Origin of the sequence: Microbacterium istanbulense, assembly GCF_037204145.1 — a bacterium.
Lineage (GTDB): Bacteria > Actinomycetota > Actinomycetes > Actinomycetales > Microbacteriaceae > Microbacterium > Microbacterium istanbulense.
The window spans coordinates 54,585-108,118 of the sequence record NZ_JBBDGN010000010.1 but is presented as its reverse complement, the minus strand read 5'-3'; the positions used below and the strand labels follow the sequence as shown (position 1 = coordinate 108,118).

Genomic DNA, 53,534 nt, shown 5'->3' with positions numbered 1-53,534 from the left:
ACTTGCAAGCCTCGCAACGCGGGGCGTTGTGGCCCAAACCTCGTCATCTGGCGGGCAACACGCACCGAGACCATCGGGTCTCGCCCTACAGCCTTCACCGGCTGCTCTCACGATCAACGCCCCTCCCACCGCAGTGGGAGCGCGAGGGTCGAACCGCGTGAGAGTGAGCCCCCGATGACCACCGTCGCCGATGATCCAACGGCCAGCCTGATCGACCCACCCCGAACTGCTGCCGTCGCAGTGTCCTACCTTCGGGTCTCCACCCGAGAGCAAGCAGAGAAGGGCGGGACCGACGAGGGATTCTCCATCCCCGCACAGCGCGAAGCGACCAGACGCAAGGCCGAACAGCTCGGCGCCGGCATCGTCGAGGAGTTCGTCGACGCGGGAGCCTCGGCCAAGTCGTCCGACCGGCCCGAGCTGATGCGGATGATCCAGTACGTCAAGGCCAACAAGGTCGCATACTGCATCGTCCACAAGGTCGACCGGCTCGCCAGAAACCGCGCCGACGACGTGAGCATCCACCTCGCACTCCAACAGTGCGGGGTCATGCTCGTATCCGCGTCGGAGAACATCGACGAGACGCCCTCCGGGATGCTGTTGCACGGCATCATGTCCACGATCGCCGAGTTCTACTCCCGCAACCTCGCCACCGAGGTCGCCAAGGGCATGACCCAGAAGGCCATCGGCGGTGGCACGAACGGGCGCGCGCCCATCGGGTACTTGAACGTACGCAAGCGCGACGAGCTCGGCCGCGAAGTCCGCACCATCGAGCTCGATCCCGAGCGAGCACCGATGATCGAGTGGGCGTTCAAGGCCTACGCCTCGGGCAACTGGAGCGTCAGCCAACTGCACGATGAACTCACCTCGCGCGGGCTGCGCAGTCTGCCCACACCGAAGCGGCCGGCGAAATCGCTGGCGGTATCCACCATCCATCGGCTCCTGACAAACCCGTACTACAAGGGCGATGTCATCTACCGAGGCACCCGCTACAAGGGCAACCACCCAGCGCTCGTGCCTGCCGAGGTCTGGTATCAGGTCCAGTCCGTGCTCACCGCGCACCAGTGCGCCGTCGAGGCAACCCAAGTCCACGGCCACTACCTCAAAGGCACAATCCACTGCGGCCAGTGCGGCTCCCGGCTCATCGTGTCCAACGCGAAGAACCGCCACGGGAACGTGTACTGCTACTTCGTGTGCTCCGGTCGGCACTCCAAGCGCACCGACTGCACGCGCCAGGCGATGCTCATCGAGGACGTCGAGAAGCTCGTCGAGGACTACTACACCCGTGTCCAGATCACGCCCGCCCAACAGGACGCACTCGCAGGGATGCTGCACCACGAGTTCGACCGGCTGATGGCCGCCGAAACCGAGGAACTGGAACGTCTCACCACCAACCGCGATCGGCTCGAAGGCGAGCAGGACCGGCTCATGCAGGCGCATTACGCCGACGCGATCCCGCTCTCAGTGCTCAAGCGCGAGCAGGACCGCATCGTCGCCGAGCTCGACCAAGTGACCCGCCGCATCGACGCCCACTTCGGTGACTACGCCGACGCCCGCGCCCACCTCGACGACGCCTTGGGCCTGCTCGCGAACTGCGCCGACATCTACGCCCGCTGCGACGACACCAACCGGCGGCTGTGCAACCAGGCGTTCTTCACCAAGGTCTTCATCGACGAGGACAACGAGCTGCGAGTCGAACACAACCGGCCCTTCGAGATGCTCCTCGATCCGCAGGTCAACGCCAACGCTCTGACCTGGGCCGCAGACGCGAACAAGGCCCGAACCTCGACCAACGTTTCCGTTGGCAAGGGTTCGAGCCTTGTGCGTTGGGTGGACCTAAGGGGATTCGAACCCCTGACCTCCTCGATGCGAACGAGGCGCGCTACCAACTGCGCCATAGGCCCTAGAACTTTTTCAGACTATCACGCACTCAGACAGCTGCTCGCCGCGCGAGAAGGTCACGCACATGGGCCTCGATCTCGGCATCGTCGACCATGCCCATCTGGGCGTATGCCGACGTGGCGGCGGGCTGCACCGGAAGCGCGGTGGGTGCCGGCGGCGCCAGCTCTTCCGCGCGGCGGCGAAGCTCGGCCAGGCGGATCGCCCGCTGACGTTCGTGCTGGGCGTCGATCTGAGCCTGCGCGACCTGGGCACGGGATCCTGCAACGGCAACCATGGGCTGCGGCAGCGGCCGGGGCGTCCAACGCCCCTTCTCCTGCGCATCCAACTGCTCACCCAGGGTCTGCGAGATTCGCGGAGCCGCTTGCTCGCTCGCCGCGCGGGGCTGCACACGTCGGCCGGCGCGGGCCGCCACGGACGCCATCCGGGCGAGCACGATCAGCGCGGCGATGCCGAGCGTCAGGCCGGCAACCCCGAGCATCCATCCACCCGTCGCGACGAACTGCCAGATGCCAAGTCCCAGCATCACGGCTGCGGCGACCACACACATGGTGGCCGTCAGCCGCACCCGGCGGCGTGCACGTGCCTGGCGAATGATGGGGTCGCGGCGAGTGGCGGCGAGTTCCTGACGCAGGCGTTCGAGTTCGGCATCCGCCTTCTCCGCCTGCACGCGCTTGGCGAGCTTCTGCTGGGCCACCGCCGTGCGGGTGTTCAGTTCGAGGCGCACCTCATCCGGTGTCTCGCTGGTCTCTGCCAGCACGCGCAGCGCCTGGTTCAGGCGCACCGCATTGCGCTCGGCGGCGTTGTACTGGTGCCGGCCGCGCCACGTCGGCATGAGATAGAGAGCCCACAGCAGCATGGCGACGAGGACGATCACGCCCCCACTCAGCACCGGCCCATCCATGTCACCCACGGTAGGCGACCGGCCGCAGAGTCGCACGTCACGACTTGGCGTGTCGGTGGGGAATTCCGTCAGCGCGCCTGCGCGGGAGGGATCGTGGCGGCATCCGCCGGTACGCGTCCCCCAACCCAGCGGGCGAGCACGCCCTCCGGCACGTCCTCGCGAGTGAGCGCGAACGCATGGTGATCGCGCCAGTCACCGTCGATATGGATGAACCGGCGCCGCAGCCCCTCGTAGCGGAACCCGAGCTTCTGCACGACGCGGAGGCTGGAGTGGTTCTCGGGACGGATGCAGATCTCCATCCGGTGCAGCCCGTACTCGGTGAAGCTCGCATCGGTCGCGAGGGCCACGGCGGTCGGGGTGATGCCGCGACCGGCGAAGCGCTCGCTCACCCAGTATCCGATCGTCGCCGAGCCCAGCGACCCTCGGGCCACGCCCCAGATGTTCAGCTGCCCGGCGATCTCACCCTCGTACTCCATGACGAAGGGGTAGCCACCGCCGTCGCGATACTGCTGCAGCAGGCGACGGATGCTGACGCGCATGTCGAACCCCGGTACGCCGCCGGGCACGGTCGCCTCCCAGGGCTGGAGCCACGAACGGTTGCCCAGTAGTTCGCGCTGCAGCACCCGGGCGTCTCGGGGCCGGATCAGGCGCAGGCCGATCGACCCGTACTGCAAAGGAGCCGCCGCATCGAGCTGCATGATCGTGGCGTATCTCAGAGTCGCTCGGCGAAGTCCTTCAGCCACGGACGCAGTTCCGGGCCGAGGTCATCACGGTCGACGGCCAGCTGCACGATGGCCTTGATGTAGTCGGCACGGTCGCCCGTGTCGTAGCGCCGTCCACGGAAGATCACACCGACGACGCCGGGGCCCTCCGCGTCAGCGGCCAGCTCCTGCAGCGCGTCGGTCAGCTGAATCTCGCCACCCTTGCCGGGCTCGGTGCGTTCGAGGATCTCGAACACCGACGGCGGCAACACGTACCGACCGATCACGGCGAGATTGGACGGGGCATCTTCTGTCGCCGGCTTCTCCACGAGGCCAGTGACCTTCACCGTGCCCTCATCGTCACCGGCTTCGACAGCTGCAGCACCATACAGATGGATGGCCGACGGATCGACTTCCATCAGCGCGATGACTGCGGCCCCCGTGCGCTCGTGAGCGGCGATCATCTCCGTGAGAAGCGGGTCACGCTCATCGATGAGGTCGTCGCCGAGCAGCACGGCGAACGAACTGTCACCCACGTGAGTACGGGCGCGAAGCACCGCATGGCCGAGACCCTTGGGTTCGCCCTGGCGAAGAAAGTGGATGTCGGCGAGATCGCTCGACTTCGTCACCCGCTGCAGACGACCGTGATCGCCCTTCTGCTGGAGTTTGACCTCGAGCTCCGGTACCGAGTCGAAGTGGTCGGTGATGGCGTTCTTGTTGCGCCCGATGATGACGAGGATGTCGTCGATCCCCGCCGTGACCGCCTCTTCGACGACGTACTGAATCGCGGGTTTGTCGACCACCGGCAGCATCTCCTTCGGCATGGCCTTGGTCGCCGGAAGGAACCGGGTACCAAGACCGGCTGCCGGGATGACTGCCTTGATCGTCTTCATGCCCACAGCCTAGTCGCGCATATGATCGGAGCATGTCACGCGAGGAGGAGCAGCAGAAGCGCGCCCTGCGAGCCGAGCTGCGGGAACGCCGCCAGCTTCTCTCCCCCGCCCAGCGCGAGGCCGCCGCCGCGGGCCTCACCGCCCAGCTGGATGCGCTCGTCGCCGCACATGAGGCAATCTCGGTGTCGTGCTATCTGTCCAGCACGACCGAACCCGGCACCTGGGAGTTCGTGCAGCGTGCGGTCGAGCGCGGCATCCGCGTGCTGCTGCCCATCACCCGCGCCGACGGCCTACTCGACTGGGCGGTAGCCGACGATTCCGGTGACGTCGCCGAAGGATTGTTCGGACTGCCGGAGCCGACCGGCGAGGTGCTCGGTCCGATCGCAGTGAACGACGTCGATCTGATGATCATCCCTGCCGCGGCGGTCGACCTCACCGGCACCCGCCTCGGCTGGGGCCGCGGCTACTTCGACAAGACGATCGGTTCCATGGAAGGATGCCCGCCGGTGTACGCGGTCGTCTATGATTCCGAGGTACTCGATTCGCTGCCGCGCGAGGTGCACGACCAGCCGGTCAACGGCGTGGTCACCCCCACCCGCACCATCAGGATCTCCCCCGCGCAGGCTTGATCCAGGAGGCCTCGTTGCCCACCTATGCCTACGCCTGCACGGCGTGCGACCATCGCTTCGACGCCGTGCAGAGCTTCTCTGACGACGCCCTCACCGTCTGCCCCGAATGCGGCGGTGCCCTGCGCAAGCAGTACGGATCGGTGGGCGTGACCTTCAACGGTTCCGGCTTCTATCGCACCGACTCGCGTAGCAATAGTGGCGCGAAGGCGCAGAGTTCGACATCATCTAAGACGGATTCTTCGACAGGGGCCAACCCGGCGCCCGCGAAGAGTTCCGCCTCAAGCTGAGGACATACACCACCAGTAGGGAGTTCCCGTGATTCAGGGATTCAAGGAGTTCATCACCAAGGGGAACGTCATCGACCTCGCTGTCGCTGTCGTCATCGGTGGTGCATTCACTGCGATCGTGAACGCCGTCGTGTCCTCGATCATCACGCCGCTCGTCTCGCTGTTCTTCAACGCGGATGCGACCGGCAAGGTCGGGATCACTATCCAGGGCATCTACGGCCAGCCGGTCACGTTCCCGATCGGCGAGCTCATCTCGGCGCTGATCAGCTTCTTCGCCGTCGCCCTTGTGGTCTACTTCGTGTTCGTCGTGCCGATGAACAAGTACAAGGAGCGCCAGGCCGCGAAGAACCCGGCCGTCGAGGAGGAGACCCTGCCGAGCGAGCAGGAGCTGCTCATCGAGATCCGCGACCAGCTGCGCAAGAGCAACGCCAGCTGACATCAGCATCGCACCAACAAGAAGGCCCCGTCCGCGGACGGGGCCTTCTTGTTGGTGCGATCATCAGTAGTGCGGCGGAACCTCCCGGCGCATCCGCTCGTCGTTCGGCCCCCCGGATGCCGGCGGCTCGGCGGCGGTCGCCGTGATCTCGGCATCCGGCTCAGGGATGGTGCCCTCGACCGCGGTCAGACGCACACGACGCGAGCCCGGCACTCGCTCCAGCCGCTGGCGTGGCTGGTCACTCATCGCCGTCGCCGAACGACATCGGCTCGGTGTCATGCTCGACACGCACGGCGTCTTCGTCGATGCCGAGGACGGTGGCGATGCGCTTCGCGACCGTTGCCGGATCGCTGTACAGATCGAAGGCGTGCACCCGCACGTAGTGCCAGCCCAGGCGGCGCAGGACATGCGGGCGCAGCCGCAGGCTCTCGCGCAACGACTCCGGGCGGGACTCGGGGTCGGATTCGATGACCACCGCCGTGCCGCCGTGCTGGGCGACCAGCGGCAGCAGCCCCCGGTAGTCGACGTCGACGGAGGCGCCGAGGCGGCGCAGCTCACGGGCGAGGGCCAGGGTGAGCGGATCGGCAAGGTCTTCGAGGCGAGCGTCGCGCGACCGCGCAGCAAGACCGCCGAGAATCGACATGAGCGTGGATGCCCCGTGCTCGAGGCGTCCTTCGTCGAACGCTGACGGGCGGATGCACGAGACGATCACCATCGAGCGGCGGGCACGCGTCATCCCGACGGTGAGCAGTCGCTCTCCATCCGGCAGCGACAGGTCACCGAAGTCGCTGAGCACGCGTCCGTGCTTGGTCAGGCCGTAACCCAGCGAGAAGATGACGCGGTCGCGGCTCTCGGCGACCGATTCCTCGAGCGTGAGCACTGCGAAGGGCTCGACCGTCTCGCGGCCGACGAAATCGGCGACGTCCGAGCGTCCGGCGAACGCCGCGGTGACCGCGGCACGCACGCGCTCGGCATGCCTCCGGCTGGCGGTGACGACCATGAGCGACTCGGTGGGGCGGTGCACGGCGTGCTCGACCGCGAGGGTGACCACGCGGGCGACCTCGGCATCCGGACTTTCGACGGCACCGCTGACGGGATCGGGCGCACCCACACCGCCCTCGACATAGTCGACGGTCAAGCTGCCCCGGCCGAGATACGAACCCGCCCACGGGAGCGACACGATCTCGCCACCGTAGAACGCATCGTTGATGAGCTCGGCGAGGTCTTCGCCGCCGGCACGGTAGCTGCGGGTGAGCGTCATCACCGGGAACAGTTCTGCGAGTCGTTCGAACACCGAAACATCGTCGAACGCGACTTCGGGCTCCCACTCGGCATCCGGGTCGGTGGCCACGTCGAAGGCCGACGGGCGCTGCGTCACCGGGTCCCCGAAGGCGACCACCTGTCGCGCCCGGCGGATCGCCGGTGCGGCTTCCGTGAGGTTGATCGCCGCGGCGTCGACCAGCAGGACGGTGTCGAACTCGATGCCCTCGGGGATCGATGGCACCTCGTACGGCGACGCGATCCACACCGGCGCAAGAACGCGGGTCAGCGTCGGGGCGACCGCGACGATCTCTTCGGGCGTTGCCTCCGAACCGGTCAGCGCGGCACGCAGGTGCCGGGCCTCGTCGGGTTCGTCGACGATGGCGATACGCCACTGGCTGGCGAGGTTCCACGCGAGCAACTGTCCGGCGAGGGCGGTGTGCCTCTCATCGACCAGGCGGAAGTCGCGCTCCAACCGATCGACCACGGCGGTGTTCGCACCGAGCAGTGCCCGCTCGTCTTGGAGGGCGCGCTCGAGCAGCGACTGCCACCAGGCGAACTCGAGTTCGTCGGCGACCCGCTCCTCGCGCACGTGGCGCACCGAGAGCTCGGCGAGCAGCGGGCCGAGACCGAGTTCGGCGAGCGAATCGCGGATGCGGGTGCGTTCGACGAGGTTGTCGAACACGTCCGACTTCGCCGCGAGGCCGGAGAGCGTGCGCACCAGGCGCGCGACGGGGAGTGCGGCGAGCGGCTCGCGGCGACCCAGCGCCGCATCCAACTCGCCGAGCTCGGCCGAGACGCGCTGCCATGCGACGTACACGTCGGCAAGCCCGAGGGGCACCTGGGGGGCGACCCCCGCCTCGACGTAGCGCTGCCACTGTGTGCGTTGCTGCTGAATCCGCAGCAACGCCTCGTGCATCTCCGAGACGTGCGCGCCGGGGCGCACGTACTCGCGGGCAAGCTTCTTCAACCGGCGACGGTTCGCCGCAGACAGGCCGGGCGCATCGCGGCGGGAGCCGTGCGCCTGGATCAGCTCGCCCAGCGGGCGTTCGAACACGGTCGGGCTGAAGCGGTCGAGCGAGTCGCGCATGCCCTGGAGCAGTCGCAGGTACTCGCCGAGCTCGTCGACGGTGGCGAACGGGCGCATGTTCGTCTGCGCGATCAGTTCGTATCCCCGTTCGAGCAGCGAAGGCACTTCGGTGCCGCTGAGGCGCTCGGCGAGAGCGTGCGTGGCGCGCGCCGCCTCGGTGGTCTCGAAGCTGACGCCGTACCACGGGGAGTCGTCGGGCCCGAAGCGGAATTCGCCCAGACGTGCAGCGCGCGTGAGCGCCTCGGCGGCGGGCCCGCGGTCGGTGGCGAGTCGCTCGAGTGAGTCCATGCTCAGGCGTGCGCTGGTCGAGGGCGGCGCCGGCAGCGATGCGAGGCGTGTGAGCTGCCGGGTCGCATCGAGCACGGATGCCCCGGTACGGCCGATCGGTGAGGTGAGCGCGCCGCGGTAGTCGCGCAGCACCGTGCGCAGTCGCACGAGTGCGTCGTCGACCTCGGTGACTTTCGGCTGAGTCGCCTTCTCGCTGCGCGTGATCGCCCGGATGAGATCTCGACGCACGCTCGTCGGCGAGATGGCGAGACCGTCCAGGCCGACGCCACTGAGTCTGTGTCGGATGCCGTCGAGCGTCGACCGGCGGGCGGAGACGACGAGGACGCGCTTGCCCGCGCGCACCGAGGCGCCCAGGGCGTTGATGACGGTTTGCGTGCCGCCAGTGCCGGGCAGCGTGGAGACGACGAGAGACTCGCCCGCGGCGATGCGCGCGAGAACCTGCTCCTGCTCGGCGTCGGCATCGAGCAGGAGGTTATCGGATGCCGGAGCACGGTCATCGGGGCTGGTGACGGTGGCCGGCGGACGCGGGGCGGTCACGCGCTCGCGATCGTCCTGGTGGCCGCCCAGGGCGTTGAGCACCGGATGATCGAGGCGGGAGAGGTCGCGGGCCATCGCTCCACTGACATCCGCGAAGGTCGACACGACGAGCCTTGGATGCACCGCGAAGGTGTCGAACGAGTGGGTCAGAGCACGCAACTCGTCGATCACCGGCTGCGGCTTGAAGATGCCGCCGTCGTAGGCCAACGCGGCCAGCGCCGCCGCATCCAGGGTCAGCCCGAAATGATCGCGCACGACGCGCACGAGCTCCGGGTTGACCTCGAAGGAGCCGTGCAACTTGAGCTCGTAGTCCGAGTGGTGACGGCGAATCGCCAGCGGGCGCAGCAGAACCGGCGCGGAGAAGTCTGCTCCTCCCAGCCGCCAGCGGGCCACGCCGACGGCGAGCCGTACGGCCTCGATGCCACGGACGGTGCGCAGCTCGGTGTTGCGAGCAGTGATGCGCTCTGCCGCCATACGGGCGGTGCGGAGCCCCACCTCGTCGCGGAACAGGTTCGAGAGCAGCGTCGAACGACCGGTGATGAACTGCGGCAGGCTTCCGGGGTGAGCCTTGGAGATGTCGATCCCGGCCTCAGGGGTGTCCCGGAAGGTGACGAGCGGCGACGGCCCGCCGAGATCTGCCGCCTCTGCGCGACGCAGCGTGCGCGCAGCCTCAGCGGCGTGCGCGATGTCGATCCCGGTCGAGGTCTGGTCGAATTCGCCCAGGGTCACCGTGACATCCTCTCCCGCGTCTTCCGCGGCTTTCGCCTCTCGTCGCCACACACCGTAAAGCCTAGGCGCGGTGCGGCCAGGGAGCGGTATCCCGGGCCGTTGCAAGCACATTCTCCGGCTTCTTCATCCACAGCGGGGGCCTCACAGACGTTCTCCCCAGCTGGCGGATTCCGGATGCCGCGGTCTCGCCCGTCAGGAGCAGGATGGTGGCATGAGCTTCCGCTACGACTTCGCCCCCACGCCGTTCGGTGATGCGCTGGCTGTGTTCTCGGACGAGGGCCTCGTGGGTTTCGATCTGTCCGAGGCCGCTGACCCGACAGTGCCGTGGCTGCTGGATGCGTTCGCGCGACGCGTCGGCGCGCCCCTCGACCCCGATCCGGGGGCCGCGGATCAGCTGGCGTGGTTGCTCGATGCGTACTTCAACGGCGACGCCGTGCGCTTCCACGAACAGGTGCGGTTGGACTGGTCGCTCGTCGATGGTTTCCAGCGCACGGCCCTGCAGACGATCTGCGAGATACCGTTCGGCGAGACGATGAGCTACGGCGAAGTCGCGGTCGTCGCCGGTCACCCCGGCGCCGCGAGGGCAGTGGGCACCGCGTGCCGTGAGACGCCGTTCTCGGTCGTCGTTCCCGTTCATCGCGTGATCCGTTCGGATGGCACCCCCGGCCACTACGGGGCCCATCCCGAGCGCAAGCGCTTCCTGCTCGATCTCGAACGCGAAGCCGGTTCGAGATCGTGAGGCCGGCGGGCGTCGGCGAGTAGGCCGCTGCGCCCGCCGGCCAGGCCCCACACGCCCCCACTGCGAGGACGCCCGGTGCTACCCTCGACCCGACGGAAGGGGCCCGCACGATGTCGTCGCCCTCGAGCAGCGAGGCCGCATGAGCGCCGCGCAGGAAACGGGATCAGACAACGATCTCGTCGCCGATGCCGTGCGCGAGCTCGCCCGGAAAACCCGCTTCCCCGTCACTTTCGGAGGCCTGATCGAAGACGGCGTCGTCTCCGTGACGAGCATTGTCGGCAACCGCACGCACGCCCTCGACGGGTTGAAGGTGCATCCCGACCGCGGGCTCGGCGGGCGGGCCATGATGGAGCTGCGCCCGCGGATGACGAGCGACTACCGCACGTCTCCGCACATCACCCACGACTACGACGTCTTCGTGCTGGGTGAGGGGCTTCGCACCCTGCTGGCGATCCCGATCGTCGTCGACGGCCGGCCCCGCGGTGTGCTCTACGCCGGCGCGTGGGAAGCGGTCGGCAATGCGGGCATCACCACCGCACCGGCCATGGAGGTGGCGCAGTCCGTCGCGACCGAGCTCCGCATACGCGATGAGGTGGCCAGGCGCCTGCGCACGGCGCCGGAGCAGGCCATTCTGCAGGCGACGCAGCGCGAGCAGCTGCGCGAGACGTATGCCGAGCTGCGCACCATCGCCTCAACGGTCACCGATGACTCACTGCGGCAACGCCTCTCGGCGCTGGAAGAGCGGCTGTTGAGCATCACTGATGAGCGACCCGCTGCCCCGCCGACCACGCCGGTAGCGGTCACGCACCTCTCGCGGCGAGAGGTCGATGTGCTCGCCTGCGCCGCTCTGGGCTCCACCAATGCCGAGATCGGTGCCGAGCTGGGCCTGCGCGAGGGCACCGTCAAGGCCTACGTTCGCGCGGCGATGTCGAAGTTGGATGCGTCGACACGGCACGCAGCCGTCGCCCGTGCGCGCAGGCTCGGCCTGCTGCCCTGAGCCACAACCCTGATCAGCGCCTGCACAGACAGAACCGGCCGACACCGGGTACGGTGAACTCAGATCGCGGAAATGGCGATCCCGGACGAGGTCGACCAGTACCCGGAAAGCGAAAAGACTGGTTCGAAAGGACCTGTCATGGCGTGGATCATTCTCATCATCTCCGGTGTTCTCGAAGCCGTCTGGGCAACAGCACTGGGCAAGTCCGAAGGCCTCACAAAACTCTGGCCCTCGGTCGTCTTCTTCGGCGGGCTCGCGCTGTCGATGGTCGGACTCGCCTGGGCGATGCGTGACATTCCCACCGGTACCGCCTATGCCGTGTGGGTGGGAATCGGAGCGTCACTCACGGTCGTCTGGGCGATGATCACCGGAGACACAGACATTTCATGGGTACGCATTCTGCTTCTCATCGGGCTGGTCGGATGCATTGTCGGCCTGAAACTGGTCGACGACGGCTCGCACTGATTCCTTTTGTCATCTTCTTGCCGCTGATATCTCGCGTCCGGTAATTTTGCAGGCATGGCCCGAAGAATTGTGCACCAGCTTGTTGACGACATCGACGGTTCGCTTCTCGAAAGCGGTGAGGGCGAGACAGTGAATTTCTCGCTCAACGGCGCCGCTTACGAAATCGACCTGAATTCCGCGCACGCGGATGAATTGCGTGCGGCCCTCGCGCCGTACATCAAGGCCGGACGCCGCGCGTCTGCGGCGGGCGCCGCTCGGTCGGCCACCACGCGCCGCCGCGCGAGTCGTTCCTCCGACACGGCCGAGATCCGCGAGTGGGCGAAGGCGAACGGTCACACCGTCTCGGAGCGGGGCCGCATCTCCGCCGAGGTGATGGACGCGTACCGCGCCGCGAACTGACGCTGACGAAGACGGCCGGCCACTGCCCTGGTGGCCGGCCGTCTTCATGCCCGCCGGTAGACTGGGCTGGCGCCTTCGTAGCTCAGTCGGATAGAGCAGCCCTCTCCTAAAGGGCAGGTCGCAGGTTCGAATCCTGTCGAGGGCACCACCGCCTACGCGCCGCGACGGCACGAATTACGCCGCGAGTGCCAGATACGGCTCCCACCGCGGGTCCTGCCGCTCCGCTCCTCGCACGCTCCACCCGGTTCCGTGGGGAGCGCGGGGAGCAAAGCGCAGCTCCCAGCCCATCTCCTGCGGCGTGCGATCGCTCTTGATGTTGTTGCAGCGCAGGCAGCAGGCCACGAGATTCTCCCAGGAGTCCGCTCCCCCGCGCGAACGCGGCAGCACGTGGTCGATGGTCGAGGCCGCCTTGCCGCAGTACCCGCAGCGGTGATCATCTCGGCGCAGCACGCCGCGTCGGGTGACCGGCATCCGTCTGCTTCTCGGCACATGCACGTAGCGCGAGAGGATGATGACCACGGGGCGCTCGTACGAGCCTCTGGCGGCCCAGACGGGGTCGTCCTCGGTGTGTTCGATCACCGTCGCCTTGTCGTTCATCACGAGCACCAGCGCTCTTTTGAACGACACCACCGCCAGCGGCTCGTATCCGGCATTCAGGACCAGTGTGCGCATCGTCATCCTCTCGATCCGCCGGGATGGCTTCCCGGCACTCTCGACTCACACGGCGACGTACTGACGAGGGCGACCGTGGGGACGAAAAAGGCGCTGTCTAGTGACAGCGCCTTGTGCGCTCGGCGAGACCGAGCCGTCCCTGCGGGCGATGCAGAAGAACCAGACGACCGAGCGCATCCATGGTGCGGATGCCCGGTATCGGTTCCATCGGCTTCTCCCGTCCCTACGACGACGCCCCCAGGCTAACCCATCCCTTCGCAGCCAGGGCGAACAGAGGGCAAACGCGTGGGGGCGTGTCTGTGGCGGGAGGTCAGCCGGCGTTGGCGGAGAGCCAACCCAACGGCTCGACGAGGGATCCGTTGACCTTGACTTCGAAGTGCAGGTGCGCACCGTACGAGTTGCCGGTGTTGCCGACCTTGCCGATGAACTGCCCTGCCGAGACCGACTGTCCGGCGCTGACGGCGCGGGTGCCGTTGGTCATGTGGGCGTAGGTGGTCGAGACGCGCTGGCCGCCGATGACGTGGTCGATGATGATCGCGACGCCGTAGCCGTAGTAGCTCTCGGACGAGATGCGGACGACGCCGCCTGCGGCGGCGAAGATCGGGGTGCCCGCATTGGCGACCATGTCGGCGCCATCGTGGCCGCTCTGCAGGGAGCGGCTGACGTAGTACGAGCCGGAGGGCAGCGGGTAACGAACCTGGCCGGAACCGGCAGCGACAAGCTGGAGGTCTGCGCTGCTGACGCTGCTGCTGGTTCCGCTGCTCTTGGCGGCTGCGGCGACCTTGGCGGCGGCCGCAGCACGCTCGGCGGCGGCTTCTTCAGCCTTCTTCTTCGCGATCTCCTCGGGCGTCGTCGCCTCGTAGGTGCCACGGTCGAGCGGGGCTGCCGTGGCCTCGGAAGCCACGACCAGCGACTGGGCGTCGTCGACGGCGAGCTGCTGCAGCGTGGTCGCGTCGGCGTCGGCGGGCTTGGTGGAGGCGTAGGCCGGGAGCGCGACCGCAGCGACGAGCGCACCGACCGCTGCGAAGATCGCCACCGTCCGCATCGGCTTGATGCTGCTCCGCTTCGCCGGGGACGCCTTGCGGACCCGTGCGGGGGAGTCTTGTTCAGCTGTCGTCGAGGGGGTGTCGATTTCTGCGGCCAAAAGGGAATCCTCCTGCGCCTCCGCGCTCTCGGGTGAGCGCCGGCTCGTCAGCAATGTCGTTAGTCGGGCGCGCACATAGCGCACGCCCGTTGGGCGAACTTCTCACGAAGAAGACGAGCCGGGGAGGCGATCTTCGTGTGCATCATCGACGGGCTTCTCGCCGATGACCCGTCCGACGTTACCCGAAGATAACGATTCTGTCACCCCGGGAACCTGGCAATCCGCCGGACACTCGCCGAGGGCGCGTGATCATGCGGGTTCGCCCACCAGGAAGATGTGCGATGCGAGCTCGACCGGAAGCTCCAGGCCCTCGTCCGCGCCGTCCATGTGGATGAGCACGTAGCCCTCGTTGTAGCGGTACTCACCGTGCGCACCAGGCACGACGCCGGCGTCACGCAACTGCTCCAGCAGCTCGGGGTCGACCTGTGCGGGCTCGGCGAGCCGGCGTACGGTGCCCTCGATCGTGCCGCCTTCGGCATCCAGCTTGCGGACGAGTCCGATCACCCCCTCGTCGAACGTGCGCGCGGGCAGGTCGCCGAGCTGGTCGAGGCCGGGGATCGGGTTGCCGTACGGGGACTCGGTGGGGTGGCCGAGCAGCTCGACCAGGCGGCGCTCAACCTGCTCGCTCATGACGTGCTCCCAGCGGCAGGCCTCGTCGTGCACGAAGGCCCAGTCCAAACCGATCACGTCAGAGAGCAGGCGCTCCGCGAGGCGATGCTTGCGCATGACGTCGACGGCCTTGCGGCGGCCGGCGTCGGTGAGCTCGAGTCGGCGGTCTTCCGAAACGATCACGAGGCCGTCGCGTTCCATGCGGCCGACAGTCTGCGACACCGTGGGGCCGGAATGGCCGAGGCGCTCCGAGATGCGGGCACGCAGCGGGATGATGTTCTCCTCCTCGAGCTCGAGGATCGTGCGCAGGTACATCTCGGTGGTGTCGATCAGGTCGGTCATGCTGGCCCTCCGGTGGTTGTTAGGTAAGCCTACCTTCCCCGCTTCGTCGCTGCGCGTCACGCGGACGGGGTGAGAAGCGCCACTCACCTACAATCGAGCCATGGCGATCGAGATCCCCCGCGAACTCCTGCCCGTCGACGGACGCTTCGGCTGCGGCCCGTCCAAGGTGCGCCCCGCGCAGATCGAGGCGCTCGCCTCGGTCGGCACGACGCTCCTTGGCACCTCGCACCGCCAGGCGCCCGTGAAGAACCTCGTCGGCAGCGTGCGCGAGCGCCTGGCCGGGCTCTTCCGCGTGCCGGAGGGCTACGAGGTGCTGCTGGGCAACGGCGGCTCGACCGCGTTCTGGGATGCCGCTGCGTTCGGCCTCATCGAGCGGCGCAGCCAGAACCTCGTCTTCGGCGAGTTCGGCGGTAAGTTCGCCGCCGCGGCCGCCGCGCCGTGGTTGGAGTCGCCCGATGTGCGCAAGGCGGAGCCCGGCACGGGCGCCCGCCCCGAGATCGTCGAGGGCGTCGACGTCTACGCCTGGCCGCACAACGAGACCTCCACCGGCGTGGCCGCGCCCGTCACCCGGGTGCAGGCAGACGGCGCGCTGACCGTCATCGACGCGACCAGCGCCGCCGGAGGCATCGACTTCGACGCCGCGCAGGCCGACGTCTACTACTTCGCACCGCAGAAGAACCTCGGCTCGGACGGTGGCCTGTGGTTCGCCCTGGCCTCGCCCGCGGCGATCGAACGTATCGAGCGCATCGCCGCATCCGATCGCTACATCCCCGAGTTCCTCAGCCTGAAGAACGCCGTCGACAACTCGCGACTGAACCAGACGCTGAACACCCCGGCACTGGCCACGCTGCACCTGCTCGACAGCCAGCTGGGCTGGATCCAGGACAACGGCGGTCTCACCTGGGCTGCCGCGCGCACCGCCGAGTCGTCTGGCCTGCTCTACGACTGGGCGACGGCTTCCGAGGTGGCGACGCCGTTCGTGGCGGATGCCGCAGACCGCTCCCCCGTCGTGGTGACGATCGACTTCGCCGACACCATCGATGCGGCGGCGATCGCGAAGGAGCTGCGCGCCAACGGCATCGTCGACACCGAGCCGTACCGCAAGCTCGGGCGCAACCAGCTGCGTATCGCGACGTTCGTCTCGATCGAGCCCGACGACGTGCGCCGACTCATCGGCTCGATCGACTACGTGCTCGAGCGCCTCGGCTGACACCGGACACAAGAAGAGGGGCGCCTCGGCGCCCCTTTTCTCATGCCACGACTTCTGCGTCTGACGCGAGCAGCTCACTCCTCGTCATCAGAGTCCTCGTCGTCGTCGGAGTCCTCGTCGTCCGCGTCCTCATCCTCGTCCGCGTCATCCGCGTCGCCTGGCGTCGGGTCGAGTTCGTCGATGTCGACACCGTCGAGATCACCCGCGTGGAGCAGGTCGCTGAGTGCAGCATCCGCATCATCGTCGTCATCGGTGTCGTCGTCTGCAGCGTCATCCGCATCCGCGTCGTCGTCCTCGTCGGGATCGGCAACCTCGGTGTCGTCGGCTTCTTCGGCCTCGGCAGCCGCCTCCGCCAGCTCCGCCTGGTGCGCGCGGTACTCGGCGAGTCGCTCGGCCCACGGCACCCAGTCCGGGGCCAGCAGCGCACCGTCGCCGGGCATGAGCTCGGCCTCGAGCACGGTGGGCTCTTCCCCGTCGACCTGGGCGACCGTCACCGTCCAGAACCACCCCGGGTACCCGGGCAGGCGGTTCTGGAAGCGGAGCGAGACGACGCCGTCGGCCTCGACACGGTGATCGGCGTAGGGGCCGACCGTCGAGGCGGGCGTGATCTCGTGCAACGCGGCGAGAGCGAGCTCCCGCGTCGCGGCGACCAGGTCGTCAGGCGTCGAGTTCATCGGCAACCTTGCGCAGCACCGCCGCGACCTTGCGGCCGTGGCTGGGCGAGGGGTACCGGCCGCGGCGCAGGTCACCGCCGACCTCGTCAAGCAGACGCACGAGGTCTTCGACGATGACGGCCATGTCGTCGGCGGGCTTGCGGTTCACCTTGGCGAGGCTCGGCGGCGCGTCGAGCACGCGCACGGAGAGAGCCTGGGGGCCCCGGCGACCGTCGGCCAGCCCGAACTCCACACGGGCGTTCTTCTTCACCGACACACCGGCGGGGAGTGCGGACGCGTGCAGGAAGACATCCTGACCGTCGTCGCCTGAGATGAAGCCGAAGCCCTTCTCGTCGTCGTAGAACCTGACCTTGCCGGTGGGCATGGGAGAACCTCGCTGAAGTGGTACGAAAACGTCGCGCGGCGGCGCGACCCCTCCAGCCTACCCGTCCTGCCCGGTGGGCAGACGATACGCTGAGTGCGATGAGCAGTCCGAAGAACGCCCCTGAGACACCGACGAGCCGGATCGACAGCATCCTCGCGTATGCGGCGCTGGGGCTGGCCGCCCTCTCAGTGGCGTGCTTCTTCGCGATCATCATCGGCACGGCACTGGGCATGACCCAGCAGGACTTCCTCGCCGGGGCCTGGCCGGTGGTCGCGGCCCTGCCGATGTACGGCCTGCCGTTGGCATTCATCTTCATCATTGCGCTGCTTGTGCGCAGCTTCGTGCGCAAGGGGCGTGCCGCAGGGCACTGACGGCGATGAGCACGTCTGCGCGCCCGCTGGCTGTTCGCCTCGCTGCGTCGAGCGACGAGCGGCTCGAGGCGCTGCTGCGCGCCAGGGGCGTGCGCCCGGATGCCCCCTGGAATGACTTCTTCGACGCTGCGGAGTGGCTGCTCGAGCCCGCATCGATCGAGCGCACGACGAGCACGCTGACCAGGCAGGAGGCGCGCGATCTGCAGCAGGCAGCGCGCGGTGCGGATGCCGGTGCGAGCCGATCCGCGCTGATCGACCTCGCTCTGCTCGACGACGAGGGCGCGGTGCCGCCGCCCGTCGCCGCCGTCGTCGCCGAGCGCGCCGATGTACCGGACGCCGATCCGGCTGTCCCCCCGGCGGCATCCGATGCCGAGACGGCGAGCGCCGCGGAACGGGCCTCGGCGACGGTGGGCGCCCTGGCCGACCTGTTGCTGGCCGCCCGCAACACCCCGCTCGCGCTGGTCGCCTCGGGTGTGCTGACGGCCGGCGAACGCCGCCGCATGGCGGAGTCGGGCATCGAGACCGGCACAGTGGATGATCTGCGCGCACTCGCGGTGACGGCGGGGCTGGCCCGCGCCGACGAGCGCGTTCTGGTCACCACGGCCGCCGCCGAGCAGTGGCTGGCGTCGTCGTTCGCGGTGCGGTGGGCGGTTGTGACAGAGGCGTTCCGCTCCGGGATGCCACGGGGCATCCGTTCCGGCACCGGCTGGATCGCTCCGGCGGCGTGGTCCGGCGCACACCCGTGGGATGCGAGCTGGCCGCAGGTGGCAGAGAGACTGCGGCGTGAAGCCCAACTGCTGGGGCTCGAGACGCCCTCGGGCGCCGAACCCGTCTGGGCGGCGACTCTGCGCGCCGGCGACGAGGCGGATACCGCGCCGCTGAGCGCTCTGCTCCCCTCGGAGATCGACAAGGTGTTCCTGCAGAACGATCTCACCGCGATCGCCCCCGGCCCCCTGCATCCTGCACTCGACAACCGGCTGCGCGCGATGACCCAGCACGATTCGGCGCAGGCGTCGTCGTATCGGTTCACCGCCGAGTCCGTCGCCAGGGCGCTCGTCGACGGCGAGACGGAGGCGAGCCTGACCGAATTTCTCTCGGCGCTCTCCCTCACCGGCCTCCCCCAGCCGCTGACCTACCTGCTGGCGCAGACCGCGGCGCGCCACGGGCTGGTGCGCGTGGCCCCCTATGAGGGCGGCGGCACCAGGGTGACGAGCGCGGATGCGGGGCTGCTCGCGGCAATCGAGGTCGACCGCGGGCTGCGTCCGCTCGGTCTGCTCCGCGAGGGCGATGCCCTCATCACCCGGGTCGGAGCGGAGACCGTGGCGTGGGCGCTGAGCGACGGCCGCTACCCGGCGACGCTGGTGGATGCCGACGGCGCCCCGGTCGCCACCGCCAGACGTCACCTGGCTGAGAGCCCCACACGCCCACACACCTCTTTTGCGCCCCTGATCGCCCGACTGCGTGAGCACCACGAGGTCGATTCGGATGCCGCATGGCTCGACCGGGAGCTGGATGCCGCCGTGCGCGCCCGCGCGGTGCTCGAGGTCGAGGTCGCGATGCCCGACGGATCCAGCCGAGCACTCGTGCTCGAGGCATCCGGGCTGGGCGGGGGGCGCCTGCGCGGCCGTGATCGTGCGGCCGATGTCGAGCGGACGCTGCCGGTGCGCAGCATCCGTTCGGTGCGGGTCGTGACCGACTGAGCCCCCTCTCCGCCAGCACGGTTAGACTGGTCTGCTATGTCTGATGGCCCCTTGATCGTCCAGAGCGACCGCACCGTGCTGCTCGAAGTGGCGCACGCCGACGCCGAGTCGGCCCGTCACGAGTTGGCGATCTTCGCCGAGCTCGAGCGCGCCCCCGAGCACATCCACACCTACCGGATCACCCGTCTGGGCCTGTGGAACGCCCGCGCGGCCGGCCACACTGCCGACGACATGCTGGAGACCCTCGACCGCTGGTCGCGCTTCCCGGTGCCGCCGTCGGTGTCGGTCGATCTGCGCGAGACGGTGAACCGGTACGGACGCCTGGTGATCGAGCGCGACGACGAGGGCGTGCTGTTGCTGCGCTCGAGCGACCCGGCCGTGCTCGCCCAGGTGGCGAACAACAAACGCATCCAGCCGCTGCTGATCGGCCACCCCAACCCCGACACCTACGCCGTCGACGCCTGGGCTCGCGGGCAGATCAAGCAGGAGCTGCTGAAGATCGGCTGGCCGGCCGAGGATCTCGCCGGGTACACCCCTGGCACGCCGCACGAGATCGACCTCGCCGAGGACGGCTGGCAGATCCGCCCGTACCAGCAGGATGCCGTGGATGCCTTCGCGAAAGACGGATCGGGCGTCGTCGTGCTGCCCTGTGGCGCGGGGAAGACCATCGTCGGCGCCGGCGCGATGGCGGCGACCAAGACGACCACGCTCATCCTCGTGACGAACACCGTCTCGGCCCGACAGTGGCGCGATGAGCTGCTCAAGCGCACCTCACTCACGCCCGAAGAGATCGGCGAATACTCCGGCCAGGCCAAAGAGGTCAAGCCGGTCACCATCGCGACCTACCAGATTCTCACCGCTAAGCGGAAGGGCGAGTACGCCCACCTCTCCCTGCTCGACGAGATGGACTGGGGCCTCATCGTCTACGACGAGGTGCACCTGCTGCCTGCCCCGGTGTTCAAGCTGACCGCCGATCTGCAGGCTCGCCGCCGCATCGGCCTGACGGCCACACTCGTGCGCGAGGACGGCCGTGAGGGCGACGTGTTCAGCCTGATCGGGCCCAAGCGGTTCGACGCCCCGTGGAAGCAGATCGAGGCGCAGGGATTCATCTCCCCCGCCGCCTGCTACGAGGTGCGCGTTGACCTCCCCGCCGATGACCGGCTCGAGTACGCCGCTGCGACCGACGATGAGCGCTACCGGCTGGCCGCCTCAGCCCCGGCGAAGATCACCGCCGTGCGCGAGCTGATCGCGAAGCACCCCGGCGAGCGCATCCTCGTGATCGGTCAGTACCTCGACCAGCTCGACTCACTGAGCGAGGCATTGAACGCACCGCAGATCACGGGCGCGACGCCGATCGACGAGCGCGAGGAGCTGTACCGTCAGTTCCGCGAGGGCGAGATCTCACTGCTGGTCGTTTCGAAGGTGGCGAACTTCTCGATCGACCTGCCCGAGGCATCCGTGGCCATCCAGGTCTCGGGGTCGTTCGGCTCCCGCCAGGAGGAAGCGCAGCGTCTCGGACGCCTGCTGCGTCCGAAGCAGTCCGGTCACACGGCGAGCTTCTACACCCTCATCGCGCGCGACACCGTCGACCAGGACTACGCACAGAACCGGCAACGGTTCCTCGCCGAGCAGGGGTACAGCTACACGATCCTCGACGCAGACGCGCTGGCCGCATAACCCTCAGTAGTCGGAGACGCCGTATCGCTCTGGCTCGCCCGACCGGCGGAATGCCCGCCCGGAGACGGACGTGGCCGTGATGCGGACGAAGTTGTACTTCAAGGTGGGGATCCACGGCGACAGCCCGAGCTCCTCGGCGGCCTCACGCTCGGCGAGATCCTCGATACGGTGCGCACGACCGCGTACGACCACGCTCCACGCGTCGGCGGAGGTGTAGTCATCCACCTCGAACAGCACCTCGTCGTTGACGGTGAGCTCGACGAGCTTGCTGCCCTCCGCCGTGCGGAACACCAACGATTCGCCGTCGGTGACGTAGTTCACGGGGAAGATGTCGAGCACGTTGCCGACGTGGGTAACCAGCCGGCCCAGTTCGTGAGCGCCCAGACGCTCCCAGGATTCCGCGTCGCTGAGTGTGCGGACCACTTCGCTGCTGTCTGCCATGGCTCAATCCTGGCGCGGAAACGGGCTTACCGGAAGACAATCAGCCCAGGCATCAGTGAAGTCACCATAATGGGGGCATGACTGATGCGCGCATCCTTGTCGTCGACGACGAGCCGAACATCCGCGACCTGCTCTCGACGGGGCTCAGCTTCGCCGGGTTCCAGGTCAAGACGGTCGCCAACGGCGCGGCCACCATCTCGGCGGTCCTCGAAGAGGAGCCCGACCTGATCATTCTCGATGTGATGCTGCCCGACATGAACGGCTTCAGCGTCACCAAGCGGCTGCGCGGGGCCGGATTCACCGCACCCATCCTGTTCCTCACCGCCAAGGACGACACGCAGGACAAGATCGAGGGTCTCAACGCCGGTGGCGACGACTACGTCACCAAGCCCTTCGCCCTCGACGAGATCGTCGCGCGCGCGCAGGCGATCCTGCGGCGCACGATGCAGGCCGACGAGGAGTCGCTGATCCGCGCGGGCGAGCTGTCGATGGATCAGGACACGCACGACGTCTTCGTCGGCAAGGTGCCGATCGAGCTCAGCCCGACCGAGTTCAAGCTGCTGCGCTACCTGATGCTCAACCCGAACCGGGTGCTGTCGAAGGCGCAGATCCTCGACCACGTATGGGAGTACGACTTCAACGGCGACGCCGGCATCGTCGAGAGCTACATCTCGTACCTGCGCCGCAAGATCGACCCGCACACCGAGGAGTCGCTGATTCAGACGAAGCGCGGCTTCGGCTACATGCTGAAGGTCGGCAAGGGCGCGTGACGCCCGGGGCGTGACGCCCATCGACGCCGACGACGGGGAGGACCGCATGGCGCACAAGCCGGACGCGGTCACGACCTGGTGGCGGCGGATCAGCCTGCGCGCGAAGGTGACCGGGGTGACGGTCGCGGTGCTGGCACTGGGCCTGGTGATCGCCGGAATCGGCACCGTGCCGATCCTGCGCAACGCGATGGTCAACAACATCGACACGCAGTTGCCGGCGATCGTCTCGACGAGCCAGGCCCAGCGCTTCTTCGACATCACGATCGACAACGGTGAGCTCGAGCTGTCCGCCCGAGAGAACGCGCCGCGCTCGGTCGACTTCGTGGCGGCGTTCTACGACGCCGCCGGCGATCCGCTGGCCGAGGTGGGCGGAAGCGATCAGGCCAGCGCGCGCCCGGTGTTCCCGACGACGTTCTCGCTGCAGAAGGCGTCGCTGCTCGGCGATCAGGTGATCACGCTCGAGTCGCCCGACGGGTCCGACTTCCACGCCTCGGTGTCCGCGCAGGAGGTCTCGGCGGGCAATTACTACGTGCAGGTGGTCGCTCTGCCCCTGGAAGAGGCCGATCGCATCGTCGCGACGTACTTCGCGGTGTACACCACCGTGGCGCTCGTGACGATCCTGCTCGCGGCCCTGCTCATCCGCGGGCTGGTGACTCTGACCTTCCGGCGTCTGACCCAGGTGGAGTCGACGGCCATGTCGATCGCCGCAGGCGACTTCAGCCAGCGGCTGACCGACCTCGAGCCGACCACAGAGGTGGGGCGCCTCAACGCCGCCATCAACACGATGCTCGACCGCGTGGACGGATCCCTCGCGCAGCGCGATCGCACGGTGCAGAACATGCGGCGGTTCATCGGCGACGCCAGCCACGAGCTGCGTACCCCGCTGGTGAGCGTGCGTGGGTACGCCGAGCTGTATCGGATGGGAGCCATCCGCGGTGAGGAGGACACCGCCAGGGCGATGGAGCGGATCGAGAAGGAGGCGATCCGGATGGGTGTGCTCGTCGAGGATCTGCTGGCGCTCGCCCGGCTCGACGAGGAGCGCGAGCTGGAGATCGTGCCGCTGGATCTGCGCCCCATCGCGCGCGACGCCGCACTCGACGTGCGGGTGGCCGCGCCCGGGCGCACCGTGACGGTGATCGACCGGACCGCCGACGGTGAGCGCACACCCACCGCGCCGACACCGATCACGCAGGAACCGGCTGCGCCGCGGCGGCCCGGAGTGTCGCTGGCACGCCTTCGCCGCCGCACGAAACCGGCTGCGGAGATGCCGTCGATCGACTTCACCGAGGCAGAGGACGCCCCGGTACGCACACCCCCGATCGTGCTCGGCGAGGAGAACAAGGTGCGCCAGGTGGTGGCAAACCTGCTCGGCAATGCCCGTCGCTTCTCGCCCGAGGACAGCCCGATCGAGATCGTCGTCAGCGCCGACCGGCGCGCCGGCCGCGGGATGATCGCCGTGGTCGACCACGGCGAGGGCATCCCTCCGCAGATCCGCGACCAGATCTTCGAACGCTTCTGGCGTGCCGACACCTCACGCGCGCGCGAGACCGGCGGGGCAGGCCTGGGGCTCGCGATCGTCGCCTCAATCGTCAGCTCGCTGCACGGATCGGCGCGCGTGGACGAGACACCGGGTGGTGGCGCGACATTCACGGTCGCGCTGCCGCTGGCACCGCCGCAGTCGACTCCCGAGCACCTGCTCGAGGAGACGCAACCACTGCAGCGCCTCGACCTCGACCTCTAAACCGCCGCTTCGTTCTCCCCAGCCTCCGCGTTACCGGAGTTGTGCACGGATACCGGCAAACGCGCGCTGCTGCCACCGCGCCGGAACATAGTGTCTGAGGACCCCGTCGAAAGGAGTTCTCATGTCCGTCTTCACCGTCGACACCGACGCGGTCGGCGCCGCTCAGGGCGCCGCACGCGCGACCATGGAGCGTCTGCAGGCCGACTCTGCCGCGCTGATGGCCCAGCTCACCCAGCTGCAGTCCTCGTGGACCGGTCAGGCATCCGCCGCCTTCCAGTCCTGCAGCGAGCAATGGCGCGGCGCGCAACTGCACGTCGAGCAGGTGCTGGGCTCGATCGGCGTTGCCCTGGGCTCGGCGGCCGCGCAGTACGCCGACGCCGACCAGTACTCGGCCAGCCTGTTCCGCTGACCCGACAGCTCGCAGGCACAGCAGAACGCCCCCGGCCGAGGCCGAGGGCGTTCTGTCGTACGTCAAGCGGGACTCAGAAGTCCATGCCGCCCGACGGGTCGGCCGGCATGGCCGGAGCCTTCTCGGGCTTGTCAGCCACAACTGCCTCGGTGGTGAGGAACAGGCCGGCGATCGATGCCGCGTTCTGCAGCGCCGAACGGGTGACCTTGGCCGGGTCGATGATGCCCTGTGCGAACATGTCGCCGTACTCACCGGTCGCGGCGTTCAGGCCCTCGCCCTGCGGGAGCTCGGAGACCTTGTGCGCGACGACGCCCGGCTCCAGGCCGGCGTTGAGGGCGATCTGCTTCAGCGGAGCCTCGATGGCGACGCGGACGATGTTCGCGCCGGTCGCCTCGTCGCCCGACAGCTCGAGAGCGTCGAGAGCCTTGGTGCCCGACTGGATCAGCGCGACGCCACCACCGGGGACGATGCCCTCCTCGACGGCTGCCTTCGCGTTGCGGACGGCGTCCTCGATGCGGTGCTTGCGCTCCTTGAGCTCGACCTCGGTGGCCGCGCCCGCCTTGATGACGGCCACGCCGCCAGCGAGCTTGGCGAGGCGCTCCTGCAGCTTCTCGCGGTCGTAGTCGCTGTCGGTGTTCTCGATCTCGCGACGGATCTGGGTCACGCGACCCTCGATCTGCTCGGCGTCACCGGCACCCTCGACGATGGTCGTCTCGTCCTTGGTGACGATGACCTTGCGGGCACGGCCCAGCAGGTCGAGCGTGGCGTTCTCGAGCTTGAGGCCCACCTCTTCGGTGATGACCTGACCGCCGGTGAGGATCGCGATGTCCTGCAGCATGGCCTTGCGGCGGTCGCCGAAGCCGGGAGCCTTGACGGCGACCGACTTGAAGATGCCGCGGATCTTGTTCAGCACCAGCGTCGCGAGAGCTTCGCCCTCGACGTCCTCGGCGATGATGACGAGCTCCTTGCCGTCCTGGATCACCTTGTCGACGATGGGCAGAAGGTCCTTGATGTTCGAGATCTTCTGGTTAGCGATCAGGATGTACGGGTCCTCGAAGACCGCTTCCTGACGCTCCGGGTCGGTGACGAAGTAGGGGTTCAGGTAGCCCTTGTCGAAGCGCATACCCTCGGTGAGCTCGAGCTCGGTGCCGAAGGTCTGCGACTCCTCGACGGTGACGACGCCTTCCTTGCCCACCTTGTCGATGGCCTCGGCGATCAGCGCGCCGATCTCGGGGTCGGCGGCGGAGATCGACGCGGTCGCGGCGATCTGCTCCTTCGACTCGATCTCCTTGGCGCTCGAGAGCAGCTCAGCAGTGATCGCGGCGACGGCCTTCTCGATGCCCTTCTTGAGCGAGATGGGGTCGGCGCCGGCGGCGACGTTGCGCAGGCCCTCGCGGACGAGCGCCTGAGCGAGGACGGTCGCGGTGGTGGTTCCGTCACCGGCGACGTCATCGGTCTTCTTGGCGACCTCCTTGACCAGCTCGGCGCCGATCTTCTCGTACGGGTCGTCGAGCTCGATCTCCTTGGCGATCGACACACCGTCGTTCGTGATGGTGGGGGCGCCCCACTTCTTCTCGAGAACGACGTTGCGACCGCGCGGGCCGAGGGTGACCTTGACGGCGTCGGCCAGGATGTTCAGGCCGCGCTCGAGGCCGCGGCGGGCCTCCTCATCGAAAGCGATGATCTTTGCCATGAGTTCTTTCGTCCCTCCCGGACGTAGGCGTGTGGGTTTAGCACTCGAACACAGTGAGTGCTAACGCCATTCTGGCACTCGGCATCCGAGAGTGCAAGCCGCGAGGGAAGCCGCCCCGACTACTCCGCGGGGGTCTCGGGAGCAGCGGTGGTGCGATCCAGGCCCAGCACGACAGTCAGCTGAGGATCGTCCGTGTCGTTCTGGCCGGCATAGAAGTCGCTCTGCACCACGCTCGCGCCGCCGATGAGGTCGGCGACCCCCGCGGCAGCCGCCTGGTCACCGGTCTCGACGTAATAGACGGTGGTGGTCTCGAAGTCGGTGGTGGATCCGGCGCTCGCGAGCACCATGTCGTCGGTCCAGCCGTTGGCGAGCAGGATGTCGCGCGCTTCGGTCTCCAGACCGTCGGTCGACGTGCCATTGAGGATCATCACCCGGTACGTGGGGTCGATGGCGGCCTCGCCGGCCTGGGTGGCCGCCACCTCGGGCTGAGCCTGCGGGAACAGCTCGATGCGCCCCATCATCACCAGCGAGATGAAGATGCCGGCCACGATCAGCACGAGAGCCGCGGCCGTCGACCACAGCAGAACCACCCAACCGTTCATGCCCGGCGCTTCTGCGCGGTGCGCACCGACCCTCCCGGAGTCGCGGGGGACGTCGTCGAATCGATCGTGAGGGCGCGTGGACACCAGAAGATGCTATCTGGCCGATGCCGTGAATCCGCTCCGCGGGGCGCTCAGCCGACGAAGCCGCGCATGCGCGAGGTGCGCTGGGCGGCCCGCGCATCGCGCAGCCGGCGAAGTCGACGCACCAGCAGCGGATCGAATTCGAGCGCGGCCTCGGTCTCGATGAGACGCCCGAGCAACTGGTAGTAGCGTGCGGGACTCAGACCGAGCTTCTCTCGAATTGTCTCCTCCTTCATGCCGCTGTGACGCGGCCAGGCCGCCTCCAGCGTCAGGATCGCCTTGTCGCGATCGGTGAGGTCTCCGAGCATGAGGCCAGGCTACGCGGCATCCGCCCCGTCGCCGCCGCGCCACTCCCAGTGACGACCGAGGGGGTCGGCCGCGGCACGGACCTGCCCGTCGATCGCGACGACCGAGCCGGGCCAGTCGTCGACGCTCACGGGCGGCTGCCACAGGTCGCGCAGCAGTGCGGGTGCGTCGATCGTGACCCATCGTGCGTCAAGGGACCGGATGGCCTCGACGAGCTCCAGCCGGCGCGGCCACGGCAGGTAGACGAGCACTCCGGGCGTGCTCACGACGAGGGTGGCGTCGGCGGGTGCCTGGGCGGCCAGCGCGCGCAGCTGCTCGACCGCGTCCCCCTCCCACAGCAGCGGCGGGTCGGATGCCGCGATGTCGAGCGCCGCCGCGATGCGCTGCTCTCGTCCCTGCTCGCCGGGCCAGACCAGGCCGCGCAGCCAGGCGCGGTCGCGTGGGTCGCGGGCATCCAACGGGGCAAGGTCAATGCCGGCACGCCAGACGACCTCGGGCACGCGCAGCGGCGGGAGCACACCGTCGACCACGCTCGTGAGCACGACAGCGGATGGGCCATCGGCAGGGTCAAGCCGCACCCGCTCTGCTCCTGCCGTGTCCACCACGCGGTACGAGTACCGGTCGGGATACAGGCAGAGCCCCGCGGCCGCGCCGATCTCGAGCAGCGCGATCGGGCCGTCGATCTCGGTGAGCACCGGCAGCAGCGGCCCGAGCCGCAGGGGTTCGTTGGTCTGCAGGCGTCTGGCCGCACACTCGGCGACGATCTGGTCGGCATGACCCAGCACGAATACCCGCCAGGCCGCATAGTCGGCCACCGGCGCGCCGAGCATGCGCGTGACGGCGAACACGAGGGGCGGCTGCCGGTGCGCCTCGGCGATCCGCGCCAGGAGCGCCTGCATCTCTGGATCCGCGACAACGCCGCGCGCCCACGCGGCGTACACCTCGCTGCGACCGGAAGCTTCTTCGTTGGCGAAGCGCGCGTAGCGTTCGCGCACGGCGAGCATCGTCATGCCTCCATTCTCGCCCTCGGTAGCGCAGACGCGAGAGAATGGAGGGGATCCAGGGAGGACACCATGTCGTACAGCGTGAACAAGACAGATGCCCAGTGGCGCGAGGAGCTCGGCGACGACCAGTACGCCGTGCTGCGCGAGGCCGCGACCGAGCGGGCCTGGACAGGCGAGCTGCTCGACGAGAAGCGCGACGGTGTCTACAACTGTGGGGCCTGCGGGGCGGAGCTGTTCAAGAGCGGCACGAAGTTCGACTCCGGATGCGGTTGGCCGAGCTTCTACGAGTCGGTGCGCCCCGAGGCGGTCGAATTGATCGAGGATCGCTCGCTCGGCATGGTGCGTACCGAGGTGCGCTGCGCGAACTGCGGTTCGCACCTCGGGCACGTCTTCCCCGATGGTTTCGGCACCCCAACCGGCGATCGCTACTGCATGAACTCGCTGGCGCTGAACTTCACTCCCGCCGACGAGTCGTGAGTGTCATCGACGCGGTCCGCGACCGCACGTCGTGGTCGAAGGTCACCGATCAGGCGCCCACGCGCGAGCAACTGGTCGAAATGGTCGAGGCCGCGGGCCGCGTCGCCGACCACTCCTCCTTGCGCCCGTGGCGTCTGATCGAGCTGCGCGGCGCCGACCGGGAGCGCCTCGGCGCGGCGATCGCCGAGGCACAGGGCGATGACGTGCCCTCCAGCAAGCCGCTGCGCGCGCCGCTGCTGATCGCGGTCGTCGCCCGGCATCGCCCCAGCGGCAAGGTGCCGTATTGGGAGCAGGAGGCGGTGGCATCCGGCGTCGCGCACATGCTCAGCCTGCTGCTCGACGACGCGGGTTGGGGTGTGATCTGGCGCACGGGCCACTACACCCGTTCGGCTGCGGTCGCGAAGGCCCATGGCCTGGGCGATGACGAGCAGTTGCTGGGTTGGCTGTACGTCGGCGGCAAACCGGCGGGCAAGAGCGCCGGACGGCGTAAGAGTGTCGAAGGTGAGTCGGTTCTCGACCGGATGCCGACAGGCGATGGCGACATCGCACGGCCGGCGCCGAAGAAGCTGTCGAAGAAGCAAGCGAAGAAGGCCAGAAAGAAGGCGGCCAAGCGGGCCAAGAAGGCCGCGAAAAAGGCTGCGAAGCGCGCCGACGGCGCCTGATCAGGCCCGGCGCCGCCGGGGCATGGCCACCACGACGGATGCAGCGGCGAGAGCGATCATCGCCACCAGCTGCCACAGCGCAGGCCCGGCGGCGGCTGGCCAGATGAGGTCGATCACGATCGAGCCGGCAAGCTGGCCGAGCACGGAGCCGAGCCCCAACAGCAACACCCCCGTGTGCGCGACGAGGAACGACGCCAACAGGATGTACACGAATCCGAGCGCCCCGCCCACGTAGAGCCAGGGCTCGGCCGGCAGCGCCTGCGGCATCCCGCGCACGGCGATGCTGACAGCGGCTGACACGGCCAGCACGAGGGTGCCCGCGGCGAAGCTGACCAGAGTCGCGGCCATGGGCGAGACGATGCGCTGGGCCAGACGCCCGTTGGTCGCCGACTGCCATGCGATGCCGACGCCGGCGATGAACGGCAGCAGCAACAGCAGTGGCGGTGCGGTCGTCACCGCGCCTCCGGCGAGCGAGACGGCCACGGCGGCGAGCGCGAACAGCCCGCCGAAGACGCGGCCGGGCGTGACGGCGACGACCCCGGCGGGACCGAAACCGATGCGATCGAGCACGAGCCCGTTGAGCGTCTGTCCGGCAACCACGCCGACGGTGAACAGCGAGACGCCGAGCAGCCCGGCGACCAGGCCCTGAGTCGTGACCGTGAGCGCACCGCAGGCGCCCCCGAGCAGCATCCAGAACGGGATGCTGCGCGCACGGAATCCGCTCGCCAGTCGACGCAGGCCCGCGCGGCCGCGCGCGGTGGCCAGCGTGGTCACCGTGACGCAGAGAAGTCCGACGCTGAAAGAGATCAGCGCGGTCACCACGGCATCATCGATGCGGATGCTGAGCACGCCGTTGATCCGCGCCTGTACGGCAGTCATCGCGCCGATCGCGGCCGCCCCGCCGAGCGCCAGCGGGGTGGAGAGCGGGCGGTCGGCGGTCACCCTACGAACCTAGCGCCGCGCGACCGGTGCTCCCGCGGGGCATGTCGGTGACCATGGGTAACCTGTGGGCATGTGCGCAAGCTATGGGCTCGATCCTCGACCGGGCATTAATCGGGATGAGCTATTCCGATTCGACGAGAGGAGCCTCTGATTTGCGCTAGCTACGGGCTGGACCCGCGATTCACGGATGGCGACTTTAGGGATGCCATCGACGCCGCCGTGCTCGAGGGGCTTCGCTCGTGGGCGGTGGGCAATGATGGCGATATTCTCCGCCCTACCGGGAAGAACCTCCGCACTCTGAACCCTACCGTTACCACACCATCTACCCTGGAGTTCGCGTGGTGGGGGTATCTGGTCAACGGTGCGCCTGCGAGTTTCGCATCGATCAACACCAGGTCGGAGCGGCTGGCCGCGAGCAAGGGCCCTCTCCCGGAGCGGGCGATCGTGCCGGTGTCGTTCTGGCGTGAGATGCAGAAGCCGTCGCGCGTCTGGCATCACTTCACCGCCCCTGAGGACGGTCTTCTGACTTTGGCCGCGGTGACGCGTCCCGGCCGGGCCGCGGACGGGACGGAGTACACGTGCTACAGCATCGTGATGCAGCCGGCGGCCCGCCATCTGGAACATGTGCATGATCGGATGCCGCTGCTGATCAGTCCCGGGTTCACGGAGGAGTGGCTGACGACGGAGAGTCCGGGCGGCGGGCTGATCGACGCTGCGATCGCCGCAGCTACACCGGTCAACGAACTGATCCGGGTGACCGCAACACGCGATGAGAAATCAGCAAAGGGGTCCGACCAGCTCTTTTGAGGTTGGGGAAGTTGCATCAATGTTGCGTTTGATGCAACACTTTCGACGTGTCTGATTCCTCGTTCGTGCCCATTCCGTTCCAGCTGCGTCAGAACATCGTGCCGTTACACGAAGAGAAGTTCATGCTCGACTCCATGCTGGACGGGTGGGCGGAGCAGCAGGCGAGCCGCGGACTTGAGCGCAAGACAGCTGCGACGCGGGCGAAGCTGATCCGACGGTTCCAAGAGTTCACGGAGACCTACCCCTGGGAGTGGACATCGTCTGACCTGGAGGCGTTCAGTGTTCACCTGCTGTCGGGTCGTAGGCCGTTGGCGAAGTCCACGTTGCGGGCATATCAGACCATGATTCGGATGTTCTGCGACTACCTCGTGGATGACCGGTACGGGTGGCGGCGGGCCTGCAGCGATCGCTTCGGGACCTCGCCGCGGCAGATCTGCCACGACTGGAACACCGTGGTCCATCTCGTTGAGTACGAGGGCCGACCGCAAAGACGGGCGTTGAGCTATGACGAGCTCGAGCGCTTCTTCGAAGCAGCGGATGAGCGGGTCCTGCGGATCCAGCGGGCAGGAAAGAAGGGCGCATTGGCAGCGCTGCGAGACTCGCTGATCTTCAAGACCACGTATGCGTTCGGACTCCGTCGCGCAGAGGTCGCGGGGCTCGATGTCCCGGATCTGAGATCGAACCCCTCGGCTCCGGCCTTCGGCACCTGCGGAGCTGTCTACGTCCGCTGGGGCAAAGGGTCCCGAGGCTCCGGCCCGAAGCGGAGGACGGTGCTGGCGCTGGCGGAGTACTCGTGGGCGGTCGAGGGGCTGGCGCAATGGGTGACGTCGGATCGAGAACACTACGGCGCTGCAGCGTCTGGTCCGCTCTGGCCGACCGAGCGCAACACGCGGGTGTCGTTACGGTATCTTGATCAGAGGTTCGCGGAGATCCGTGACGGGATCGGTCTTCCGCCGGAACTGAGCCTGCACGCGCTGCGTCACACCTACGTGACGAATCTGATCGAATGGGGGTACGCGGAGCGGTTCGTCCAGGATCAGGTCGGGCACGCGTACGCTTCGACCACCGCCATCTACACCTCGGTCGGCGACGACTTCAAGACCCGTGTCGTCGCCCAATCCTTGGCCAGCATCTACGGGAACACCGATGACCACGAATTCCGATGAGCAGGTCCAGTGGAATCTGCGGGCGATGATGTCTGCTGCCGGGATGTTCCAGACCACCGATCTGCGGGGGCCCCTGCAGGAGCAGGGTGTGGTGCTGTCAAGGGAACAGGTGTTCCGTCTGGTCACGAAGACTCCGGACAGGCTGAACATGACCGTGCTCGCGGCGCTCTGCCGGATCTTCTCCTGCACTCCGAATGACCTCATCGAGATCCGCGCTGTCGCTAAAGCCGCGAAACGTCGCGCGTACAGCACCGGGATGACCAACCCGGGCATTGCCGAGCTGCGGCCGATTCCCGCACGGTTGCACCGCCCCGCTGAGCCGAACGGATGACTGGCCCGGCTTGGCGTTGTGATCGCTGTCATCGCGACGTGATCGCGCGCTACCGGCTGCTCGGCGGTCAGATTTGCAACCCCTGCTATTCCTGGCTGCGGCGGCACCCTGCGCCTTGTCCGCACTGCACGCACACGCGGGTGCTCGCTCACCTCGACGCGCGCGGCATCGCCGTCTGCTCACCTTGCGCGGGCCAACCTGGAAGATTCGGTTGCCGCACCTGCGGACGCGAGGAGAGTCTGCAGGGATCGCATTGCGCGCCCTGCAGACTGGATTCGCGGTTGAGTGCCCTCCTCGACGACGGCACCGGCAACGTCGCCGAATCCCTGCGGCCACTTCACTCTTACCTTCTCGCCGTTGGCGGCAGCGATACCGTCCTGAAGTGGATCCGGCGCGAGCCGGTCCCGTCAATACTGAGGGCGATGGCCACCGGAACCGCCGCGCTCTCGCATCAGACTCTTGACGCCCTCGCTCCGTCGACGAAGCTCCGCTATTTTCGCCGCACACTGATGAGCGCCGGAGTGCTTCCGGAGATCGACGTGTTCCTTCACGATTTGGAGACCTACGGCACTCGGCTCTTCGCCACTCTCCCCGCGGCTCATTCGGCGTTGCTGGGGAGATTCTTCCGTTGGCGGATGCTGCCACTGATCCGCCGATCTCTCCAGGGACGCACGCTGACGAGCCCGATGTTCAGTGCCCGCCGCGCTCAGTTGCGCTATATTTCGGAATTCCTTCAATGGCTCGACACCCACGGAATGACGATAGAGACGGTCGATCAGCCTGCGATCGACCGCTTCGTGTCCGCAGATCGAGTGCGCCAGCAGATCGGACCGTTCGTGACCTGGGCGGTCCAGGAGAGGATCGCTCCCAAGGTCGCAGTGACGACGATCCGTTCTCGAGGAGCAGGGTCTCACCTATCCGATCCGGATCTTGCCGAGATCACCGCGCGTGTTCTCGCCGACGAGACGATCCCGCTGCCGACGCGTCTGATCACACTGTTCGCGGTTGTCTTCGCCCAACCTGTGGAGGCGAGCATCGCGCTCACGCGCAACCAGGTCGTCGACGGGTCCGCCGCTATGACGATGACGTTCGCCCGGACGCCGATTCCCGTCCCCGACCGGCTCGCCGCTCTCGTCCGCGCACAACTGCGCGAGCTCGACGCGCGCCCGAGCCGGCATCCAGACACGCACGGATGGCTGTTCCCCGGGACGATGCCGAACCAGCATGTCACCGCAGCCTCGATCGAGCTCGTAGCCTCCCGACACGGACTGGCCCTGCGTCACTTCCGCTCATCCCGTCTGCAGCACTTCGCGCACACCGTTCCCGCCTCGGTGCTCGCGGATGTCGTCGGTGTCACAGCCGACACCGCCTACCGTCGCAGCGTAGACGCCGGCGGCGCTTGGAGAGACTACCCGCCGCTCCGAGACATCGAGGAAAGTCAGCGTTCGCTCCAGAAATTTCACAGTCCGGAACCAGGGTTCAGGCGCTGATGCCACCTCAAGATCCGCGCCCGCGTCGAGACCCTCATCAGCAAGTTCTTTCCCGGCCGGGTCGTCACCGCCCCGCCTAAGGCCTGATTTGAGCAGCTAGAGAGCCAACAGAGCGCCTGCCAGCGGCTCGAGCAGCGCACAGACGGCTGACCTGAGTTGTCCCCCATACGGCCTACAGACAGTAAAGGCGGGCGTGAATATCCTGCCTTGTTAACGCCTCCAATGGGAGGGGCGATCGATCGGAGGAAGCAGTGTTCAAGAGATCTGCCGCAGCTGCAGTTGCGGTGATGGGAATGGTTGGGGCGATGGTCGCTTCCCCCGCGATGGCGGACGACGCCAGTGCGGTGAACCCAGAGTTTTCCGGGGTGGTCGAGAGTTCGAACGGTGTGTCCTTAGACGGGGCGACCGTGCAGATCTCGGCCTGGCCGAGCAACGAGGTTCTTGCTGCCCTGAACGAAGGCGATCCCGTGCCTATGACCCCAGTCGGCGTCGGAACGACGGGGAGGGACGGCCGCTTCTCCGTCCCAGTCGATACGGCATTGGCCGCACGGAAGGTCCAGGCGGACGGAGCGGTCAACTATCAAGCGCTGGTGTATGGCCCAGACGGGTCCCTGATCTCGGACCATTCGTTCGCCCAAGCGGAGAATCAACTGCAAGCGGGAGTCCGGTCCATCGACATCGAAGCGTCTGTTTCTTCGCAGGAGTTCAAGGCGCAGGCGGCAGCGGCGAAGCGATCATCGTCGCCCTCGATCGCAGCTGCGGTGCTGGCCTGCGGACCGATCGACGGAGGCGTCGCAGGCAACTACTGGGTGCAGGTGGGTAGGGTCGGATCCTCGGCGACTAGTGGATTCTCCGCCTCGTTCTCATACTCGTCGTCGCAGAGTTCGACACTTGGCGTTGCAGTGAAGACGCCGAGTGGATCCTGGGGCGCGAGCGGGAGCGTCAGCGTGAACAGAGCAAGCTCCACGTCGACGACTTGGCCGGCGCTCACAGGATCGGGCGGTCGCGCTTTCAAGACTCAGTTTCAGTACAAGATCATCAAGACAGTTTGCACGGGCGTCGGGGAGCAGTCACGTTCTCTGCGTGCCGTCGCTCACGTGGGCGGAACCTCCACGAGCACCGCGTCTGTCAGCGCATCATATTGCACGAGCTATGTTTCCGGCTCCACATTCACTCGTTCGAGTTCCACAGCACAGACCATCTCGGGCGGCGCCGACGTTTCGGCTTACGTCGGATTCGATCTGAGTGCTAAGACGGGGTACTCCACCACGAGCAAGGTGACGATCAAGTTCACAGCGGCCAAGTCACTGTGCGGATCCCAGGGATACCCAGGAGCGACGCCCGGAACTCTGGTAGTGAAGTAGACATGACTTCACGGAACCCACACCGTGTGGCTGCCGCTGCGATCGCGGCGGCAGCCACACTGGTGTTCACCGCATGCACCCCCTCGGGGCCCACGTACCTTGCGATGGGAGGCGACGAGGGAACGCTCTGCATACCCGCTGCCAACAACGAGGAAATTGCTCTAGGAGAGACCGTGAAGGCCGAGTCAGACGTCACCGTCTCGTCCGTGGAGTTGCTCGACTTAGCGGGCTTGAAGACCGTGGAGTCCGCATCGGTAATCACGCTCAGTGACGGAGCAACAGCGATTGGGGCTCAGCCGCTCAGAGTCCTCAGAGATGAGGTAGGGGGCCCGTGGGACGAGCGGATCCCCGCCGAATCTGCTCGACTAGAAGCAGGACAGCACTACTCGGTTGTCGTGGTGGTGAAGCTCGAGGGACAGACCGGCACAGCCCAACGGATGCGAGTGACTTACCAGACCCCCGAAGGCCTCGAAAGCACAGCAGAAGGAACCACGGCATACGAACTCGCGCCGAGTTGCAATTAGCCCGGCCGGCGCCAGGCTCTGCGTGGCTGCGCTTCCGCGACGTCGGTGTGTGCGTCGCATCGTGCTGGTGCGTCACTGGATCGCTCGTGGCCGCGCCGGCATGACCGTGCGCGCCTGCAGGCCGGGCGAGCGGCAGAATAATACCCAAGCAAACAATGCGCTGCACCGGTAGCTTCACCGACGCTGAGCTGCTGGCCGAGGCCGATGAGGCCATCCTCGAGGGGCTGCGCTCGTGGGCCGATCACAATGCGGGCGAGACGCTGCGCCCGACGGGCAAGAATCTGCGCAACCTCAATCCGCTGATCATGGAGGTCGACGGTGAGCCGGCCCTCGATGCCGCCTGGTGGGGCTATCTCGTCGACGGACAGCCGGCGAGGTTCCCCTCGATCAACACGCGTTCCGAGCGGCTGCAAGATCGTCCCGGCAACGCACGGTCGCGCGCCCTGGTGCCCGCCACCGACTGGTTCGAGATGCAGAAGCCCGACCGCACCTGGCACGAGTTCGGGCTCGAGCCGGGTGTGCTGTTCGGCATGGCCGCGGTCACCCAGCGAGGCCGCACGCCCGAGGGCGAGAGCGTCACCTGCTATTCGATCGTGATGCGCCCCACTCCCCCGCACCTCGCCGAAATCCACGACCGGATGCCGGTACTCATCCCCACCTCGTTTGCACACGACTGGCTGACCGCTGCCGCATCCCGCGACCTCATCGACGAGGCGCTGCTGGCTGCAGCATCCCTCGACGACCGCGTGCGGGCGACGCCCCGGGCTGATGACAAGGGCACCGCGCCGACGCTGTTCTGAGCCTCCGGCCGCAACGGCAGTGCCAGACTGAGCACATGTCGACGATGCTGTCCCACCCGCTCGATGTCGCCCTGCTCGGGCCCGACACTCAGGTCACCAGCCGGTCGATCGACCGTTTCGCGAAGGCACATGACGCCTCGCACTATCTGCTGGTGCCCGAGGCCATACTCTCGCCGCTGGATGCCGCCGGAGTCGCGCGCGTGTTCAAGGCGGTGCGCGCGGCCGGCCACACGCTGACGTTCCGCTCCGGAGGCACCAGCCTCTCGGGACAGGGCGTGTCCGCAGACATCCTCGTCGACACGCGCAGTGCGTTCCGCGACATCTCCGTCGAACAGGACGGCGCGCTCGTCCGTGTCGGCCCCGGCGCCACCGTGCGCCAGGTGAACACCCGGCTGGCCCGTCACGGTCGAAAGCTCGGCCCTGACCCGGCGAGCGAGATCGCTTGCACGATCGGCGGCGTGATCGCCAACAACTCCAGCGGCATGGCGTGCGGCATCACCGAGAACTCCTACCGCACGATCGACTCGCTGCTGCTCGTGCTGCCCAGCGGCACGGTGCTCGACACGGGCGCGGCGGATGCGCTCGCCCAGCTCGAGTCGGCAGAGCCCGCCATCGCTCAGGGGCTCCGCGATCTGCGCGCACGGCTGCTCGCGGAGCCCGATGACGTGGCGTTCTTGCGGCATCAGTTCTCGATGAAGAACACGATGGGGTACGGCCTGAACGCGCTGCTCGACTTCGACGACCCGCTGCGCATCCTCGAGCATCTGGTGATCGGCTCGGAGGGCACGCTGGCGTTCGTCGCCGAGGCGCGCTTTCGCACGATCGAGGTACTGCCGCAGATCGCGACCGGACTGCTCGTGTTCGACACGCTGGCCGATGCCATGGCTGCCCTTCCCGGTCTCGTCGCCGAGGGGTTCGCAACCATCGAGCTGCTCGATGCGGCATCCCTTCGCGTTGCCCAGGGCCTCGGCGATGTGCCGCAGGCCATCGCCGCGATCGATGTCGACCAGCACGCCGCCCTGCTCGTGGAAGTGCACGCCCGTGACGAGGCGTCTCTGGCAGCGGCGACGCGCGACGCGCTCGCCCACCTCGCCGCGTTGCCGTTAACGACACCGGCGGCCCTCACGACGGATGCGGGCGAGCGCGCTGCCCTGTGGCATGTGCGTAAGGGCCTGTACACGGCCGTGGCTGGTGCGCGCCCCTCGGGAACGACAGCCCTGCTGGAAGACATCGTCGTGCCGGTGGATCGGCTCTTGATCACGTGCGAGCGACTGATCGAGCTGTTCGCCACCCACGGCTACGGCGAATCGGTGATCTTCGGGCACGCGAAGGACGGCAATGTGCACTTCCTGCTCAGCGAGCGCTTCGACGATCCGGAGAGCCTGGCGCGCTACCGCCGCTTCACCGACGATCTCGTCGATCTCGTGCTCGGGCAGGGCGGGTCGCTGAAGGCCGAGCACGGCACGGGGCGCATCATGGCACCGTTCGTGCGTCGGCAGTATGGCGACCGGCTCACCGACATGATGTGGGAGATCAAGAGGCTGATCGATCCCTCCGGCATCCTCAACCCCGGCGTCGTGCTCTCGGACGACCCGGAGTCGTATCTGCACCACCTCAAGCGCGTGCCGACCGTGGAGGCCGAGGTCGATCGCTGCGTGGAGTGCGGGTACTGCGAGCCGACGTGCCCCAGCAAAGACCTCACGCTCACGCCGCGGCAGCGCATCGTGCTGCGCCGCGACATGGCCTGGGCCGAGGAGACCGGAGACCAGGCACTGTTGAAGGACCTGCGCGCCGAGTACGACTATGACGGCGTGCAGACCTGCGCAGTCGACGGCATGTGTGCCGTGGCGTGCCCTGTCGACATCAATACCGGCGACCTCGTGCGCCGACTGCGAGCCGAGGAGGCCTCGAAGGTCGAAGACGACCTGTGGGACGTCGCGGCGAAGAACTGGGGCGCGGTCACGCGTCTCGGCGGTGTCGCGCTCACCGTGGCGGAAGCGCTGCCTGCGCCGCTCGTGCGCGGAGTGACGACGGTGGGACGCGCCGTGCTCGGCACCGACACGGTGCCCGAGTATGACGCCGGCCTCCCCCGCGGCGGATCGAAGGCGCCGAAGCCGTCGGCGCCTGCCGACGCGCAGGCGGTGTTCTTTGGCGCCTGCATCGGCACGATGTTCGGGGCCGAAGGCGAGGGGGTGGGGTCGCGGGATGCCCTGCGCCGGTTGCTCGATCGCGCGGGTATCCCTGTTGTCGTCCCCGATGATGCGGGCGGGTTGTGCTGCGGTACCCCGTGGAAGTCGAAGGGTCACCTGTCGGGGTACGAGCGGATGACCGATCGGGTGCTGTCCTCGCTGTGGCAGGCGAGCAGGGCCGGCGAGCTGCCGGTAGTGTGTGATGCCGCCTCATGCACCGAGGGGCTGCACGTGATGCTCGCGAAGGCCGCCGCAGCGCATCCGGAGTACGCCGGACTGCGCATCGACGACGCCACCACCTTCGTCGCCCGTGAGGTGCTGCCGCGGCTGACGGTGCGCGAGAAGATCGCCAGCGTCGCCGTGCATCCGACATGCTCGACCACGGCCCTGGGGGCGACCGGTGCGCTGACGGCGATCGCCTCGGCCGTCGCCGAGGAGGTGTTCGTCCCTGAAGGGTGGGGATGCTGCGCCTTCGCCGGCGACCGCGGCATGCTGCATCCGGAGCTCACCGCCAGCGCCACCGCGGTGGAGTCGGCGGAGGTCATCAGCGCGGATGCCGCACGCGCCGGCTTCGGCGCGTTCGTCTCAGCGAATCGCACGTGCGAGATCGGCATGAGCCGTGCCACGGGCAAGCGCTACCGGCACGTCGTGGAGGTGCTGGAGGAGCTCACCCGCGGGTGAGGTCATCATCTGCCCGCCGGGGGCAGCACACGGCCGCGGTCCCGGGAGACTCGGCGACGAAAGCCGCGAAACACGGGTTCCGTCTCGTCGCGTTCCTCGTGCGTGGCGATGCGGAACGCGCCGGCCGAGGACACATCCACCTCGCGCCTCCCCTGTCCCCGCGTGGCCCGCAGGCTGGCGACGATCGATGCCGTGATGATCGTCGCGACGACGGCGAGGCTGACGGTGGTCGGGATGTAGAACACGTCCAGGAGGAGCATCTTGATTCCCACCCAGATGAGCACGAATGACAGTCCGACCTTCAGATACACGAAGCGGTGGATGAGGTCGGCGAGCAGGAAGTACATCGCCCGCAGGCCGAGGATCGCGAACGCGTTGGCGGTGAAGACAAGGAATGGCTCGCTCGTCACTGCGAAGATCGCGGGGATCGAATCGACAGCGAAGACGATGTCAGTGACTTCGACAAGCACCAGCACCGCCAGCAGCGGAGTCGCGACGACGACGCCGGCCCGACGGATGAGAAACGTCTGCCCGTAGTACGCGTCGGTCATGGGGACAAACCGGCGGAACACCGTGAGGACCCTGGACTTCTCAGGCTCGATGTGCGCGTCTCGCGAGCGGAACATCCGCCATCCGGTGTAGATCAGGAAAGCGGCGAAGACATAGAGGACCCAGGAGAAGTTCTCGATCAGTGCCGCTCCGGCAGCGATGAAGAGCCCACGGAACAGCAAGGCCCCGACCACGCCCAGGAAGAGCACCCGATGCTGGTAGGCGCGCGGCACTCCGAAGGCGGCGAAGATGATCGCCCACACGAACACGTTGTCGACCGCGAGTGACTTCTCGATGAGATATCCGGCGAAGTACTGCTGCCCGAACTCGGCTCCCCACAACCACCAGACGACCACGCCGAACGAGACACCGAGGGCGACCCAGACAGCCGACCAGGCGACCGCTTCACGCACCTTGATCACGTGCGCAGTGCGGTGCGCCACCAGGTCGACGGCGAGCATCACCAGAATGACGCCCAGAACGGCGAACCACGCCCACAGCGGGACAGACATGACAAAGACCTCCACGAAACATCGTGAAGGTCTCATCGGCCTTGCGGCCCTGCGCACCGGATCCCGCGGCGGGAACGTACTGACGATGCGGAGCGAGGATTACTCCCCTTCTTCATCTATGAAACATGAGAAGTACACTTCACGTCAAATCGATCGCTCTCCGACGGTGCGTACGAGGTCACCGCACGTCTCGCAGCGCGCGGATGAGTTCGCCGACGGTGTGCCCAGCGTTGGAGGGATGCCGGAGTGGCCGATCGGGGTGCAGCACATAGTGATTGCGGCGACCCCGCTTCTCCCGCTCCAGATACCCCGCTTCCTCCAGGTCGCCCAGGATCGTCATCGCCGAGCGCGGGGTGATTCCCACGGTCGCGGCGATGTCCTTCACAGCAGAGTCCTGGTTCTGCGCAATGGCCAACAGGACATGAGCGTGATGAGTGAGGAACGTCCATCCGGCCATGCCACCATCCTCACGCCGAAAACGGCCAACCGCACACGACGTGCGATGATCCGAAGGACGTGCAGACCACGTGCCGTTTTCCAGAGCCGACTACGGGACTCGAACCCGTAACCCCCGTATTACAAGTACGGTGCGCTACCAATTGCGCCAAGTCGGCGTGCTGCGCGTTCGATCCGGCTGAATGCGCATCCTCGAGTCTAGAGCGTCCGCCGGTCCACTCCCGCCCATCGTCTCCCACCGCGACGACGACGTCGGCGCTCGACGCTAGCCTGAGACCTCCTCGGCCGGAGGAAGGGTCCCTGTCGTGGGTACGAACAAGCGCTATGCGGAGCGCGTCGATCAGGCGATGGATGAGCGGATCATCGAGCGGTTCGTGCAGACCGCCGGCCCGCTGCAGAGCCTCACCCCGGAGGAGCTGCAGCTCGATCGGGTGCCGATGACGGTCTACCCGGCCGGTGTGCAGGCACAGGTGGTCGCGTGGGTGCGCTTCGGGCCGCAGCACACACAGGTGCGCGCCCGAGTGGTGCGGTCGACGGAGAAGGCCGCCGGCATCGAGTTCGCCGTACGTGGCACGACCTACCGATGCTGGGTGTGGGGCAATGCCGTCACACTGGCGTGAGCGTGAATGGGCACGGCCGCGCCGGCCGCGGCGCCTACTTCTTCGGCGTCTCGGTCGCCTTCGGGGTCGCGGTGCCCTCAGGGGTGGGCGTCGGCGTCGGGGTGCCGAAGTAGGCCTCGCTCGCGGTGGTGAGGACGAACTGCGAGAACTCGCTCGCGTCCTTCATCGAGCCCACGTACACCTCACCGTCGACGAGGATCATCGGCGAGCCGTTCAGCTTCAGGTCATCGGTACCCGGCAGCGGGCCCTCAAGAGCACGCGCCGTGGCATCCTTCGCCCACGAGACGAAGTCCTGGTCCTCGATGCACGAGCGCACCTTGGCGCCATCCTCGACACCCACGGCGATCGCGAGGTCGGCGAGGTCGGCATCGCTGTGGCCGTCGCTGTCGGCAGCCGGCTGGGCGCTGAGCAGTTCGTGGTTGTAGTCGAAGAACTGGGCGGGCGAGTACGTGGCGACACACGCGGCGGCAGCGGCCGCGCGCAGCGAGTACTTCGTGCCGTTCGAGTTGGCCGTCAGCAGCGCCACCGGGTGGTAGGTGACGGTGACCGCGCCTTCGTTGATCCATCCCGCGAGCTGGCGTGCGTTGGCCGCCTCGAACTCGGCGGCACCGGTGGAGAGGTAGTCGACATAGATGTGGATGTCGATCGTGCCCTCTTCGGCCGTGGGCTCGGGCGTCGGCGAGGCGGTGGTGCCAGCTTCGGTCGGCGCGGGAGTTTCGATGGGCTCGTCGGCCGTTTCGGCGATGGCGACATCGGTGACGGTCACGCCGTCGGCGTCCATCCCTCGCGGCGTCATCGTCGGCTGCGACAGCGACGACGAGACGGCCAGGGCGACAGCCGTGCCGACCGAGCCGATCGCCACGACGGCGATGATGATCCTGCGCATCAGGCGCGCCCTGGACTGCTTGGCGTGCACCTGCTGCGCCTTCTCCCGCACGGCCTCACGCGAGTTGCGGCCAGCAGGGACGTTCGGCGTTTCGTCGCTCGACATCGTTCCTCTTGAAGATCAGGCGGGGATGGGTGGCCCCGCGGCCGCGATGAGCGCGGCACCTCGACGATGCTAACGAGACTGCCTGAGAAATCCCCAGATAGACCCTGCCCTGAAGCCGGGTTCTCATGCCATACTGGCCGTGGCCCGATGGCGGGCCCCGGTGGGGAGACCCACCGCTTCCATCACAACGGATCGTCCGGCACGTACCTGCCGGTGAAGGAGAAACAACAATGGCATCTGTCACCTTTGACCAGGCCAGCCGCATCTACCCCGGCGCCACGCGTGCCTCGGTCGACAAGATCAACCTCGAGATCGCAGATGGCGAATTCCTGGTTCTCGTCGGCCCCTCGGGTTGCGGAAAGTCCACGACGCTCCGGATGCTCGCCGGCCTCGAAGAGGTCAACGAGGGCCGCATCCTCATTGGCGACCGCGACGTCACCGATGTGCCGCCGAAGGACCGCGACATCGCGATGGTCTTCCAGAACTACGCCCTCTACCCGCACATGACGGTCGCCGAGAACATGGGCTTCGCGCTCAAGATCGCCGGCGTCAGCAAGGAAGAGCGTGCCGCTCGCGTGCTCGAGGCAGCCAAGCTCCTCGACCTCGAGCCCTACCTGAACCGCAAGCCGAAGGCCCTCTCGGGTGGTCAGCGTCAGCGCGTCGCGATGGGTCGCGCCATCGTCCGCCAGCCGCAGGTGTTCCTCATGGACGAGCCGCTGTCGAACCTCGACGCCAAGCTCCGCGTGCAGACCCGCACCCAGATCGCCTCGCTGCAGCGCCGCCTGGGCGTCACCACGGTCTACGTCACCCACGACCAGACCGAGGCGCTGACCATGGGCGACCGCATCGCGGTGCTCAAGGACGGCCTCCTGCAGCAGGTCGGCAGCCCGCGTGACCTGTACGAGAAGCCCAGCAACGTCTTCGTCGCCGGCTTCATCGGTTCGCCCGCGATGAACCTGTTCACCGCCGACCTCGCCGACACGGGTGTGCGCTTCGGCTCGGAGATCGTGCCGCTCGACCGCGACACGCTCGCTCGTGCCGAGGGCAACCAGATCACCGTGGGTGTGCGCCCCGAGGACATCACGGTCGGCCCCGCCGACGGTCGTGGCCTCTCGGTCGTCGTCGACCTCGTCGAAGAGCTCGGTGCCGACGGCTACCTCTACGGTCACGCGGAGATCGGTGGCAAGCGCACCGACATCGTCGCGCGCGTCGATGGCCGCAACCACCCCAACGCGGGTGAGACCGTCACCCTGGCCGCGAACCCGGGCCACGTGCACGCGTTCCACGCTGAGACCGGTGAGCGCCTGAACGAGACCGTCGTTTCGGCCTGACAGACACACACCGACGCGGCGCGGTCGACCTTCTCTGGTCGCCCGCGCCGCGTCCGTCTTTCGGAGGTATCCATGCAGGATGCGCTGCGCATCACAGCCAGCACGGTCGACCCGGCTCTGCTCTCGTTGCCGTGGTCCACTCCCCTGGGGTCGTGGCCGTCCGAGCACATCGTGTCGCTGCCCAAGGGTCTCTCGCGGCACCTCGTCCGGTTCGCGGATCTCTCCGGTCGGGTGATCGCCGTCAAGGAGACCACGGAGGAGATGGCCCGGCGCGAGTACCACATGCTCGGCAACCTCGCCCGTCTTGATGTGCCCTGCGTCAGCCGCGTGGCGGTGATCGCCGGGCGTGTGGATGCCGATGGCGAACCGCTGCCTGCAGCCCTGGTGACCTCACACCTGCGCTTCTCGATGCCCTACCGGGCACTGTTCACCCGGGTGCTGCGCCCTGACACCGCGACGCGCCTGGTGGATGCCCTGGCCCTGCTGCTCGTGCGTCTGCACAATGTCGGCTTCTACTGGGGCGATGTATCGCTCTCGAACGCGCTGTTCCGCCGTGACGCGGGCGCCTTCGCGGCGTACCTCGTCGACGCCGAAACGGGCGAGCTGCACGAGGAAGGCCTCACCGACGGGCAGCGCGCCTATGACCTCGACATCGCCCGCACGAACATCGCCGGCGAGATCATGGACCTCGCCGCTGGCGGCCGCCTCGAGCACGGGGTGGATGCGGTCGGCATCGCCGACGGCATCGTCTCGGCGTACCGGTCGCTGTGGGCGGCGCTGACCGCCGAAGAGACCTTCGCGGCCGATGAGGCGTGGCGCATCACTGAGCGGGTGGAGCAGCTGAACGCGCTGGGCTTCGACATCGACGAGATGGCGATGCGTACGACCGCTGACGGCACCGAGGTGCACATCCAGCCGAAGGTGGTGGATGCCGGTCACCACCAGCGCCGACTCATCCGCCTCACCGGGCTCGATGTCGAGGAGAACCAGGCGCGCCGCCTGCTGAACGACCTCGACGAGTTCCGTGCCCGCTCGACCAAAGACATGCCCGACGAAGAGATGTACGCGCACGAATGGCTGACCCGCCAGTTCGAACCCGTCGTGAGGGCGATCCCCTACGACTTGCGCGCAAAGCTCGAGCCGGCCGAGGTGTACCACCAGGTGCTCGAGCACCGCTGGTACCTGTCGCAGGCGCAGGGGCGGGCCGTGCCGCTGGCCGAGGTACTCACGAGCTACATCAACGATGTGCTGCGGCACCGCCGCGATGAGGCGACCATCATGGGTCCCCCCACCGAGACGATGAGCCTGCCGGTGATCACCAGCGAGCTCGACCTGACGGACGACACAGGCGAGGTCGACTGGCGCGACCTCGTCTGAGCGTCCGCGTGCCGGTCAGTAGCCGACGGTGAAGCGTCCGCGGCGGTGCTTCGGGTGCTCGATCTCGTCGATCACGGCGATCGCGAAGTCGGCGCCGGAGATCGTGGAGTTGCCGTCGGCATCCCGCACGACCACGTCGCCACCGTCGCGGTAGCTGCCGGTGCGCTCACCCTCGGCCCACGGCCCGAAGACCTCGGCCGGGTGCACGAAGAACCAGTCCAGTCCCTCGCTGGACTTCTCGAGCATCTCGAGAGAGTCGATGCCGACCTGCGCCTCGTGCTTGTACTCCTCCGGGAAGTCCTGATCGAACAGACGCGGGCCGCCAGGGGCGACGAGGCTGCCACCGGCGCCACCGACGACGCCGAGACGGGTGTACGTGCCGGTGAGGTCACCGATGAGGTTGTCCAGCACGCCGAGCACGCTATCGCTCATATCGCCCCGAGGCGACAGCGACGACACCACAGCGTCAGCGCCCGCCATGGGACCTGCGAGAGCGGCCGCGTCACGGACATCCGCCTGCTCATAGTTCACACCACTGATCGGATCGGTGGGCTCAGAACGCGAGATCACGACGACATCGTGTCCCCGGTTCACCGCCTCACGAGCGATATGTGCGCCGGCGTAGCCGGTTCCTCCGATAACAACGATGCGAGCCATGTGCGTCCTTCCGTACGATTTCGTGCAGGTTCACAGTCCCCAAGAACGACGGCCGAGCGACTATTCCCGATCTGACCGGATTCGCTCGGTATTACTTCTTCGCGATTACTTCTTCGCGCCGCGCGCGGTGGAGACCTGGTAGAGCGCGACGGATGCAGCGATTCCGGCGTTCAGCGACTCGGTCACCGACGAGATCGGGATCGAGACGATCTGGTCACAGGTCTCCGTGACCAGGCGTGAGAGTCCCTTGCCCTCAGAACCGACGACGATGACGACGGGGCGGTCGGCCAGTTGCAGGTCGGGCAGCGAGACGTCGCCATCGCCGTCGAGGCCGAGCACGAAGACGCCCTGCTTCTTGAACTCCTTGAGCTGGGTGGTGAGGTTCGACGCGAGCGCGACGGGCACCCGGGCCGCGGCCCCCGCACTCGTCTTCCACGCCGCCGAGTTCACGCTCGCGGAGCGGCGCTGCGGCAGGATGATGCCGTGCCCGCCGAACGCCCCGGTGGAGCGGATGATCGCGCCGAGGTTGCGCGGATCGGTGATGCCGTCCAGCGCGACGAACAGGGGAACCTCGCCGCGGTCGATGACCTGCTCGAGCAAGTCCTGCGGGTGGGCGTACTCGTACGGCGGCACCTTGATCGCCACGCCCTGGTGCACGCCGTCGAAGCCCGCCATGCGGTCGAGCTCCTGGCGCGTGACTTCAAGCACCGGGATGTCGCGGTGCCGCGCGATCGCGAGCATCTCCTTGACGCGGTCGTCCATCTCCACGCGCTGAGCGATGTAGAACGCCGTCGCCGGGATCTTCGCGCGCAGCGCTTCGAGCACCGAGTTGCGGCCGGTCACGAACTCCGTGTCGTTCGCGGCATCCTTCGACCCGCGCGTGGACCGGTTGGGGTTCGACCCCGACGAGGTGCGCTGGCCGGGCTTACCCTTGCCGCCGGCCGCCGCGTACCGCTCTTGGGCAGCCTTGCGCTTGCCGGCGGGGTGCCAGGCGCGGTCTTCGGCCTTCGGGGTCGGCCCGCGACCCTCGAGCGAGCGCCGGTTCTTGCCGCCGCTGCCCTTGGTGGGGCCCTTCTTGCCCTTGCCCGCTGAGGGGTTACCTGGCTTAGCCATCGATACTCCAATGTGTTCCGTCCGGAGTGTCCTCCAGAGTGATTCCGGCCGCGGCGACAGCATCCCGGATGCGGTCTGCGGCGGCCCAGTCCTTGTCAGCGCGCGCCTGCGCGCGCTGCGCGATGAGCGTCTGCACGAGCGTGTCAAGCGCGGATGCCAGCTGATCGGCACCCTGCCCCTCGGCAGCCTCTGCTTCGTCGAGGCCGAGCACGGCGGTCATCGCGAACACCGCACGCCCCGCTTCCAGCCCCGCCGCGAGGTCGCCGGCGTCGAGCGCGGTGTTGGCGGCGCGCACCGTCTCATGCACCACGCCGAGCGCCTGCGGCACGCCGAGGTCGTCGTCCATGGCGGTGACGAACGCCGCGGGCAGCTCCGCCGGCATGAGCGCCGCCGGATCGGAACCCGAGGCGCGCAGGACGCGCTGGCGCAACGAACGGATGCGACCGAGCGCGGCCTCCGCCTCCGCCCAGGACGAGTCCGACAGGTCCAGGCTCGATCGGTAGTGTGCGGCGGCGAGCGCGTAGCGCACGACGAGCGGCTCGTGCTCGGCGAGCACGTCGCGCGCGAGCGTGAAGTTGCCCAGCGATTTCGACATCTTCTGCCCGTCGACGTTCACCAGACCGTTGTGCACCCAGTACTGCGCGAACCCGTCACCGGCCGCCGTGGACTGCGCGAGCTCGTTCTCGTGGTGCGGAAAACGCAGGTCGAGTCCGCCACCGTGGATGTCGAACTCGGCGCCGAGGTAGCGCTTGGCCATGGCCGAGCACTCGATGTGCCAGCCGGGCCGGCCGTCACCCCAGGGAGATGCCCAGGTGGCATCCGCAGGTTCATCCGCCTTGGCGCCCTTCCACAGGGCGAAGTCCTGCGGGTTGCGCTTGCCGCGGGGGTCGGCGTCGGCGGCGGGCTCCATGGCATCCAACGACTGATTCGTCAGCTCGCCGTATGCCGGCCACGACCGCACGTCGAAGTAGACATCGCCCGAGCCGTCTGGTGCCGGGTAGGCGTGACCGCGCTCGATGAGAGTCGCGATGATCTCCTGCATCTGCGGGATCGACGCGGTCGCGCGCGGCTCATAGGTGGGGGGACGGATGCCGACGGCGGCATACGCCGCCGCGAACTCCTGCTCCATGCGGTACGCGAGCGCCCACCAGGGCTCAGTGTCGGTAGCGTTCGCGAGCACCTTGTCGTCGATGTCGGTGACATTGCGCACGAAGGTGACGCGACCGTAGCGGTGTGCGAGCCAGCGGCGCAGCAGGTCGAAGCTCAGCGCGGCGCGGACATGTCCGATGTGGGGGCCGGACTGCACGGTGGGTCCGCAGACGTACATCGTCACGTTCGAGGAATCGAGCGGTTCGAAGTCGCGCAGCGCCTTGGCGCGCGTGTCATAGAGGCGGATCGTCACCGCACAAGACTACCGGGGACGGCTGGATGCCGATCGGTCAGTCGGCAGGCACGATCAGGGCGACCGCCGTCACGGCGATCCCCTCCCCGCGCCCGGGGAAGCCGAGCCCGTCTGTGGTGGTGGCCGCGACCGAGACGGTCGCGCCGCCGAGGGCCGCCGACAGGGCGCGCTCGGCTTCAGCCCGCCGGGGGCTGAAGCGCGGCGAGTTGCCCTGGAACTGGACCGACACGTTGCCGATCACGAAGCCGGCCTCGGCCAGCATCTGGGCCGTACTGGCGAGGAAGACCTCGGCGTGGGCGCCGGCATACTCGGGGTGCGCGGTGCCGAAGTGCTGGCCGATGTCTCCGAGGCCCGCTGCCCCGAGCAGAGCGTCGACGATCGCGTGCGCGACGGCATCGCCATCGGAGTGCCCCGACAGCGGTCGCTCCCCTGGCCACTCGAGGCCCGCCAACCACAGGTTTCCCTCGCCGCCGAAGGCGTGCACATCGGTGCCGACCCCGACGCGCGGCAGGCGCGGGGCGGGAGTCTCCGCGTGCGACACGGGTGCCGCGGCATCCAGCAGACGCCGGGCACGGTCGAGGTCAGCGGGCGTGGTGATCTTGAACGCGCGCTCGTCGCCGGCTACATGCCGCACGGGCAGATCTGCCGCCGCGAAGAGGGCGGCATCGTCGGTGTACTCCTCGCCGGCATCCGCCGCGACGGCGTACGCCTGCTCGAGCAGGGCCCGCGGGAACCCTTGCGGGGTCTGTGCGGCGGCGAGCTCACTGCGGTCGACCGGGCCGACCACCGCGTCCCCGTCGACACGCTTGAGGGTGTCGACCACGGGCAGCGCGGGGATGACACCGGTACCCGCATCAACAGCATCCGCCACCGCATCGATCAAGGCGGGAGGGGTGAGCGCCCTGGCCGCGTCATGCACGAGCACCGTGGTGACATCGCCCCACAGCGCGCGCAACCCGGCAGCCACGGACTGCTGACGGGTCTCACCGCCGGTGACCACCCGGCCGAGTTCGTGACGGTCCCCCGCGGCCGCGCGGAGTTCCGCTTCGGCATCCCCTTCGAATCCGGCGGGAGCGACGACGATGACCTGCATCGGAGCGGCGGCGAAGATGCCGTCCAGCGCGTGGCGCAGCACGGAGCGCGCGTCGATGCCGACGAACGCCTTGGGCGCGTCAGCGCCCAAGCGCGTGCCGGAGCCGGCGGCGACGACGATGATCGCGGTGGTGGGGACGGGCAGCACAGTCACGCTGACACGTTATCGCCCGAAACAGAGGAAGGGCGGATGCCGCAGCATCCGCCCTTCCTCGAAGACTTCACGTCAGGAAGCGAGCACCTCGTCGAGAAGCGCCCCCGCCTTGTCCTCGTCGATCTTCTCGGCGAGCGCCAGCTCGGAGACGAGGATCTGGCGAGCCTTGGCCAGCATCCGCTTCTCTCCGGCCGACAGGCCACGGTCCTGATCGCGGCGCCACAGGTCGCGCACGACTTCGCTGACCTTGATCACATCACCCGAGGCGAGCTTCTCGAGGTTCGCCTTGTAGCGACGCGACCAGTTGGTCGGCTCCTCGGTGAAGGGGGCACGCAGCACCTCGAACACGTGGTCGAGGCCCTCCTTGCCGATCACGTCGCGGACGCCGACCAGGTCGACGTTCTCAGCGGGCACCTCGATGATCAGGTCACCCTGGGTGACGTTGAGCTTCAGGTACTTCTTCGTCTCGCCCTTGATGACGCGATCCTTGACCTCGATGATGGTCGCCGCGCCGTGGTGCGGATAGACGACGGTTTCGCCAACCTCAAAAAGCATAAAAACGGGTCCTTTCGGCAAGTTCCAGGATACCACAGGCGACATGCACTAAGGTTCGCGCCGATGGCATCCCGGCCAGCCTGCGGCGACCCACTAGACTGTTGCACGACAACCGTCGCACCTCAGGAGGATCCGTGAACTCGCGCCTTGCTGCGTCCGTCGCTCCCCGGCTCGTCGCCACCGCCGCTCTGGGCGCCGCCATCGTCTTTGGCGCAACCGGCTGCACCTTCATGACGCACCAGGCGACCACCAACGTCTACCCCGCCTCCGACGGCGTGAACGTCGAGACGACCGGTGGTCCCGTTGAGGTTCGCAACGCGATGGTGATCGCCACCGAAGACGGCTCGGCCGGTAACTTCGTGGCCGCGCTGATCAACCCGACCGCCGATGACGCCGAGCTGGTCATCGAGGTCGACGGCACCGCGGTTGACGTGATCGACGTGCCCGCCGGCGAGTCGCTCAGCCTGGGCGCCAACGAAGAGCCGCTGCTCATCGACAACCTCGATGTGCTGCCCGGCGCCACGGTCGAGATGTACTTCTCGTCCGGCGATGCAGGTTCCGACGTCGAGGTGCCCGTGCTCGACGGCACGCTGCCCTACTACGCCGACCTCACGCCCGAAGAAGAAGTGGTCGTCGAGAGCGAATGAGTTTTCCCGCCCGAGGGCGGATGCACGAGGAGGCCGGTCCCGTTCGGGGCCGGCCTCCTCTGCGTGCTGCGAGTCTCAGCCCTCGAAGCGGTAACCGAGACCTCGTACGGTGACGAGCATGACCGGGTCCGAGGGGTTCTGCTCGATGCGCGAGCGGATGCGCTTGATGTGCACGTCCAGCGTCTTGGTGTCGCCGAAGTAGTCGCTCCCCCAGACGCGGTCGATGAGCTGGCCGCGGGTCAGCACGCGCCCGGCGTTGCGCATGAGCACTTCGAGCAGTTCGAACTCCTTGAGCGGCATGTTGATCTCCGACCCGTCGACGGCCACGGTGTGCCGGTCGATGTCGAGCACGACGCGGCCGCCCTCGAGCACCCGCTCATCGATCTCGGCCTCGGCCTGCACGACCCGCCGCAGCACCGCACGCATGCGGGCGAGCAGCTCACGCGAGGAGTACGGCTTGGTGATGTAGTCGTCGGCGCCCAGCTCCAGCCCCACGACGATGTCGACCTCGGAGTCCTTGGCGGTGAGCATGATGATCGGTACCGCCGAGCCCTGACGGATCTGCCGGCACACCTCGGTACCCGGCATCCCCGGGAGCATGAGGTCGAGCAGCACGATGTCGGCGCCGCGCTCACGGAACGCCCCGAGCGCGCCGGGTCCGTCCTCGGCGATCTCGACCTCGTACCCCTCCCGTCGCAGCAGGTACGCGAGCGGGTCGGCGAGGTCGGGTTCGTCTTCGACGAGCAGGATGCGAGTCATGCGAGCTCTCCGTTTCGCGCGCGGTCGACGGCGGCCGCCTTCTGCGCGCGTTTCTTCTTCTTCTTGGACTTCTTCGAGACGGCGTCATCGGCGTCGGGGGCGGCGGTGATGGGGAGCCGGATGGTGAAGGTCGAGCCGCGTCCAGGGCGCGACCACAGCCGTACCTCACCCCCGTGGCGCTGAGTGGCGTGCTTGACGATCGAGAGACCGAGGCCCGTGCCACCGGTGCGCCGCGAGCGCGCCTCGTCGGCGCGGTAGAACCGCTCGAACACCCGCTCGCGGTCGGCCTCCGAGATGCCGATGCCCTGGTCGGTGACGGCGATCTCGACGACGTCGCCGTCGGCCTTGACACCGACGCCCACGCGCGAACCCTTGGGCGAGTACGCGATCGCGTTGGCGATGAGGTTGCCGACCGCCTCGATGAGGATCTGCCCGTCGCCGCGCACCCAGACGCCGCGGTCTCCGCCGCGCGTGAGTTCGACCCCGGCAGAGTCGGCCTGGACCGCGTGCCCCTCGATCGAGGCGGCGACGATCTCATCGATTGCGACTGCGCCCACCTCGGCGAGACTCTCGGCCGCTTGCAGCCGGGAGAGGGTCATGATGCGTCCGGTGAGCTGCCCGAGCCGGGAGGCCTCGGCGGAGATGCGAGAGGCGAAGATGCGCACCTGGTCGGGGTCGTCGGCGGCGGAATCGATCGCCTCGGCGAGCAGACTGACTGCCCCGACCGGCGTCTTGAGTTCGTGACTGGTGTTGGCCACGAAGTCGGTGCGCATCTGGTCGAGGCGTTCGCGTTCGGTGACGTCGCGGATGATGAGCAGGCTCAGCTGCGGGCTGATCACGCTGGCCCTGGCCGAGACGAGCCGGGGGTCGAGTGTGACACCGCGGGTGATGCGCAGGGTTTCGGAGACGCTGCCGCCTGCGGCGCGAACGCGGCGCACCAGAGTGCGCAGCTCGGAGTTCTCGAGCGCCGCCCCGGTCGTGATGCCGAAGCCGGTGGCGGCCTGCGAGACGGCGACGACCAGCCCCGAGGCATCCAGCACGCACGCCGCGTCGTCCATGCCCGCGAGCACGTCAGTGACTCCCTGCGGAATCTGCGTCGAGACCTCGTCGGCGAAGCGCGAGCGGGCGCGATAGGCCCACACCATCAACAGGGTGACGCCGACGCCGATGAGCAGACCCAGGGCGAGAGCGATCAACGCGATGTGCGGTGAGGGCATGTTCCTAAGCGTAGGGGGCGTTCGGCCGCCGCTCAGTGTCGAAAGCGGGGTCTGCGAGACGGCGCGGGCTAGTATTCACGTTTCAGGCACCGTTCGTTAACCTTCGACGAACACAATCGGTATCAGTCCGCGCCACAGCTGCGCGCGTCCGATGCGGCGACAGCGCCGAGCCCCGACGAAAGGTTGCGCCGACATGCGCGAAGTCTTCCACCAGTCCCTTGAGGACCTCCAGTCGCGTCTGGTCGAGATCTCCGACCTCGTGACCGTCGCGATCGAGAAGGCGACCCGGGCCTTCGCCGAGAGCGATGTGGCTCTGGCCGAGGAGGTCATCGCCGACGACGCGCAGATCGATGCGATGGCCTTGCGCCTCGACGAGGCCGCCATCGAGATCCTCGCTCGCCAGCAGCCGGTCGCCCGCGACCTGCGCATCGTGATCACGGCCCTGCGCGTCAGCGCCTCGCTCGAGCGCATGGGCGACATGGCCGAGCACATTGCCCAGCTCGCGCGTCTGCGCTTCCCCGAGAGGGCCATCCCCAAGGGCCTGAAGGGCACCTTCCGCCGGATGGGCGAGCTGGATGTGGAGATCTCCCGCACCCTTGGCGACCTGCT

55 protein-coding genes, 3 tRNA genes, 2 pseudogenes and 1 riboswitch (1 of these 61 only partly in view) are annotated in these 53,534 nt (G+C 67.9%); of the genes and pseudogenes, 31 read left to right on the top strand and 29 right to left on the bottom strand.

Annotation, left to right across the window (positions count from 1 at the left end):
* Window positions 1-174: 174 nt before the first annotated feature.
* Window positions 175-1,215: pseudogene (locus tag WDU93_RS11375) on the top strand (recombinase family protein); the annotation flags it as partial.
* Window positions 1,216-1,458: 243 nt separating this feature from the next.
* On the opposite strand, the gene WDU93_RS11370 reads toward WDU93_RS11375, so the two are convergent.
* The 5 genes from WDU93_RS11370 to galU form a co-directional block, all read right to left on the bottom strand.
* Window positions 1,459-1,698: a hypothetical protein gene (locus WDU93_RS11370; RefSeq protein WP_337320682.1), complete on the bottom strand. Its 240-nt coding sequence runs from the start codon at window positions 1,696-1,698 to the stop codon at window positions 1,459-1,461.
* Between the two features lie 130 nt (window positions 1,699-1,828).
* A tRNA-Ala gene (locus WDU93_RS11365) sits at window positions 1,829-1,901 on the bottom strand.
* Window positions 1,902-1,927: 26 nt separating this feature from the next.
* Window positions 1,928-2,800 (bottom strand): AAA family ATPase, encoded by an 873-nt coding sequence (locus WDU93_RS11360; protein WP_337320680.1) that lies wholly within the window; start codon window positions 2,798-2,800, stop codon window positions 1,928-1,930.
* A gap of 68 nt (window positions 2,801-2,868) precedes the next feature.
* Entirely contained in the window at window positions 2,869-3,498 is a 630-nt protein-coding gene (locus WDU93_RS11355; RefSeq protein WP_337320677.1) for a GNAT family N-acetyltransferase, read from the bottom strand.
* Between the two features lie 14 nt (window positions 3,499-3,512).
* Window positions 3,513-4,394 carry a UTP--glucose-1-phosphate uridylyltransferase GalU gene (gene galU, locus WDU93_RS11350; protein ID WP_420064067.1) on the bottom strand — a complete coding sequence of 294 codons (882 nt, stop codon included), beginning with the start codon at window positions 4,392-4,394 and terminating at the stop codon, window positions 3,513-3,515.
* Between the two features lie 32 nt (window positions 4,395-4,426).
* Here galU and WDU93_RS11345 point away from each other — a divergent pair, with 32 nt between their 5' ends.
* The 3 genes from WDU93_RS11345 to mscL are packed head-to-tail and all read left to right on the top strand — an operon-like array spanning window position 4,427 to window position 5,746.
* Window positions 4,427-5,023 (top strand): 5-formyltetrahydrofolate cyclo-ligase, encoded by a 597-nt coding sequence (locus WDU93_RS11345; RefSeq protein WP_337320673.1) that lies wholly within the window; start codon window positions 4,427-4,429, stop codon window positions 5,021-5,023.
* A gap of 14 nt (window positions 5,024-5,037) precedes the next feature.
* Window positions 5,038-5,310, top strand: coding sequence for an FmdB family zinc ribbon protein (locus WDU93_RS11340; RefSeq protein WP_337320672.1), 273 nt, complete (start codon window positions 5,038-5,040; stop codon window positions 5,308-5,310).
* A gap of 28 nt (window positions 5,311-5,338) precedes the next feature.
* Complete coding sequence (gene mscL, locus WDU93_RS11335) at window positions 5,339-5,746, top strand: large conductance mechanosensitive channel protein MscL (protein WP_337320669.1); 408 nt, start codon at window positions 5,339-5,341, stop codon at window positions 5,744-5,746.
* A 63-nt stretch (window positions 5,747-5,809) separates the two neighbouring features.
* Here the strand turns inward: mscL and WDU93_RS11330 are convergent, their stop codons facing one another.
* Both WDU93_RS11330 and WDU93_RS11325 read right to left on the bottom strand, forming a co-directional pair.
* Window positions 5,810-5,992, bottom strand: a complete 183-nt coding sequence (locus WDU93_RS11330; RefSeq protein ID WP_337320667.1) for a hypothetical protein — start codon at window positions 5,990-5,992, stop codon at window positions 5,810-5,812.
* The gene (locus tag WDU93_RS11325) at window positions 5,985-9,761 is read right to left on the bottom strand and encodes an AAA family ATPase (protein WP_420064066.1); all 3,777 of its coding nucleotides are present in this window, start codon (window positions 9,759-9,761) and stop codon (window positions 5,985-5,987) included. The genes WDU93_RS11330 and WDU93_RS11325 overlap by 8 nt, the downstream gene beginning before the upstream one ends.
* Window positions 9,762-9,861: 100 nt before the next feature.
* On the opposite strand from WDU93_RS11325, the gene WDU93_RS11320 reads away from it, so the two are divergent.
* From WDU93_RS11320 to WDU93_RS11300, 5 genes are all read left to right on the top strand, one after another.
* Window positions 9,862-10,389: a methylated-DNA--[protein]-cysteine S-methyltransferase gene (locus WDU93_RS11320; RefSeq protein ID WP_337320664.1), complete on the top strand. Its 528-nt coding sequence runs from the start codon at window positions 9,862-9,864 to the stop codon at window positions 10,387-10,389.
* 139 nt (window positions 10,390-10,528) lie between these two features.
* Complete coding sequence (locus tag WDU93_RS11315) at window positions 10,529-11,386, top strand: LuxR C-terminal-related transcriptional regulator (protein ID WP_337320662.1); 858 nt, start codon at window positions 10,529-10,531, stop codon at window positions 11,384-11,386.
* A gap of 59 nt (window positions 11,387-11,445) precedes the next feature.
* A riboswitch (guanidine-III (ykkC-III) riboswitch) is annotated at window positions 11,446-11,513 on the top strand.
* An 11-nt stretch (window positions 11,514-11,524) separates the two neighbouring features.
* Entirely contained in the window at window positions 11,525-11,851 is a 327-nt protein-coding gene (locus tag WDU93_RS11310) for a DMT family transporter (RefSeq protein WP_337320660.1), read from the top strand.
* Window positions 11,852-11,905: 54 nt separating this feature from the next.
* Window positions 11,906-12,250 (top strand): histone-like nucleoid-structuring protein Lsr2, encoded by a 345-nt coding sequence (locus tag WDU93_RS11305; protein WP_337320658.1) that lies wholly within the window; start codon window positions 11,906-11,908, stop codon window positions 12,248-12,250.
* A gap of 71 nt (window positions 12,251-12,321) precedes the next feature.
* Window positions 12,322-12,398 (top strand) — tRNA-Arg (locus WDU93_RS11300).
* Window positions 12,399-12,424: 26 nt separating this feature from the next.
* On the opposite strand, the gene WDU93_RS11295 is transcribed toward WDU93_RS11300, so the two are convergent.
* The 3 genes from WDU93_RS11295 to WDU93_RS11285 all read right to left on the bottom strand — a co-directional run bounded on the left by WDU93_RS11295 (window position 12,425) and on the right by WDU93_RS11285 (window position 15,017).
* The gene (locus WDU93_RS11295) at window positions 12,425-12,922 is read right to left on the bottom strand and encodes an HNH endonuclease (RefSeq protein ID WP_337320656.1); all 498 of its coding nucleotides are present in this window, start codon (window positions 12,920-12,922) and stop codon (window positions 12,425-12,427) included.
* Between the two features lie 310 nt (window positions 12,923-13,232).
* On the bottom strand, window positions 13,233-13,967 hold the full coding sequence (locus WDU93_RS11290) for a M23 family metallopeptidase (RefSeq protein ID WP_337320654.1): 735 nt from the start codon (window positions 13,965-13,967) through the stop codon (window positions 13,233-13,235).
* A gap of 348 nt (window positions 13,968-14,315) precedes the next feature.
* Complete coding sequence (locus WDU93_RS11285) at window positions 14,316-15,017, bottom strand: iron-dependent transcriptional repressor DtxR (protein WP_337320652.1); 702 nt, start codon at window positions 15,015-15,017, stop codon at window positions 14,316-14,318.
* A gap of 100 nt (window positions 15,018-15,117) precedes the next feature.
* On the opposite strand from WDU93_RS11285, the gene serC reads away from it, so the two are divergent.
* Window positions 15,118-16,227: a phosphoserine transaminase gene (gene serC, locus WDU93_RS11280; protein WP_337320650.1), complete on the top strand. Its 1,110-nt coding sequence runs from the start codon at window positions 15,118-15,120 to the stop codon at window positions 16,225-16,227.
* A gap of 74 nt (window positions 16,228-16,301) precedes the next feature.
* Here the strand turns inward: serC and WDU93_RS11275 are convergent, their stop codons facing one another.
* Both WDU93_RS11275 and WDU93_RS11270 read right to left on the bottom strand, forming a co-directional pair.
* The gene (locus WDU93_RS11275; RefSeq protein ID WP_337320648.1) at window positions 16,302-16,901 is read right to left on the bottom strand and encodes a DUF3027 domain-containing protein; all 600 of its coding nucleotides are present in this window, start codon (window positions 16,899-16,901) and stop codon (window positions 16,302-16,304) included.
* A complete protein-coding gene (locus WDU93_RS11270; RefSeq protein ID WP_337320646.1) occupies window positions 16,885-17,265 on the bottom strand; it encodes a cold-shock protein in 381 nt (126 codons plus the stop codon). Before WDU93_RS11270 ends, WDU93_RS11275 begins: the two co-directional genes overlap by 17 nt.
* A 98-nt stretch (window positions 17,266-17,363) precedes the next feature.
* Between WDU93_RS11270 and WDU93_RS11265 the strand changes: the two genes are divergently transcribed.
* From WDU93_RS11265 to WDU93_RS11255, 3 genes are read left to right on the top strand one after another with little or no spacing between them, the layout of a single operon-like run.
* Window positions 17,364-17,636, top strand: coding sequence for a multidrug ABC transporter ATPase (locus WDU93_RS11265; RefSeq protein ID WP_337320645.1), 273 nt, complete (start codon window positions 17,364-17,366; stop codon window positions 17,634-17,636).
* Window positions 17,637-17,641: 5 nt separating this feature from the next.
* Window positions 17,642-19,336 carry a helicase-associated domain-containing protein gene (locus WDU93_RS11260; protein WP_337320643.1) on the top strand — a complete coding sequence of 565 codons (1,695 nt, stop codon included), beginning with the start codon at window positions 17,642-17,644 and terminating at the stop codon, window positions 19,334-19,336.
* Between the two features lie 36 nt (window positions 19,337-19,372).
* Window positions 19,373-21,013: a DNA repair helicase XPB gene (locus WDU93_RS11255; protein ID WP_337320641.1), complete on the top strand. Its 1,641-nt coding sequence runs from the start codon at window positions 19,373-19,375 to the stop codon at window positions 21,011-21,013.
* A 3-nt stretch (window positions 21,014-21,016) separates the two neighbouring features.
* Here WDU93_RS11255 and WDU93_RS11250 read toward each other — a convergent pair whose 3' ends face one another.
* A complete protein-coding gene (locus tag WDU93_RS11250; protein WP_337320638.1) occupies window positions 21,017-21,454 on the bottom strand; it encodes a pyridoxamine 5'-phosphate oxidase family protein in 438 nt (145 codons plus the stop codon).
* Between the two features lie 77 nt (window positions 21,455-21,531).
* Here WDU93_RS11250 and WDU93_RS11245 point away from each other — a divergent pair, with 77 nt between their 5' ends.
* The 3 genes from WDU93_RS11245 (at window position 21,532) to WDU93_RS11235 (ending at window position 24,374) form a co-directional block, all read left to right on the top strand.
* The gene (locus tag WDU93_RS11245) at window positions 21,532-22,224 is read left to right on the top strand and encodes a response regulator transcription factor (RefSeq protein ID WP_337320636.1); all 693 of its coding nucleotides are present in this window, start codon (window positions 21,532-21,534) and stop codon (window positions 22,222-22,224) included.
* A 46-nt stretch (window positions 22,225-22,270) separates the two neighbouring features.
* Window positions 22,271-23,965 carry a sensor histidine kinase gene (locus WDU93_RS11240; protein ID WP_337320684.1) on the top strand — a complete coding sequence of 565 codons (1,695 nt, stop codon included), beginning with the start codon at window positions 22,271-22,273 and terminating at the stop codon, window positions 23,963-23,965.
* A gap of 121 nt (window positions 23,966-24,086) precedes the next feature.
* A complete protein-coding gene (locus WDU93_RS11235) occupies window positions 24,087-24,374 on the top strand; it encodes a WXG100 family type VII secretion target (RefSeq protein WP_337320634.1) in 288 nt (95 codons plus the stop codon).
* A gap of 73 nt (window positions 24,375-24,447) precedes the next feature.
* Here the strand turns inward: WDU93_RS11235 and groL are convergent, their stop codons facing one another.
* From groL to WDU93_RS11215, 4 genes are all read right to left on the bottom strand, one after another.
* Window positions 24,448-26,067, bottom strand: coding sequence for a chaperonin GroEL (groL, locus tag WDU93_RS11230; RefSeq protein ID WP_337320633.1), 1,620 nt, complete (start codon window positions 26,065-26,067; stop codon window positions 24,448-24,450).
* 119 nt (window positions 26,068-26,186) lie between these two features.
* A complete protein-coding gene (locus WDU93_RS11225; RefSeq protein WP_337320631.1) occupies window positions 26,187-26,753 on the bottom strand; it encodes a LytR C-terminal domain-containing protein in 567 nt (188 codons plus the stop codon).
* 47 nt (window positions 26,754-26,800) lie between these two features.
* Window positions 26,801-27,058, bottom strand: a complete 258-nt coding sequence (locus WDU93_RS11220; RefSeq protein ID WP_337320629.1) for a DUF3263 domain-containing protein — start codon at window positions 27,056-27,058, stop codon at window positions 26,801-26,803.
* Between the two features lie 9 nt (window positions 27,059-27,067).
* On the bottom strand, window positions 27,068-28,066 hold the full coding sequence (locus tag WDU93_RS11215; protein WP_337320626.1) for a DUF2332 domain-containing protein: 999 nt from the start codon (window positions 28,064-28,066) through the stop codon (window positions 27,068-27,070).
* Between the two features lie 63 nt (window positions 28,067-28,129).
* Between WDU93_RS11215 and msrB the strand changes: the two genes are divergently transcribed.
* Window positions 28,130-28,537: a peptide-methionine (R)-S-oxide reductase MsrB gene (msrB, locus tag WDU93_RS11210; RefSeq protein ID WP_337320624.1), complete on the top strand. Its 408-nt coding sequence runs from the start codon at window positions 28,130-28,132 to the stop codon at window positions 28,535-28,537.
* Window positions 28,534-29,064, top strand: a pseudogene (locus WDU93_RS11205) (nitroreductase family protein); the annotation flags it as partial. The gene msrB and the pseudogene WDU93_RS11205, both read left to right, overlap by 4 nt.
* 135 nt (window positions 29,065-29,199) lie before the next feature.
* Here WDU93_RS11205 and WDU93_RS11200 read toward each other — a convergent pair.
* Entirely contained in the window at window positions 29,200-30,141 is a 942-nt protein-coding gene (locus WDU93_RS11200) for a DMT family transporter (RefSeq protein WP_337320620.1), read from the bottom strand.
* Between the two features lie 246 nt (window positions 30,142-30,387).
* Here WDU93_RS11200 and WDU93_RS11195 point away from each other — a divergent pair, with 246 nt between their 5' ends.
* The 8 genes from WDU93_RS11195 to WDU93_RS11160 all read left to right on the top strand — a co-directional run bounded on the left by WDU93_RS11195 (window position 30,388) and on the right by WDU93_RS11160 (window position 39,493).
* The gene (locus WDU93_RS11195; RefSeq protein ID WP_337320618.1) at window positions 30,388-30,948 is read left to right on the top strand and encodes an SOS response-associated peptidase family protein; all 561 of its coding nucleotides are present in this window, start codon (window positions 30,388-30,390) and stop codon (window positions 30,946-30,948) included.
* Window positions 30,949-30,995: 47 nt separating this feature from the next.
* Window positions 30,996-32,114 (top strand): tyrosine-type recombinase/integrase, encoded by a 1,119-nt coding sequence (locus tag WDU93_RS11190; RefSeq protein WP_337320616.1) that lies wholly within the window; start codon window positions 30,996-30,998, stop codon window positions 32,112-32,114.
* Window positions 32,095-32,445: a helix-turn-helix domain-containing protein gene (locus WDU93_RS11185; protein WP_337320615.1), complete on the top strand. Its 351-nt coding sequence runs from the start codon at window positions 32,095-32,097 to the stop codon at window positions 32,443-32,445. The genes WDU93_RS11190 and WDU93_RS11185 overlap by 20 nt, the downstream gene beginning before the upstream one ends.
* Before the next feature lie 38 nt (window positions 32,446-32,483).
* Complete coding sequence (locus tag WDU93_RS11180) at window positions 32,484-33,935, top strand: hypothetical protein (protein ID WP_337320614.1); 1,452 nt, start codon at window positions 32,484-32,486, stop codon at window positions 33,933-33,935.
* Window positions 33,936-34,186: 251 nt separating this feature from the next.
* The gene (locus tag WDU93_RS11175; RefSeq protein ID WP_337320612.1) at window positions 34,187-35,299 is read left to right on the top strand and encodes a hypothetical protein; all 1,113 of its coding nucleotides are present in this window, start codon (window positions 34,187-34,189) and stop codon (window positions 35,297-35,299) included.
* A 2-nt stretch (window positions 35,300-35,301) separates the two neighbouring features.
* Window positions 35,302-35,823, top strand: coding sequence for a hypothetical protein (locus tag WDU93_RS11170; protein WP_337320610.1), 522 nt, complete (start codon window positions 35,302-35,304; stop codon window positions 35,821-35,823).
* Between the two features lie 155 nt (window positions 35,824-35,978).
* Window positions 35,979-36,623 carry an SOS response-associated peptidase family protein gene (locus WDU93_RS11165; protein ID WP_337320608.1) on the top strand — a complete coding sequence of 215 codons (645 nt, stop codon included), beginning with the start codon at window positions 35,979-35,981 and terminating at the stop codon, window positions 36,621-36,623.
* Window positions 36,624-36,658: 35 nt separating this feature from the next.
* Window positions 36,659-39,493 (top strand): FAD-binding and (Fe-S)-binding domain-containing protein, encoded by a 2,835-nt coding sequence (locus WDU93_RS11160; RefSeq protein ID WP_337320606.1) that lies wholly within the window; start codon window positions 36,659-36,661, stop codon window positions 39,491-39,493.
* Window positions 39,494-39,498: 5 nt separating this feature from the next.
* On the opposite strand, the gene WDU93_RS11155 is transcribed toward WDU93_RS11160, so the two are convergent.
* The 3 genes from WDU93_RS11155 to WDU93_RS11145 all read right to left on the bottom strand — a co-directional run bounded on the left by WDU93_RS11155 (window position 39,499) and on the right by WDU93_RS11145 (window position 41,168).
* Window positions 39,499-40,554 (bottom strand): TerC family protein, encoded by a 1,056-nt coding sequence (locus WDU93_RS11155; RefSeq protein WP_337320604.1) that lies wholly within the window; start codon window positions 40,552-40,554, stop codon window positions 39,499-39,501.
* Window positions 40,555-40,732: 178 nt separating this feature from the next.
* Window positions 40,733-41,011, bottom strand: a complete 279-nt coding sequence (locus WDU93_RS11150; protein WP_337320602.1) for a helix-turn-helix transcriptional regulator — start codon at window positions 41,009-41,011, stop codon at window positions 40,733-40,735.
* Between the two features lie 84 nt (window positions 41,012-41,095).
* Window positions 41,096-41,168 (bottom strand) — tRNA-Thr (locus WDU93_RS11145).
* 147 nt (window positions 41,169-41,315) lie between these two features.
* Between WDU93_RS11145 and WDU93_RS11140 the strand changes: the two genes are divergently transcribed.
* A complete protein-coding gene (locus WDU93_RS11140; RefSeq protein WP_337320600.1) occupies window positions 41,316-41,630 on the top strand; it encodes a hypothetical protein in 315 nt (104 codons plus the stop codon).
* Window positions 41,631-41,664: 34 nt separating this feature from the next.
* Here WDU93_RS11140 and WDU93_RS11135 read toward each other — a convergent pair whose 3' ends face one another.
* Window positions 41,665-42,621: a DsbA family protein gene (locus WDU93_RS11135; protein ID WP_337320598.1), complete on the bottom strand. Its 957-nt coding sequence runs from the start codon at window positions 42,619-42,621 to the stop codon at window positions 41,665-41,667.
* A gap of 230 nt (window positions 42,622-42,851) precedes the next feature.
* Here WDU93_RS11135 and WDU93_RS11130 point away from each other — a divergent pair, with 230 nt between their 5' ends.
* Window positions 42,852-43,952, top strand: coding sequence for an ABC transporter ATP-binding protein (locus tag WDU93_RS11130; RefSeq protein WP_337320596.1), 1,101 nt, complete (start codon window positions 42,852-42,854; stop codon window positions 43,950-43,952).
* A 72-nt stretch (window positions 43,953-44,024) separates the two neighbouring features.
* Window positions 44,025-45,329 carry a DUF4032 domain-containing protein gene (locus WDU93_RS11125; RefSeq protein ID WP_337320594.1) on the top strand — a complete coding sequence of 435 codons (1,305 nt, stop codon included), beginning with the start codon at window positions 44,025-44,027 and terminating at the stop codon, window positions 45,327-45,329.
* 15 nt (window positions 45,330-45,344) lie between these two features.
* Here WDU93_RS11125 and WDU93_RS11120 read toward each other — a convergent pair whose 3' ends face one another.
* From WDU93_RS11120 to WDU93_RS11100, 5 genes are all read right to left on the bottom strand, one after another.
* Window positions 45,345-45,986, bottom strand: coding sequence for an NAD(P)-dependent oxidoreductase (locus WDU93_RS11120; RefSeq protein ID WP_337320592.1), 642 nt, complete (start codon window positions 45,984-45,986; stop codon window positions 45,345-45,347).
* Between the two features lie 105 nt (window positions 45,987-46,091).
* Window positions 46,092-47,099: a 23S rRNA (guanosine(2251)-2'-O)-methyltransferase RlmB gene (gene rlmB / locus WDU93_RS11115; protein WP_337320590.1), complete on the bottom strand. Its 1,008-nt coding sequence runs from the start codon at window positions 47,097-47,099 to the stop codon at window positions 46,092-46,094.
* Window positions 47,092-48,501, bottom strand: a complete 1,410-nt coding sequence (cysS, locus tag WDU93_RS11110) for a cysteine--tRNA ligase (RefSeq protein ID WP_337320588.1) — start codon at window positions 48,499-48,501, stop codon at window positions 47,092-47,094. Before cysS ends, rlmB begins: the two co-directional genes overlap by 8 nt.
* Window positions 48,502-48,538: 37 nt before the next feature.
* On the bottom strand, window positions 48,539-49,747 hold the full coding sequence (gene ispD / locus WDU93_RS11105) for a 2-C-methyl-D-erythritol 4-phosphate cytidylyltransferase (protein ID WP_337320586.1): 1,209 nt from the start codon (window positions 49,745-49,747) through the stop codon (window positions 48,539-48,541).
* 72 nt (window positions 49,748-49,819) lie between these two features.
* On the bottom strand, window positions 49,820-50,302 hold the full coding sequence (locus WDU93_RS11100; protein WP_337320584.1) for a CarD family transcriptional regulator: 483 nt from the start codon (window positions 50,300-50,302) through the stop codon (window positions 49,820-49,822).
* Between the two features lie 134 nt (window positions 50,303-50,436).
* Between WDU93_RS11100 and WDU93_RS11095 the strand changes: the two genes are divergently transcribed.
* Entirely contained in the window at window positions 50,437-50,949 is a 513-nt protein-coding gene (locus WDU93_RS11095) for a DNA modification methylase (RefSeq protein ID WP_337320582.1), read from the top strand.
* A 75-nt stretch (window positions 50,950-51,024) separates the two neighbouring features.
* Here WDU93_RS11095 and WDU93_RS11090 read toward each other — a convergent pair whose 3' ends face one another.
* Both WDU93_RS11090 and WDU93_RS11085 read right to left on the bottom strand, forming a co-directional pair.
* Entirely contained in the window at window positions 51,025-51,708 is a 684-nt protein-coding gene (locus WDU93_RS11090; protein ID WP_337320580.1) for a response regulator transcription factor, read from the bottom strand.
* On the bottom strand, window positions 51,705-52,925 hold the full coding sequence (locus tag WDU93_RS11085) for a sensor histidine kinase (protein WP_337320578.1): 1,221 nt from the start codon (window positions 52,923-52,925) through the stop codon (window positions 51,705-51,707). The genes WDU93_RS11090 and WDU93_RS11085 overlap by 4 nt, the downstream gene beginning before the upstream one ends.
* Window positions 52,926-53,118: 193 nt before the next feature.
* Between WDU93_RS11085 and phoU the strand changes: the two genes are divergently transcribed.
* Window positions 53,119-53,534, top strand: the 5' portion of a protein-coding gene (phoU, locus tag WDU93_RS11080) for a phosphate signaling complex protein PhoU (protein ID WP_337320577.1). It continues 280 nt past the right edge of the window; only the first 416 of its 696 coding nucleotides appear in the window; it begins with the start codon at window positions 53,119-53,121; its stop codon lies beyond the right edge, outside the window.

Coding starts and splice junctions, on each gene's coding strand:
- WDU93_RS11360 (WP_337320680.1), bottom strand. CDS start 2,800: ATGGATGGGCCGGTGCTGAGTGGGGGCGTGATCGTCCTCGTCGCCATG.
- WDU93_RS11355 (WP_337320677.1), bottom strand. CDS start 3,498: ATGCAGCTCGATGCGGCGGCTCCTTTGCAGTACGGGTCGATCGGCCTG.
- galU (WP_420064067.1), bottom strand. CDS start 4,394: ATGAAGACGATCAAGGCAGTCATCCCGGCAGCCGGTCTTGGTACCCGG.
- WDU93_RS11345 (WP_337320673.1), top strand. CDS start 4,427: ATGTCACGCGAGGAGGAGCAGCAGAAGCGCGCCCTGCGAGCCGAGCTG.
- WDU93_RS11330 (WP_337320667.1), bottom strand. CDS start 5,992: ATGAGTGACCAGCCACGCCAGCGGCTGGAGCGAGTGCCGGGCTCGCGT.
- WDU93_RS11325 (WP_420064066.1), bottom strand. CDS start 9,761: ATGTGCTTGCAACGGCCCGGGATACCGCTCCCTGGCCGCACCGCGCCT.
- WDU93_RS11320 (WP_337320664.1), top strand. CDS start 9,862: ATGAGCTTCCGCTACGACTTCGCCCCCACGCCGTTCGGTGATGCGCTG.
- WDU93_RS11315 (WP_337320662.1), top strand. CDS start 10,529: ATGAGCGCCGCGCAGGAAACGGGATCAGACAACGATCTCGTCGCCGAT.
- WDU93_RS11310 (WP_337320660.1), top strand. CDS start 11,525: ATGGCGTGGATCATTCTCATCATCTCCGGTGTTCTCGAAGCCGTCTGG.
- WDU93_RS11305 (WP_337320658.1), top strand. CDS start 11,906: ATGGCCCGAAGAATTGTGCACCAGCTTGTTGACGACATCGACGGTTCG.
- WDU93_RS11295 (WP_337320656.1), bottom strand. CDS start 12,922: ATGCGCACACTGGTCCTGAATGCCGGATACGAGCCGCTGGCGGTGGTG.
- WDU93_RS11290 (WP_337320654.1), bottom strand. CDS start 13,967: ATGCGGACGGTGGCGATCTTCGCAGCGGTCGGTGCGCTCGTCGCTGCG.
- WDU93_RS11285 (WP_337320652.1), bottom strand. CDS start 15,017: ATGACCGACCTGATCGACACCACCGAGATGTACCTGCGCACGATCCTC.
- serC (WP_337320650.1), top strand. CDS start 15,118: ATGGCGATCGAGATCCCCCGCGAACTCCTGCCCGTCGACGGACGCTTC.
- WDU93_RS11275 (WP_337320648.1), bottom strand. CDS start 16,901: ATGAACTCGACGCCTGACGACCTGGTCGCCGCGACGCGGGAGCTCGCT.
- WDU93_RS11270 (WP_337320646.1), bottom strand. CDS start 17,265: ATGCCCACCGGCAAGGTCAGGTTCTACGACGACGAGAAGGGCTTCGGC.
- WDU93_RS11265 (WP_337320645.1), top strand. CDS start 17,364: ATGAGCAGTCCGAAGAACGCCCCTGAGACACCGACGAGCCGGATCGAC.
- WDU93_RS11260 (WP_337320643.1), top strand. CDS start 17,642: ATGAGCACGTCTGCGCGCCCGCTGGCTGTTCGCCTCGCTGCGTCGAGC.
- WDU93_RS11255 (WP_337320641.1), top strand. CDS start 19,373: ATGTCTGATGGCCCCTTGATCGTCCAGAGCGACCGCACCGTGCTGCTC.
- WDU93_RS11250 (WP_337320638.1), bottom strand. CDS start 21,454: ATGGCAGACAGCAGCGAAGTGGTCCGCACACTCAGCGACGCGGAATCC.
- WDU93_RS11245 (WP_337320636.1), top strand. CDS start 21,532: ATGACTGATGCGCGCATCCTTGTCGTCGACGACGAGCCGAACATCCGC.
- WDU93_RS11240 (WP_337320684.1), top strand. CDS start 22,271: ATGGCGCACAAGCCGGACGCGGTCACGACCTGGTGGCGGCGGATCAGC.
- WDU93_RS11235 (WP_337320634.1), top strand. CDS start 24,087: ATGTCCGTCTTCACCGTCGACACCGACGCGGTCGGCGCCGCTCAGGGC.
- groL (WP_337320633.1), bottom strand. CDS start 26,067: ATGGCAAAGATCATCGCTTTCGATGAGGAGGCCCGCCGCGGCCTCGAG.
- WDU93_RS11220 (WP_337320629.1), bottom strand. CDS start 27,058: ATGCTCGGAGACCTCACCGATCGCGACAAGGCGATCCTGACGCTGGAG.
- WDU93_RS11215 (WP_337320626.1), bottom strand. CDS start 28,066: ATGACGATGCTCGCCGTGCGCGAACGCTACGCGCGCTTCGCCAACGAA.
- msrB (WP_337320624.1), top strand. CDS start 28,130: ATGTCGTACAGCGTGAACAAGACAGATGCCCAGTGGCGCGAGGAGCTC.
- WDU93_RS11185 (WP_337320615.1), top strand. CDS start 32,095: ATGACCACGAATTCCGATGAGCAGGTCCAGTGGAATCTGCGGGCGATG.
- WDU93_RS11170 (WP_337320610.1), top strand. CDS start 35,302: ATGACTTCACGGAACCCACACCGTGTGGCTGCCGCTGCGATCGCGGCG.
- WDU93_RS11165 (WP_337320608.1), top strand. CDS start 35,979: ATGCGCTGCACCGGTAGCTTCACCGACGCTGAGCTGCTGGCCGAGGCC.
- WDU93_RS11160 (WP_337320606.1), top strand. CDS start 36,659: ATGTCGACGATGCTGTCCCACCCGCTCGATGTCGCCCTGCTCGGGCCC.
- WDU93_RS11155 (WP_337320604.1), bottom strand. CDS start 40,554: ATGTCTGTCCCGCTGTGGGCGTGGTTCGCCGTTCTGGGCGTCATTCTG.
- WDU93_RS11150 (WP_337320602.1), bottom strand. CDS start 41,011: ATGGCCGGATGGACGTTCCTCACTCATCACGCTCATGTCCTGTTGGCC.
- WDU93_RS11135 (WP_337320598.1), bottom strand. CDS start 42,621: ATGTCGAGCGACGAAACGCCGAACGTCCCTGCTGGCCGCAACTCGCGT.
- WDU93_RS11130 (WP_337320596.1), top strand. CDS start 42,852: ATGGCATCTGTCACCTTTGACCAGGCCAGCCGCATCTACCCCGGCGCC.
- WDU93_RS11125 (WP_337320594.1), top strand. CDS start 44,025: ATGCAGGATGCGCTGCGCATCACAGCCAGCACGGTCGACCCGGCTCTG.
- WDU93_RS11120 (WP_337320592.1), bottom strand. CDS start 45,986: ATGGCTCGCATCGTTGTTATCGGAGGAACCGGCTACGCCGGCGCACAT.
- rlmB (WP_337320590.1), bottom strand. CDS start 47,099: ATGGCTAAGCCAGGTAACCCCTCAGCGGGCAAGGGCAAGAAGGGCCCC.
- WDU93_RS11100 (WP_337320584.1), bottom strand. CDS start 50,302: ATGCTTTTTGAGGTTGGCGAAACCGTCGTCTATCCGCACCACGGCGCG.
- WDU93_RS11090 (WP_337320580.1), bottom strand. CDS start 51,708: ATGACTCGCATCCTGCTCGTCGAAGACGAACCCGACCTCGCCGACCCG.
- WDU93_RS11085 (WP_337320578.1), bottom strand. CDS start 52,925: ATGCCCTCACCGCACATCGCGTTGATCGCTCTCGCCCTGGGTCTGCTC.